General features: G+C 73.6%; 42 protein-coding genes. 21 read left to right on the top strand and 21 right to left on the bottom strand.

What is annotated here, in order from left to right:
- Nucleotides 1-271 precede the first annotated feature (271 nt).
- Entirely contained in the window at nucleotides 272-1,393 is a 1,122-nt protein-coding gene (locus tag ACGF3I_RS32225) for a hypothetical protein (protein ID WP_393138313.1), read from the top strand.
- A 196-nt stretch (nucleotides 1,394-1,589) separates the two neighbouring features.
- Complete coding sequence (locus ACGF3I_RS32230; protein ID WP_393138315.1) at nucleotides 1,590-2,753, top strand: phosphotransferase family protein; 1,164 nt, start codon at nucleotides 1,590-1,592, stop codon at nucleotides 2,751-2,753.
- Nucleotides 2,754-2,812: 59 nt separating this feature from the next.
- On the opposite strand, the gene ACGF3I_RS32235 is transcribed toward ACGF3I_RS32230, so the two are convergent.
- Nucleotides 2,813-3,238, bottom strand: coding sequence for a hypothetical protein (locus ACGF3I_RS32235; RefSeq protein ID WP_393138317.1), 426 nt, complete (start codon nucleotides 3,236-3,238; stop codon nucleotides 2,813-2,815).
- 202 nt (nucleotides 3,239-3,440) lie between these two features.
- Here ACGF3I_RS32235 and ACGF3I_RS32240 point away from each other — a divergent pair, with 202 nt between their 5' ends.
- From ACGF3I_RS32240 to fxsA, 4 genes are all read left to right on the top strand, one after another.
- Complete coding sequence (locus tag ACGF3I_RS32240; RefSeq protein ID WP_053724457.1) at nucleotides 3,441-3,881, top strand: Lrp/AsnC family transcriptional regulator; 441 nt, start codon at nucleotides 3,441-3,443, stop codon at nucleotides 3,879-3,881.
- A 10-nt stretch (nucleotides 3,882-3,891) separates the two neighbouring features.
- On the top strand, nucleotides 3,892-5,541 hold the full coding sequence (locus ACGF3I_RS32245; RefSeq protein ID WP_393138320.1) for an amidohydrolase: 1,650 nt from the start codon (nucleotides 3,892-3,894) through the stop codon (nucleotides 5,539-5,541).
- Between the two features lie 575 nt (nucleotides 5,542-6,116).
- Nucleotides 6,117-6,884, top strand: a complete 768-nt coding sequence (locus tag ACGF3I_RS32250) for a polyprenol monophosphomannose synthase (protein ID WP_393138322.1) — start codon at nucleotides 6,117-6,119, stop codon at nucleotides 6,882-6,884.
- Between the two features lie 92 nt (nucleotides 6,885-6,976).
- Nucleotides 6,977-7,564: an FxsA family membrane protein gene (fxsA, locus tag ACGF3I_RS32255; RefSeq protein WP_393138324.1), complete on the top strand. Its 588-nt coding sequence runs from the start codon at nucleotides 6,977-6,979 to the stop codon at nucleotides 7,562-7,564.
- 213 nt (nucleotides 7,565-7,777) lie between these two features.
- On the opposite strand, the gene ACGF3I_RS32260 is transcribed toward fxsA, so the two are convergent.
- The 4 genes from ACGF3I_RS32260 to ACGF3I_RS32275 all read right to left on the bottom strand — a co-directional run bounded on the left by ACGF3I_RS32260 (nucleotide 7,778) and on the right by ACGF3I_RS32275 (nucleotide 11,288).
- Nucleotides 7,778-8,152, bottom strand: a complete 375-nt coding sequence (locus ACGF3I_RS32260; RefSeq protein ID WP_053724453.1) for an RNA polymerase-binding protein RbpA — start codon at nucleotides 8,150-8,152, stop codon at nucleotides 7,778-7,780.
- Nucleotides 8,153-8,406: 254 nt separating this feature from the next.
- The gene (locus tag ACGF3I_RS32265) at nucleotides 8,407-9,771 is read right to left on the bottom strand and encodes an MFS transporter (RefSeq protein WP_393138326.1); all 1,365 of its coding nucleotides are present in this window, start codon (nucleotides 9,769-9,771) and stop codon (nucleotides 8,407-8,409) included.
- Nucleotides 9,772-9,819: 48 nt separating this feature from the next.
- Complete coding sequence (locus ACGF3I_RS32270; protein ID WP_393138328.1) at nucleotides 9,820-10,584, bottom strand: glycerophosphodiester phosphodiesterase; 765 nt, start codon at nucleotides 10,582-10,584, stop codon at nucleotides 9,820-9,822.
- Nucleotides 10,581-11,288 carry a YitT family protein gene (locus ACGF3I_RS32275; protein ID WP_393138330.1) on the bottom strand — a complete coding sequence of 236 codons (708 nt, stop codon included), beginning with the start codon at nucleotides 11,286-11,288 and terminating at the stop codon, nucleotides 10,581-10,583. The genes ACGF3I_RS32270 and ACGF3I_RS32275 overlap by 4 nt, the downstream gene beginning before the upstream one ends.
- A gap of 102 nt (nucleotides 11,289-11,390) precedes the next feature.
- Here ACGF3I_RS32275 and ACGF3I_RS32280 point away from each other — a divergent pair, with 102 nt between their 5' ends.
- Nucleotides 11,391-12,893: a PLP-dependent aminotransferase family protein gene (locus tag ACGF3I_RS32280; protein ID WP_393138332.1), complete on the top strand. Its 1,503-nt coding sequence runs from the start codon at nucleotides 11,391-11,393 to the stop codon at nucleotides 12,891-12,893.
- A 46-nt stretch (nucleotides 12,894-12,939) separates the two neighbouring features.
- On the opposite strand, the gene ACGF3I_RS32285 is transcribed toward ACGF3I_RS32280, so the two are convergent.
- Both ACGF3I_RS32285 and ACGF3I_RS32290 read right to left on the bottom strand, forming a co-directional pair.
- On the bottom strand, nucleotides 12,940-14,562 hold the full coding sequence (locus ACGF3I_RS32285) for an ATP-binding protein (RefSeq protein ID WP_393138334.1): 1,623 nt from the start codon (nucleotides 14,560-14,562) through the stop codon (nucleotides 12,940-12,942).
- A gap of 73 nt (nucleotides 14,563-14,635) precedes the next feature.
- Nucleotides 14,636-14,830, bottom strand: a complete 195-nt coding sequence (locus ACGF3I_RS32290) for a hypothetical protein (protein WP_100577357.1) — start codon at nucleotides 14,828-14,830, stop codon at nucleotides 14,636-14,638.
- A 296-nt stretch (nucleotides 14,831-15,126) separates the two neighbouring features.
- Here ACGF3I_RS32290 and ACGF3I_RS32295 point away from each other — a divergent pair, with 296 nt between their 5' ends.
- Entirely contained in the window at nucleotides 15,127-15,519 is a 393-nt protein-coding gene (locus ACGF3I_RS32295; protein ID WP_393138336.1) for an ankyrin repeat domain-containing protein, read from the top strand.
- A 267-nt stretch (nucleotides 15,520-15,786) separates the two neighbouring features.
- Entirely contained in the window at nucleotides 15,787-17,205 is a 1,419-nt protein-coding gene (locus ACGF3I_RS32300; RefSeq protein WP_393138338.1) for a HEAT repeat domain-containing protein, read from the top strand.
- Between the two features lie 638 nt (nucleotides 17,206-17,843).
- Here ACGF3I_RS32300 and ACGF3I_RS32305 read toward each other — a convergent pair.
- The 4 genes from ACGF3I_RS32305 to ACGF3I_RS32320 all read right to left on the bottom strand — a co-directional run bounded on the left by ACGF3I_RS32305 (nucleotide 17,844) and on the right by ACGF3I_RS32320 (nucleotide 21,553).
- A complete protein-coding gene (locus ACGF3I_RS32305) occupies nucleotides 17,844-18,713 on the bottom strand; it encodes a biotin-dependent carboxyltransferase family protein (RefSeq protein ID WP_393138340.1) in 870 nt (289 codons plus the stop codon).
- Nucleotides 18,710-19,339 (bottom strand): 5-oxoprolinase subunit PxpB, encoded by a 630-nt coding sequence (pxpB, locus tag ACGF3I_RS32310; protein ID WP_393138342.1) that lies wholly within the window; start codon nucleotides 19,337-19,339, stop codon nucleotides 18,710-18,712. The genes ACGF3I_RS32305 and pxpB overlap by 4 nt, the downstream gene beginning before the upstream one ends.
- A complete protein-coding gene (locus tag ACGF3I_RS32315; RefSeq protein ID WP_393138344.1) occupies nucleotides 19,336-20,109 on the bottom strand; it encodes a LamB/YcsF family protein in 774 nt (257 codons plus the stop codon). The genes pxpB and ACGF3I_RS32315 overlap by 4 nt, the downstream gene beginning before the upstream one ends.
- A gap of 154 nt (nucleotides 20,110-20,263) precedes the next feature.
- A complete protein-coding gene (locus tag ACGF3I_RS32320; protein WP_393138346.1) occupies nucleotides 20,264-21,553 on the bottom strand; it encodes an MFS transporter in 1,290 nt (429 codons plus the stop codon).
- Nucleotides 21,554-21,784: 231 nt separating this feature from the next.
- Between ACGF3I_RS32320 and ACGF3I_RS32325 the strand changes: the two genes are divergently transcribed.
- From ACGF3I_RS32325 to ACGF3I_RS32340, 4 genes are all read left to right on the top strand, one after another.
- Complete coding sequence (locus ACGF3I_RS32325; RefSeq protein WP_393138348.1) at nucleotides 21,785-22,540, top strand: GntR family transcriptional regulator; 756 nt, start codon at nucleotides 21,785-21,787, stop codon at nucleotides 22,538-22,540.
- Between the two features lie 121 nt (nucleotides 22,541-22,661).
- Complete coding sequence (locus ACGF3I_RS32330; RefSeq protein WP_393138349.1) at nucleotides 22,662-24,188, top strand: hypothetical protein; 1,527 nt, start codon at nucleotides 22,662-22,664, stop codon at nucleotides 24,186-24,188.
- 1,144 nt (nucleotides 24,189-25,332) lie between these two features.
- Nucleotides 25,333-26,190 carry a hypothetical protein gene (locus ACGF3I_RS32335; protein ID WP_393138384.1) on the top strand — a complete coding sequence of 286 codons (858 nt, stop codon included), beginning with the start codon at nucleotides 25,333-25,335 and terminating at the stop codon, nucleotides 26,188-26,190.
- 51 nt (nucleotides 26,191-26,241) lie between these two features.
- Complete coding sequence (locus tag ACGF3I_RS32340; protein ID WP_393138351.1) at nucleotides 26,242-30,879, top strand: hypothetical protein; 4,638 nt, start codon at nucleotides 26,242-26,244, stop codon at nucleotides 30,877-30,879.
- Nucleotides 30,880-30,915: 36 nt separating this feature from the next.
- Here ACGF3I_RS32340 and ACGF3I_RS32345 read toward each other — a convergent pair whose 3' ends face one another.
- Nucleotides 30,916-31,359: a hypothetical protein gene (locus ACGF3I_RS32345; protein WP_393138353.1), complete on the bottom strand. Its 444-nt coding sequence runs from the start codon at nucleotides 31,357-31,359 to the stop codon at nucleotides 30,916-30,918.
- 343 nt (nucleotides 31,360-31,702) lie between these two features.
- Between ACGF3I_RS32345 and ACGF3I_RS32350 the strand changes: the two genes are divergently transcribed.
- From ACGF3I_RS32350 to ACGF3I_RS32365, 4 genes are read left to right on the top strand one after another with little or no spacing between them, the layout of a single operon-like run.
- Complete coding sequence (locus ACGF3I_RS32350) at nucleotides 31,703-34,573, top strand: nitrate- and nitrite sensing domain-containing protein (protein ID WP_393138355.1); 2,871 nt, start codon at nucleotides 31,703-31,705, stop codon at nucleotides 34,571-34,573.
- The gene (locus ACGF3I_RS32355; RefSeq protein WP_393138356.1) at nucleotides 34,570-35,016 is read left to right on the top strand and encodes a roadblock/LC7 domain-containing protein; all 447 of its coding nucleotides are present in this window, start codon (nucleotides 34,570-34,572) and stop codon (nucleotides 35,014-35,016) included. The genes ACGF3I_RS32350 and ACGF3I_RS32355 overlap by 4 nt, the downstream gene beginning before the upstream one ends.
- A gap of 29 nt (nucleotides 35,017-35,045) precedes the next feature.
- Nucleotides 35,046-35,489, top strand: coding sequence for a DUF742 domain-containing protein (locus ACGF3I_RS32360; protein ID WP_393138358.1), 444 nt, complete (start codon nucleotides 35,046-35,048; stop codon nucleotides 35,487-35,489).
- On the top strand, nucleotides 35,470-36,075 hold the full coding sequence (locus tag ACGF3I_RS32365; RefSeq protein ID WP_393138359.1) for an ATP/GTP-binding protein: 606 nt from the start codon (nucleotides 35,470-35,472) through the stop codon (nucleotides 36,073-36,075). Before ACGF3I_RS32360 ends, ACGF3I_RS32365 begins: the two co-directional genes overlap by 20 nt.
- Before the next feature lie 66 nt (nucleotides 36,076-36,141).
- On the opposite strand, the gene glpK is transcribed toward ACGF3I_RS32365, so the two are convergent.
- The 5 genes from glpK to ACGF3I_RS32390 all read right to left on the bottom strand — a co-directional run bounded on the left by glpK (nucleotide 36,142) and on the right by ACGF3I_RS32390 (nucleotide 40,796).
- Nucleotides 36,142-37,653 (bottom strand): glycerol kinase GlpK, encoded by a 1,512-nt coding sequence (gene glpK / locus ACGF3I_RS32370; protein WP_393138361.1) that lies wholly within the window; start codon nucleotides 37,651-37,653, stop codon nucleotides 36,142-36,144.
- 103 nt (nucleotides 37,654-37,756) lie between these two features.
- Entirely contained in the window at nucleotides 37,757-38,947 is a 1,191-nt protein-coding gene (locus ACGF3I_RS32375; protein ID WP_393138362.1) for a lipid-transfer protein, read from the bottom strand.
- Complete coding sequence (locus tag ACGF3I_RS32380) at nucleotides 38,944-39,372, bottom strand: Zn-ribbon domain-containing OB-fold protein (RefSeq protein ID WP_393138386.1); 429 nt, start codon at nucleotides 39,370-39,372, stop codon at nucleotides 38,944-38,946. The genes ACGF3I_RS32375 and ACGF3I_RS32380 overlap by 4 nt, the downstream gene beginning before the upstream one ends.
- A gap of 100 nt (nucleotides 39,373-39,472) precedes the next feature.
- Nucleotides 39,473-39,859 (bottom strand): Mpo1-like protein, encoded by a 387-nt coding sequence (locus ACGF3I_RS32385; RefSeq protein WP_393138364.1) that lies wholly within the window; start codon nucleotides 39,857-39,859, stop codon nucleotides 39,473-39,475.
- 190 nt (nucleotides 39,860-40,049) lie between these two features.
- A complete protein-coding gene (locus ACGF3I_RS32390; protein ID WP_393138366.1) occupies nucleotides 40,050-40,796 on the bottom strand; it encodes a M15 family metallopeptidase in 747 nt (248 codons plus the stop codon).
- Between the two features lie 309 nt (nucleotides 40,797-41,105).
- On the opposite strand from ACGF3I_RS32390, the gene ACGF3I_RS32395 reads away from it, so the two are divergent.
- Nucleotides 41,106-41,669 carry an NUDIX domain-containing protein gene (locus ACGF3I_RS32395; protein ID WP_393138368.1) on the top strand — a complete coding sequence of 188 codons (564 nt, stop codon included), beginning with the start codon at nucleotides 41,106-41,108 and terminating at the stop codon, nucleotides 41,667-41,669.
- Nucleotides 41,670-41,715: 46 nt separating this feature from the next.
- Here the strand turns inward: ACGF3I_RS32395 and ACGF3I_RS32400 are convergent, their stop codons facing one another.
- Nucleotides 41,716-44,070: a glycoside hydrolase family 31 protein gene (locus ACGF3I_RS32400; protein ID WP_393138370.1), complete on the bottom strand. Its 2,355-nt coding sequence runs from the start codon at nucleotides 44,068-44,070 to the stop codon at nucleotides 41,716-41,718.
- Between the two features lie 340 nt (nucleotides 44,071-44,410).
- Between ACGF3I_RS32400 and ACGF3I_RS32405 the strand changes: the two genes are divergently transcribed.
- The gene (locus tag ACGF3I_RS32405) at nucleotides 44,411-46,399 is read left to right on the top strand and encodes an acetoacetate--CoA ligase (protein WP_393138372.1); all 1,989 of its coding nucleotides are present in this window, start codon (nucleotides 44,411-44,413) and stop codon (nucleotides 46,397-46,399) included.
- 24 nt (nucleotides 46,400-46,423) lie between these two features.
- Here the strand turns inward: ACGF3I_RS32405 and ACGF3I_RS32410 are convergent, their stop codons facing one another.
- Nucleotides 46,424-47,743 (bottom strand): aminotransferase class I/II-fold pyridoxal phosphate-dependent enzyme, encoded by a 1,320-nt coding sequence (locus tag ACGF3I_RS32410; protein ID WP_393138374.1) that lies wholly within the window; start codon nucleotides 47,741-47,743, stop codon nucleotides 46,424-46,426.
- Nucleotides 47,744-47,789: 46 nt separating this feature from the next.
- Between ACGF3I_RS32410 and ACGF3I_RS32415 the strand changes: the two genes are divergently transcribed.
- Nucleotides 47,790-49,064 carry an MFS transporter gene (locus ACGF3I_RS32415; RefSeq protein WP_393138376.1) on the top strand — a complete coding sequence of 425 codons (1,275 nt, stop codon included), beginning with the start codon at nucleotides 47,790-47,792 and terminating at the stop codon, nucleotides 49,062-49,064.
- A 24-nt stretch (nucleotides 49,065-49,088) separates the two neighbouring features.
- Complete coding sequence (locus ACGF3I_RS32420; protein WP_393138378.1) at nucleotides 49,089-49,973, top strand: hypothetical protein; 885 nt, start codon at nucleotides 49,089-49,091, stop codon at nucleotides 49,971-49,973.
- 160 nt (nucleotides 49,974-50,133) lie between these two features.
- On the opposite strand, the gene ptsP is transcribed toward ACGF3I_RS32420, so the two are convergent.
- A complete protein-coding gene (ptsP, locus tag ACGF3I_RS32425; protein ID WP_393138380.1) occupies nucleotides 50,134-51,804 on the bottom strand; it encodes a phosphoenolpyruvate--protein phosphotransferase in 1,671 nt (556 codons plus the stop codon).
- A gap of 81 nt (nucleotides 51,805-51,885) precedes the next feature.
- On the bottom strand, nucleotides 51,886-52,335 hold the full coding sequence (locus ACGF3I_RS32430; protein WP_393138382.1) for a PTS glucose transporter subunit IIA: 450 nt from the start codon (nucleotides 52,333-52,335) through the stop codon (nucleotides 51,886-51,888).
- Nucleotides 52,336-52,823 lie beyond the last annotated feature (488 nt).

Here is a 52,823-nt window from a genome sequence, read left to right on the forward strand (position 1 = left end):
GTTCAGGCGCGAAAGGGGGGTTCGGGGGCGCAGCCCCTGAGCAGGGGTGCAGGGGGCGGAGCCCCCGCCGGGGTTCGAGGGGCGGAGCCCCTCAGGGGGTCTGGGGCAAAGCCCCAGGGGCCGGGGCTATCCAACCCCTGTCACGGGCGGGCGGGTGGGCAAACCCCTCGGGGTCTGGGGCGGAGCCCCAGCACCCCCCGGCCCCGGGGTATGGCGGGCAGAGGGTTGGCTGACGTACCGTCAGATTCCCGCTCCGGCAAGGAGGTTACTCATGCCCCCACCCCGCCCCATCCCCCTGGACGAATACCCCATCCACCAATCCCCCCTCTCCATGGCCCACGTAGCGACGGGCGACCGCAACGCCTACGACCGCTGCATCTTCCACGCCTTCGACCACCAGGGCCGCGCCCTGCTCATCGCCGGCCTCGGGGTCTACCCCAACGCGGGGGTGATCGACGCGTACGCCACCCTCTGCGTCGGCGACCGCCTGCACGCCGTCCGCGCCTCCAACGCCCTCGGCGACGACCGTATGAACCTCGCCGTCGGCCCCTTCAGGATCACCGTCGACACCCCGTTGCGCCGCCTCTCGCTCCACTGCGCTCCCGATCCGGCGGACCCGGGCGCACTCTCGTACGACATCGTCTGGAACGCCGACTTCCCGGCCCTGTGGGAGCCCCACCACGTCCAGCGCAGGGGCGACCGCCTCACCCTCGAAGGGCGCCGGTTCGTACAGGCCGGACACTGCACCGGGGTGATCCGGGCCGCCGGCGAGGAGATACCCGTCACGGCGGGGGAGTGGACCGGGACGCGCGACCGCAGCTGGGGCGTACGGCCGATCCCGGGCGAGGAGGCCGGGCGCGGTGACGAGTACCGGCCCGAGGGCTTCCACTGGCTGTGGGTGCCTGCCCGGTTCGACGACCGCTTCGTGATGGTCATCGCCCAGGAGGACGCCGACGGCTACCGCACCCTGAACGAGGCCGCGCTGGTCCGCGAGGGCCACCCGGACGCCCAACTCGGCTGGCCCCAGGCCGACATCACCTACCGGTCCGGCACCCGTCACCCCGAGCGCGCCGTGATCCACCTCACCGACCAGTCCCGCAAGCCGCTCGAACTCGGCGTCGAGATCCTCGCCTCCTCGCCCCTCGCGGTCGGAGCGGGCTACCCGCCGGCCGACGACTGGCAGCACGGCACCTGGCAGGGCCGCGACTGGACCGACCGCCGGGTGTACGACCTCTCCGACCCGGCCGCCCACCCCATGGCCGCGTACGGCGTCACCGACCACGCGGCCCGCTTCACCCTCGACGGGCAGACCGGCTACGGCATCTTCGAGCACGGCAGCTTCGGACGCCACGACCCCAGCGGCTTCACCGACTACACCTCCGTCGCCCCCTGACCCCGCCGCCCACTCCCGCTTTCCACCCCCTGCCCCGATCCGCCACCGCCCCGACCGGATCCGCCACCCCCGCCGGCCCGATCCACCACCACCCCGGCCCGGGCCCGGTCCCGCCCCGCATCCGGTCCCGCGCGCCAACCCGGCCCCGCCGGCCCCCGCCGCCCCCAGCCCCGCGACCCCGTGAAGGAGCACCCCCTTGGCCACCGCGCCACGCCCCCGCACCTCCACCCGTGACCCCGAGGACGTCGGCCGCCGCCTCACCGCCTGGCTCGGCACCCGGCTGCCCGGCGCCCGGGTGCGGGACATCCGGGTGCCGTCCTCCAACGGCATGTCCAGCGAAACGCTGCTGTTCGACATCGAGCGGCCCGGCAGTCCGCCCCGGGGCTGCGCGCTGCGGCTCGCCGCGGATCCCGCCGCGTACACCGTCTTCCCGGTGTACGACATGGGCCGCCAGCACCGCGTCATGCGCCTGGTGGCCGAGCACACCGACGTGCCCGTACCCCGGGTGCGCTGGCTGGAGGAGGACCCCGCGCCGCTCGGCGCGCCGTTCTTCGTGATGGACCGGGCCGAGGGACGCGTACCGCCCGACGTCATGCCCTATACGTACGAGGGCAATTGGCTGCACGCGGCCACCGACGGCGAACGGGCCCGGCTCCAGGAGGCCACCGTCTCCGTCCTCGCCCGGCTGCACGGCCAATTCCCGCCCCGGGAAGCCGAGTTCCTGCTGCCCGACGCATCCTCGGACGCGCACCCGCACCCGGACACGCAATCCGACCCACACCTGGACCCGGACCCGCGTCGACGGGACTCCGCGCTGCGCCGGCACGTCGAGGCCCAACGGCGCTACTACGCCTGGGTCATTGACGGTGTCGCGCCCTCACCCCTCATCGAAGAGGCCTTCGACTGGCTGGACGCCCACTGGCCCGAGGACGAGGGCCCGGCCGTGCTCAACTGGGGCGACGCACGCATCGGAAACATCGTCTACGGCGACGACTTCGAGCCGGTCGCCGTGCTCGACTGGGAGATGGCGGCCTGTGGTCCCCGCGAACTCGATCTCGGCTGGACCGTCTATCTGCACCGCTTCTTCCAGGACCTGACCGTGGGCTTCGGCCAGCCGGGCCTGCCGGGCTTCCTGCGGCGCGAGGACATCGAGCGGCGCTACGCCGAACTGACCGGGCACACCCCGCGCGACATGGAGTTCCACACGCTGTACGCGGCGCTGCGGCATGCCGTGGTCATGCTGCGGATCGCCTACCGGCAGGTGCACTTCGGCGAGGTCGAGACGCCCGGGGACCCGGACGCGCTGATCCTGCACCGGGCCAGCCTCGACGCCATGGTCCGTCGTACGTACTGGAGTTGAGGCCGCACGGGCCGGACGCCCCCCGGTGGCGTCCGGCCCGCGCGGCCGAGCAGGCGTCGTCAGGCCGCGCGGCGCATCTGCGGCACGCGCATCGGGCGCGAGCCCGGTCCGCCGACGTGCGAGAACGGCTGGGTGCGCCAGTCGAGTCCCTGGGGGAGCGTCAACAGCAGCGCGGTGTCCTGCTCCTGGACTTCGAGGGACTCGTCCGCGGCCCGTGCGGCCGTCGCCGGGCGCCCGGTCCCGGCGCACACGGTCAGGACGAACGGGTTCCACGGGCTCGGGCACAGCGCGTGCTCGGGCAGCTCGTCCTCGTCGGCCAGCAGCGCGATCGGCTGGGCGCAGTCCGGGCAGATGACCCGGTACATCTCGAAGGTGTCGTACGCGTCGAGCGAGTCGTCGTCCTCGTCGATGAGGTCGGCGATATCGACGGGCTCCTGTCGGCCGTGTTCGCGTTCCGTACGTCCGGTGCGCTTGGGATTCTGCATTGGGACACTCCCCCTCGGGTGGGCCGGCATCGCGCCGTGGCCGCGACCAAAGCAAGCACTTCCCGCCAAGCCGCGGCGATAACCGCACACCCCTGGTCGAGCCCCCGGCAAACCTGTGGTGTTCGTCACATGCCGCCCGCAGGTGCCCTTTCGGGCTCCGTCCGGCTGTGCCGGAAGGGCTCGGGGCCATAGGTTGATCGCCATGGAGGAGCTGGACCGTCAGATCGTGGATCTGCTCGTCAAGGACGGGCGGATGAGCTACACCGACCTGGGCAAGGCCACGGGCCTGTCCACCTCGGCGGTGCACCAGCGGGTGCGCCGCCTGGAGCAGCGGGGGGTCATCCGCGGGTACGCCGCCGTCGTGGACCCCGAGGCGGTGGGCCTGCCGCTGACCGCGTTCATCTCGGTCAAACCCTTCGACCCCAGCGCCCCCGACGACATCGCCGAGCGCCTGGCGGGCGTGCCCGAGCTGGAGGCGTGCCACAGCGTGGCCGGGGACGAGAACTACATCCTCAAGGTGCGCGTGGCGACCCCGCTGGAGCTGGAGCACCTGCTGACCCGGATCCGTACCCTGGCCGGCGTCTCGACCCGCACCACCGTGGTCCTGTCCACCCCGTACGAGGCACGGCCGCCGCATATCTAGGCTGTCCTCCATGAGTTCCGCGAGTTCCACGACCGAAGAGACCGCCCACCGCACCGTCCTGCTGCGCGGCGGCGACGTGCACAGCCCCGCCGACCCCTTCGCCACCGCGATGGTCGTCGAACGTGGCCACGTCGCCTGGGTCGGCTCGGAGGGCGCCGCGGACGCCTTCGCCGCCGGGGTGGACGAGGTCGTCGACCTCGAAGGCGCCCTCGTCACTCCCGCGTTCACCGACGCACATGTGCACACCACCGCCACCGGTCTCGCGCTGACCGGCCTCGACCTGTCCTCGGCCCGCACCCTGGCCGACGCCCTGGAGGCCGTGCGCGCCCACGCCGCCGCCCGGCCCCACGACAAGGTGCTGCTCGGCAACGGCTGGGACGCGGCGCGCTGGCCCGAGCGCCGCGCCCCCTCGCGCGCCGAGCTCGACGCGGCCACTGGGGGCCGGCCGCTCTACCTGCCGCGCATCGACGTGCACTCCGCGGTGGTCACCACCGCCCTGCTCGACCTGGTCCCCGGCATTCGTGACCTGCCAGGATGTGGCGACGGCGAGCCGCTGACCGGCGCCGCGCACCATGCGGTGCGGGCCGCCGCGCACGGCGCGGTCACCCCGGGCCAGCGCGCCGACGCCCAGCGCGCCGCGCTGCGCAGGGCCGCCTCGCTCGGCATCGGCAGCGTCCATGAGTGCGGCGGGCCCGACATCTCGGACGAGGACGACTTCACCTCCCTGCTCGCGCTGGCCCGCGAAGAGGCCGGGCCCCGGGTTTTCGGCTACTGGGCCGAGCGGGTCGCGGGCGCCAAGGACGCCGATCGCATCCGCGAACTCGGCGCGGTCGGCGCGGCCGGTGACCTCTTCGTGGACGGCTCCCTCGGCTCGCACACCGCGTGCCTGCACGCCCCGTACGCCGATGCCCCGGGCTCCACCGGCACCGCGCACCTCGACGCCGCCGACGTGGCCGCCCATGTGGCCGCCTGCACCGAGGCCGGCCTCCAGGCCGGCTTCCACGCCATCGGGGACGGCGCGCTGAGCGCCGTCGTGGAGGGCGTACGGGCCGCCGCCGAGCGGGTCGGCCTCGCCCGCGTGCGCGCCGCCCGGCACCGCGTCGAGCACGCCGAGATGCTCACCCCGGCCACCATCGCCGCCTTCGCCGAGTTCGGCCTCACCGCCTCGGTGCAGCCCGCCTTCGACGCGCTGTGGGGCGGCGAGGAGGGCATGTACGCCGAACGGCTCGGCGTGGAGCGGGCCCGCACCCTCAACCCGTACGCGGCCCTGCTGCGGGCCGGGGTGCCGCTGGCGTTCGGCTCCGACGCGCCGGTGACCCCGCTCGACCCCTGGGGGACCGTCCGCGCGGCCGCCTTCCACCGCACGCTCGACCACCGCGTCTCGGTGCGCGCCGCCTTCACCGCCCACACCCGGGGCGGCTGGCGGGCGCTGGGCCGGGACGACGCGGGCGTCCTGGTGCCGGGAGCCCCGGCCGACTACGCGGTCTGGCGGGCCGAGGAACTCGTCGTCCAGGCCCCCGACGACCGGGTGGCCCGCTGGTCCACGGACCCCCGCTCGGGCACCCCGGGCCTGCCCGACCTCAGCCCGGGCGCGGACCTGCCGGTCTGTCTGCGCACCGTGGTGTTCGGACAAACGGTATTCGAGCGGCCGAACGAGTGACTCAAGGACATTTCGTGCCGCCGGTGGACGGCCGCCACGGCATCGCCACGACCTGCGGATCTTCGCCACTGACCTGGTGATTTGAAGAAACGTCGCAGCTCAATCGGCTGTTGACAGAACGCGGCAAGGGGCCGGTAGGTTCGGCCGGGTCCACCACAGGACCGTCCGACCGGTGAAACCTCCACGCAGTCGTCGAACGCCGCTGGGTCATGGGGTGGTGTGCCGCACCGGCGCACCACAACTGGCAGCCAGGTTCAGCGCCCGCGCCTCGGGGGCGAGGGAAGGTTTCAGCCGCGAAGGGGTCCCCCCTGCCCCGTGTGGGCCCGGGGGAAGGTGCGACCCGGGTGGGGCCCGGACGCTCAGTAGACAACGGCTCTCGGTCGACCCGCAGCCAGCGGGTCCCAGGTCGGCCCGAAGGGCGCCGGGCCCCCGTACCGACACGTTCGCGACATCCGGCATTCCGGCGCATCCCGGCCGCCATCCGGGCGCATCCGGCACCACGCACCCTCGCGGTACGGCCTGATCTCCAGCGCTCGCTATGGTGGTCCTCTGCGTACGGACAATAAGGGGCAGCAGTGAACGACGGCGGTCAGAGGCGGTACGGCCCGCTGGGCAGAGCCTTGGTGATCATCCCGACCTACAACGAGGCGGAGAACATCAAGCCGATCGTCGCCCGCGTCAGAGCGGCGGTCCCGGAGGCCCACATTCTGGTCGCCGACGACAACAGCCCCGACGGCACGGGCAAGTTCGCGGACGAGATCGCGGCCGATGACGACCAGGTGCACGTGCTGCACCGCAAGGGCAAGGAAGGCCTGGGCGCCGCCTATCTGGCCGGTTTCCGCTGGGGCATCGAGCACGACTACGGCGTCCTCGTCGAAATGGACGCCGACGGCTCCCACCAGCCCGAGGAACTGCCCCGGCTGCTCACCGCCCTCAAGGGCGCCGACCTGGTGCTCGGCTCGCGCTGGGTGCCCGGCGGCCGGATCGTGAACTGGCCCAAGTACCGCGAGTTCATCTCACGCGGCGGCTCCACCTACTCCCGGCTGCTCCTCGGCGTCCCGATCCGCGACGTCACCGGCGGCTTCCGCGCCTTCCGGCGCGAGACCCTCGAAGGCCTCGGTCTCGACGAGGTCGCCTCGGCCGGTTACTGCTTCCAGGTCGACCTGGCCCGGCGCGCGGTCGGCGCGGGCTTCCACGTGGTCGAGGTGCCCATCACCTTCGTCGAGCGCGAACGCGGCGACTCCAAGATGAGCAACGACATCCTGGTCGAGGCGCTCTGGCGGGTCACCGCCTGGGGCGTCGGCTCCCGCGCCAACAAGCTCCTGGGCCGCAAGCCCTCCTGAGGCCGGGGAGTCCCGGGCGGCCCAAGACGTCCCTGATCTCCTCGTTCACGCCCTTTACGCCGTCCGGATCGGCTCCCAGGCACACTGGGAGCATGACGACCGGCACTCCGCCCCCGACCGCCCCCAAGCGCTCGCGCGCCCGCACCTTCGTCCCGCTCGGGATCGCCGCCTGGCTGGTCCTGGAGATCTGGCTGCTCACCGTGGTGGCGAGGGCCACCAGCGGGCTCCTGGTCCTGCTGTTGCTCGTGGGCGGTCTGCTGCTCGGCGGTTACGTCATCAAGCGGGCCGGGCGCCGCGCGTTCCGCAACCTCACCGAGGCGTTCAAGGAGCAGCAGTCCGGAGCCGGGGCTTCCGCGGCCCCCGCCGGCCGCATCGCGAGCGAGGGCAATGCCCTGACCATGCTCGGCGGCCTGCTCCTGATCATCCCCGGGTTCCTCTCGGACGCCCTGGGGCTGCTCTGTCTGGTCCCGCCGGTCCGCAAGGCGGTGAGCCGTCTGGCCGGGCGCTCGCTCGACAAGCGGATGCGCGCGGCCGGCGCCGGCACCTTCGGTGACGCCTTCCAGCAGGCCCGCATCCACTACCCGGACGGCAAGGTCGTGCCGGGCGAGGTCGTCCGCGAGGACGCCACGTCCCCGTACACGCCGCACGAAGACCGGGGCCGGCCCCCGCTGACGCCCTGAACGACGCCGGGGGGGGGGGGGGGGCCCCCCCCCCCCCCCCCCCCCCCCCCCCCCCGGCCCCGCCCCCCCCCCCCCCCCCCCCCCCCCGGGACAGCACGCACAGGCGCCGGGAAGAGGCCGAGGGCCGGTCACGCCGGCAAAAGCCGAGGGCCGGTCACACCAGATGGTGTGACCGGCCCTCGGCTCTTGTGCGCTGGTCGCCGAACTGCGCGATCAGGCGGACTTGCGGCTGTCGCGCGGATGCACGGCAATGTTCATGGTGCCGGAACGAAGGACCTCCAGCCTTTCGGCCAGAACCTCCTCCAGCTCCTCGCGGGTGCGCCGCTCCATGAGCATGTCCCAGTGCGTACGCGCGGGCTTGCCCTTCTTCTCTTCAGGTCCGTCGCCGTCCACCAGGAGTGCGGGGGCCCCGCAGACCTTGCACTCCCACTCCGGCGGGATCTCCGCCTCCACCGAGAAGGGCATCTCAAAGCGATGTCCCTTCTCGCATGCGTACTCCACGGCCTGGCGCGGGGCCAGATCGATGCCGCGGTCGGTCTCGTAGCTGGTCACCACGAGGCGCGTGCCGCGAAGAGCTCGCTCACTCATGAATCGTGCCTCCCGGGCTTGTCGCCCACAGGACAGGTGTCACTGTCGTCGTCATCCGGTCAACGTCCGGTCGGCGGTAAAGATTCCCGTTCTGGGTCATGCGTCGCCGTCGTGCCGCCCCTTGTTGTACCCACCAGTGACCGGTTTGTCACATCTGACAGCAGATGTCACCCAGCGTCTTGTCCACTTGGACACGCAGTAACGGTCCGCCTGGCAGGCCAAAGGCGTACACTACCGGCCTTTCACTTCGACGTCTAAATCCGCGCCGGAACAGGGTTCCCCGCGGCCGCCACGGCGGCCCGCACCGGCACCCGGGCGAGCAGCACGAAACCGACCGCGAAGAAGACCACCAGCGAGATGATGGCATCCCGATAGCTCCCGGTCAGCTGATACGCGAGACCGAACACCAATGGCCCCAGCCAGCTCAGCCCGCGGTCGCTCATCTCGTAGGCCGAGAAGTACTCGGCCTCCTTGCCGCTCGGCACCATGTGGGAGAACAGCGACCTCGACAGGGCCTGGCTGCCGCCGAGCACCGTGCCGATCGCCCCCGCGAGCACGAAGAAGAGCACGGGCTGGCGGGCGGGCAGGAAGAAACCGACGCCGAGGATCACGGCCCACACCGCGAGCGAGCCGAGGATGGTCCGCTTCGCGCCGTGCGTCCGGGCCAGGCGTCCCATGCCGAGCGCGCCCGCCACCGCGAGGACCTGCACCAGGAGCACCGCCACGATCAGCGTGTTCTGGTCGAGGCCGAGCTCCTCGGACCCGTAGATCGAGGCCTGGGAGATCACCGTCTGCACGCCGTCGTTGTAGATGAGGTACGCGAGCAGGAAGGCGAGGGTCAGCGGGCGGGAACGCATGTCCCGCAGGGTCGACACCAGCTGGCGCCAGCCCGCGCCGACCTTTCCGTCGGACGCCGTCGCGGCGGCCACGCCCCGGTCGCGCAGCCTGCGCAGCGGCACCAGCGTGAACGCGCCCCACCACACCCCGGCCGAGGCCAGACAGATCCGTACCGCGCTCGACTCGGACAGACCGAAGCCCTCGTGCCCCGAGTAGAGGATCAGATTGAGGACCAGGACGCCCGCGCCCGAGGTGTAACCGAAGGCCCAGCCGCGCGAGGAGACGTGGTCGCGCTCCTCGGGCCCGGCGATCTGCGGCAGATAGGCGTTGTAGAGGACCATCGAGACCGAGAGCGAGGCGTTCGCGACGATCAGGAGCAGCGCGCCCAGCAGATAGCGGTGCCCGTCCAGGAAGAACATCCCGACCGTGGCCGCCGCGCCCGTGTAGGCGGCCGCCGCGAGCAGCGGCTTCTTGCGGCCGGAGCGGTCGGCCGCCGCGCCGACGATCGGCATCAGGACCACCGCGAAAATCACCGACGCCGACACGGCGTACGCGAAGAGCGAGCCCGCGCGCACCGGGACGCCCAGCGGATGCACGAAGCCGTCCGCATCGGCCGCCGACTTGGCGATCGAGGTCAGGTAGGGCCCGAGGAACACCGTCAGGACGCTGGTCGAATACACCGAGCAGGCGAAGTCGTAGAAGTACCATCCCCGTTGCTCCCGCTTGCGCTCCGCCGCGTCCTCGGCCGGCCGCCGTGCCCGGTCCATCGTCTCAGCGCTCATCCCGCGCCCCCTCGCTCGTGCCGTACGCGAGCGGTGGCTGCCGGGGTGTCAGTGCCAGACTCCCCGGTCGGTCAGTACCGTGCGCAGTGTCTCCAGATGATCGGTCATGATGCCATCCACGCCAAGGTCGAGCAGCGCCCTCATCCGGGCCGGATCGTTGACCGTCCAGACGTGGACCTGCAGGCCGAGGGCGTGCGCGGTGCGCACGAAGCGCCGGTCCACGACCCGTACGCCGTTCTGGCTCTCGGGCACCTGGGCGCTGACGGCGCCGGTGCGCAGCGGGGCCGGGATCCCGTACGCGCGCAGCCGCAGGGCGGCGACGCCCCGCACCCCGTACGAGGTGGCCAGGCGGGGGCCCGCGAGCCGGTGGGCGCGGGCGACCCGGGCCTCCGAGAACGAGCCCACGCAGACCCGGTCCCACGCGCCGGTGCGCCGGATCAGGTCGATGAGCGGGACCAGTGCGGACTCGGCCTTGAGGTCGACGTTCCAGCGGGCGTCGGGAAAGGCGTCGAGGAGCTCCTCGAACAGCGCGAGCGGCTCGCGCCCGGCCACCCGCGCCCGTCCGACCTCGGCCCAGGGCAGCTCGGCGATCCGTCCCCGGGCGTCCGTGACGCGGTCCAGCGTCGTGTCGTGGAAGGCGACCAGGCGTCCGTCGGCCGTGGTGTGCACATCGGTCTCGAAGTACCGGTAGCCGGCCGCCGCCGCGCGCTCGAAGGCGGCCGCGGTGTTCTCGATGCCGTCGGCCGCTCCGCCGCGGTGGGCGAACGGGATCGGGGCGGGGTGGTCCAGATAGGGGTGGCGTACGTGAGTCACCCGGGCAGTATCGCCCGGGCCGGGGGCGGCTGCGGCGCGGAGGTGTCCGGCGCGGGCGCCGGGGAGGTGGCCGTCGTCGCCGGGGCATCGCCGGCGTCGCCGGCCGGTGCGGGTGCCGCGCCGGGGATCGCGAAGAGGCGCAGGAACAGCTGCGCGAGCGGCCCGATCGCCAGCGCGTACAGCACCGTGCCGATTCCGAGCGTCCCGCCGAGCAGGAACCCGCTGCCCACCACGACCACTTCGAGCAGGGTGCGGACCAGGCGGATCGAGCGGCCCGTCACCCGGTGCAGACCCGTCATCAGACCGTCGCGCGGGCCGGGGCCGAAGCGGGCCGAGATGTAGAGCCCGGTGGCGGCGCCGTTGCAGACGATCGCCGCGAGGGTCAGCGGAACCTGGGCGAGCGGGCCGTGCACATCGGGGACCACGGCGAGCGTGCCGTCCATGAAGACGCCGATCGCGAAGACGTTGGAGACGGTGCCGAGCCCCGGCCGCTGGCGCAGCGGGATCCACAGCAGCAGGACCGCCGCCCCCACGATGATGGACACCACGCCGATGGACAGCCCCGTGCGAACGGCCAGCCCCTGGTGCAGGACGCCCCAGGGTTCGAGGCCCAGGCCGGCCCGCACCAGCAGACCGGAGCTGATTCCGTACAGGGCGAGCCCGGCGTAGAGCTGAACCAGCCGCCGAGTGAGGTGGGTGGACAAGACGAGGCCCCCTGGGTGGTCGTAGTGGACTGGCCCATGTCACTCTGTGGCAGGGGAATGGACTTTCCCCAGGGCCAATTCGGGGAAGGTGGACTGATTTCGATGGCTCAGTGGACTTCGGCGATCGGGCCGGCCCAGCTCGCCCGCCAGCTCAAGGCGCAGCAGCCCCGTCCGATCGGCGCGGGGCTGCGCAAACCGCCCGCCTACCGGGCCCTGGCGGACGGGATCCGGCTGCTCGTCCTGGAGGGCCGGGTGCCGGCCGCCGCCCGGCTGCCCGCCGAACGCGAACTGGCCGTCGCCCTGTCGGTGAGCCGCACCACGGTCGCCGCGGCCTACGAGGCGCTGCGCGGCGAGGGCTTCCTGGAGTCCCGGCGCGGCGCCGGCAGCTGGACGGCCGTGCCCGCGGGCCATCCGCTGCCCGGCCGCGGCCTGGAACCGCTCCCGCCCGAGTCGCTCGGCTCGATGATCGACCTGGGCTGCGCGGCGCTGCCCGCCCCCGAACCCTGGCTCACCCGGGGCGTCCAGGGCGCGCTCGAAGAGCTTCCGCCGTACGCCCACACCCACGGCGACTATCCGGCGGGCCTGCCCGCCCTGCGCCAGACGCTGGCCGACCGCTACACCGCGCGCGGCATCCCGACGATGCCCGAACAGATCATGGTGACGACCGGCGCGATGGGCGCCATGGACGCCATCTGCCACCTGTTCGCCGGACGCGGTGAGCGCATCGCGGTCGAGTCGCCCTCCTACGCCAACATCCTCCAGCTCATGCGCGAGGCGGGCGCCCGGCTCGTACCGATCGCGATGGCCGAGGGCCTCACCGGCTGGGACCTGCCGCGCTGGCGCCAGGTGCTGCGGGACGCGGCCCCCCGGCTCGCCTATGTCGTCGCCGACTTCCACAACCCCACGGGCGCCCTGGCCGACGAGGACCAGCGGCGCCAGCTGGTGGACGCGGCCCGCTCGGCCGGCACCGTGCTCGTCGTCGACGAGACCATGAGCGAGCTGTGGCTGGACGAGGACCTCGCGATGCCGCGCCCCGTCTGCGCCTTCGACCCCGCCGGGGCCACGGTGCTCACGGTCGGTTCGGCGAGCAAGGCGTTCTGGGCGGGCATGCGCATCGGCTGGGTGCGCGCCGCGCCCGACGTCATCCGCTCGCTCGTCGCGGCCCGTGCCTACGCGGACCTGGGCACCCCGGTGCTTGAGCAGCTCGCCGTCAACTGGCTTATGGGGTCGGGTGGTTGGGAGCAGGCCGTCGAGCTGCGCCGCGCTCAGGGGCGGGACAACCGGGACGCTCTGGTCGCCGCGGTGCGCAGGGAGCTTCCCGACTGGGAGTTCCACGTGCCGCGCGGCGGGCTCACCCTGTGGGTCCGCACCGGGGGGCTCTCGGGTTCGCGTCTCGCGGAGGTGGGGGAGCGGGTGGGGGTGCGGGTGCCGTCCGGACCGCGCTTCGGAGTGGACGGCGCCTTCGAGGGCTATGTGCGGCTGCCGTTCACGGTGGGCGGTCCGGTCGCGCAGGAGGCGGCCACGCGTCTCGCCGCCGCGGCCCGGCTCGTGGAGACGGGCGGCGGCTCGGGGAGCGCGGAGCCGCCGCGCACGTTCGTGGCCTGAGGCGCCGGGGCCGGCGAGGGGACGCCGCCGCCTGGGCGGGCCGTCCCTACCCCTCGGCCGGAACGGCCTCCACCGGACTTGCCTGTGCGGGGGGCGCATCGGGGACGGCGTCCACCGGGGTCCCCTGCGCGGGAGTCGCGTCGGCCGGGACAGCCTCCACCGGATGCTCCCGCGGCGGGAGCAGGTCGAGGACCGCACGGCGGTGCGCCTCGCTGGTGGCGTCGTCGTACGGATCGGGCGTCGCCGGCACCTGGAGGCGCAGGACCGGGCCCGCCCCGAGGCGGGCGTAGCCGCGGCCCGGCGGGACCTCGGGGGTGGGGGTGGTGTGCGGCGGGACGCCGAGCACCGACGCGACCTGGCCGAGCGAGGCGGGGCCGAGGACCACCCGGGCCCGGCTGTGCGACCGCACGGGCTCGGACAGGTACTCCAGGCCGTCGAACTGCTCGGCCACCACCACCGTGACCCCGGCCGCCCGGCCGTGCCGCAGCGGGACCTGGAGCAGGTGCTGCGGATCGGGGTGGCCGTCGGCGGCGGCCAGGTCGGCGAGCACGCCGGGCCGGTCGAGCAGGATCCACAGCGGGCGCCTGACGTCCTCGGGGACGGGGTGGCCCGCCTGGCGGGCGCGGTTGGCCGTGATGAGGCGGCGCTCCGTCTCGTGCGCGGCCCACTCCAGGGTGGCCAGCGCCCCGGCCAGGCCGCACTCGACGGCCAGGACGCCCGTGCGGCCCGCCAGACAGGCGTACTCACCGGTCCCGCCGCCCTCGATGATCAGCAGGTCGCCGTCCTTGAGGGCCTGGAGGGCGATGGAGCGCAGCAGGGTGGTGGTGCCGGCGCCGGGACGGCCGACGACGAGCAGGTGCGGTTCGGTGGAGCGCGGCCCGGTCCGCCAGATGACGGGCGGCGCGTCGCGGTTCTCGTCGCCCGCGGTCACCGGCACGGTCCGCTGCACGGCGTCGGCGTCGGTGAAACCCAGCACAATCTCGCCCGGGGACGTCACGAAGTGCTGGGCGGCGATGGAGGTGGGCAGCGCGTCCAGGACGCTCATGCGGAGCTGGTTGCCCTCCTCGTCCCACGCGAAGTGGTACTCGCGGCCCCGCCCCGACTTGGCGTGCAGGAGCTGCTCGATGCGGGCGCGGGCGTCGGCCTCGCCGTCGGTGAAGTACGCCGGGTAGCGCACCGTGAGCCGGCTCGGGCGGCCGCTCCCGTCGAACGCGTAGTCACTGAAGGCCTTGTCCCACTCGCCGCCGTGGGCGAACAGCGGAGCCGGGTCCTCCGGCACCGAGAAGTACGGCACGAGCGCCTCGTAGAGGGCTTGGAGGCGGGCGAGCTCCGCCTCGTCCGGCCCGGTCCTGACGACCGGCTTCTCCCGGCCCTTCCAGGCGGCCGCGCCCATCACCGTGACGAGGGCGAGGAGCGGCCCGTACGGGATGAGCGCGACGACCAGGACCACGGCCGCCGTCAGGAACAGCGCGGGACTGCGCCGCTCCTTGGGGGTGGCGGCCCATTTGCCGCGCAGGGCGGCGGTGATCAGCCGCAGGCCGCGGCTGATCGTGATGAGCGGATGGAGAACGTCGGTGGCGCTGTCGGCGGCCGTGCGCGCGATCTCGCGGCTGCGAACGATGGATGCGCTGCTGCTGCTCAGAATGCGGGGGAGCGGTCGCCGGGCCACGTCGTTCTCCTGGAGTTGTGTCCGCAGTGGGGTCTGCCGGAGCGCCCGCCGGGACCGGCGGGGCCGCGGGAGGTCAGAACTTGATCCCGCCCAGCAGGCTGGCGAGGCTCGCGCCTCCGGCGGTGATGCTCGGGGCGATGGCGGTGCCCGCGAGGTAGAAGCCGAAGAGCGCGCACACCAGCGCGTGCGATGCCTTGAGTCCGTCTTTCTTGAAGAAGAGGAAGCAGATGATTCCGAGCAGCACCACGCCTGAGATGGACAGGATCATTTGAGGTCTCCTGGTTGATGGGGACGGTCACCATGAGTTCTTCCAGGCTCACAGGAAGTATCTATGCGATAAAAGGTGCAAATGGGTGAAACTGCGCCTTTTTCACTGGAGTGGCGGATATGAAAAGCCGACCGGAGCGGCACACTGTGCCGCCGCCGGACCGTCAAACCGTCACGCGCGGTGATCTTTGCCCCGGACGGGCCGCCCCTGGTGGTCCGGTGGGCAGTACCCTGTCGATTCACTCGTACGGCGCTGTCGCCGTGCGGGTTTGTTCCGTTGCCCCTAAGGAGTTGTCGATGAGCGAGGAACTCGATCCCGAGGTGGTCGAGCTGGCGGCCAAGATCTTCGAGCTGGCCCGTCACGGGGACGCCGAGGCGCTCGCCACCTACGTCGACGCCGGGGTGCCCGCGAACCTCACCAACGACCGCGGCGACTCCCTCGTGATGCTGGCCGCCTACCACGGGCACGCCGAGGCGGTCACCGCCCTGCTGGCCCGCGGCGCCGAGGCCGACCGTGCCAACGACCGCGGCCAGACCCCGCTCGCCGGTGCCGTCTTCAAGGGCGAGGACGCCGTCGTCAAGGCCCTCCTGGCCGGCGGAGCCGATCCTTCCGCCGGGACGCCCTCCGCGGTCGACACCGCCCGCATGTTCGGCAAGACGGACCTGCTCACCCTGTTCGGGGCCAACTGAGCGTCCACCAACCGTTTACGGGGGATCCACCGAAGAGCCCGCGGAGAGGGGCGCCGTAAATGTGGTCGCAATGGCGAAATGGCTGGGTCATCATGACGTCGAACCCCTACATCGGGGGCAGGGTCCCTCCATCGGGGACCACGACGAGAGGCAGGAAGATGGTCTACACCAAGCAGAAGACGGCGGGCGACCCCTCATGTTGCTGCGCGGCCTAGGGCAAGGCACGAATCCCCGGTTGCGTCGACAGCTTGATGTGAGGCTATTTCCATGTTCGATCCAGTCATAGCGCCGAGCGGCACGCTGCTCGGTCTGCTGCAGCGGGGCCGCGGCGACGGCACCCTGCACGCGCTGGCCGCCCCGCGCGACGAGGCCCTGGCGGCCCTCAACCACTGCGTACTGAGCGACCCGCGCCAGGACTGGCAGGTCGAGAACCGTTCGCTGTACTACGCGCGCCTCTTCCTGGATCTCGACGGCGGGCTCGACCGGATCGAGCGCCACCTCTTCGGCGCCGAGGACGTCCTCGACACCGAGGACTCCAGGACCGGGCTCGCCCTCGCCGTCCTCGGCCACCTCGCCTCGTACGGCAGGGACGACGCTCTCGCGCTGCTCCGCCGCTACGCCGCGTCCGGGTCCAACTGGGCCTGGGCCCTGGACGAGCTCGGCCTGCGGGACGACGACGCGGGCCTGCGCGGCCTCGCCGCGTCCGTGCTCGGCCGCTTCCCCGCCACCACGGAGGGTGACGCCGAACTGGCCGCCACCGTGCGTGACGCCTACGAGCCCCGGCCCTGGCGGCTGTGGGCCGAGGATCCGCGCGAGGACGTGGGCGCCCGGGTGCGGGCCGCCCAGGAGGCCGGATCCTTCGACCGCTGGCAGCGCCAGATGCGGCCCTCGGGCCCCCGCCCCGGCTGGAGCGTCCAGGCCGTCTTCGACTGGGCCGACGAAGGTCTGGAGCGCGGAGCGGTCCTGCACCTGCCCGCGGCCAGGTGCCTCGGCGCCGTCGCCGGCCCCGAGGACCGGGACGCCATCATCGAGGCGGGCCGCTCCGGCACCGACGGAGCCCGCGGCGCCGCCCTGCACTACCTCGCCGAATCACGCGACGTCCGGGTGCTCGACCTGATCGAGGCGGCCGTCTCCACCGGATCGCGCACCGCCGCCGACGCCGCCGTCCACGCCTTCGAGCGGATGTGCGGCCCCGAGGCCGTCGAACGGGCCCGCGGCTGGGTCCAGCGGCCCGACGCGCTCGGTGCCTGCGCCGCCGGAGTGCTCGCCTCCCGGGGCGAGGCCCGCGACGAGAAGCTGGTGCTCGGCGCGCTCCGCGAGACCGTACGCTCCGAGGGCCCCGACGCCCCGTTGCTGCGGGCGCTCGTGGACGGGGCCGGGCGGCTCGGCATCTGCTGCGCCGCGCCCGTGCTGCGGCACGTCTACCGCGAGACGGCCTCCTCGCAGCTGCGCGGCCGCACCGCCCGTGCGCTCGCCGCGACCGACCCCTCCTTCGCCACCGGCTTCGCCGTGGAATGCCTGTGGGACTGCGAGGAGACCACGCGTGAAGTGGCCGCGCAGTATGCCGAGTTGGTGGATGCGCGGGTGGCGGATCGGTTGCGGCGGTTGGCTGCGGATCCGGCTGAGGAGGCGGAGGTGCAGAGCGCGATCCACGATCGCCTCGGCCCCGATGCCACCTCGGTGTAGCCGGGGCCCGCTGGGTGTTGCCCACCCGTGCAGGGTTCGGGGGTGCGGCCCCTGGGGCTCCGCCCCAGACCCCGGGGCGCTTGCCCACCCGCCCGCCCGTGCAGCGGGTTGAACCGGCTGAGCCCTGGGGCTGCGCCCCAGACCCCGAGGCACTTGCCCACCCGCCCGCCCGTGACGGGGGTTGGATAGCTCCGGCCCCTGGGGCTGCGCCCCAGACCCGCTGAGGGGCTCCGCCCCTCGGACCCCGGCGGGGGCTTCGCCCCCTGCACCCCCCTGTCGTGCCTGAACGGCGCTCGTCCTCAAACGCCGGACGGGCTGAGGTGTCCCGATGCGGGCCGGCACCGGTCCTGCCAGGGGCGCGGGGAACTGCGCGAGAAGCGAGCACGGTCCGCAGATGACCGGGGGTTTGAGGGGCGCGGGGAACTGCGCGAGGCAGGCTGGGCTACACGTGCTGCCCAGCACCGACCCCGCCAAGGGGCGCGGGGAACTGCGCGAGCAGCGACCACGGCCCGCAGATGGCCAGGGACATAGGGGCGCGGGGAACTGCGCAAAGGCCGTGGGGTCACCCCGCCCGCGCCCTCGGGCATCCCCCAAACCCCGGCGGAGCCAAACCCCGGCGGAGCCAACCCCCAGCAGAGTCACCCCCACTGATCCAGCACAAACCGCACCCCCACCCCAACCCCCCCCTGCCCAGCCCCCGCCAAATCCTCCTCAAGCACCACCCCGATCACCGGATACCCCCCCGTCGTCGGATGGTCGGCGAGAAACACCACGGGCTGCCCGTCCGGCGGCACCTGCACCGCCCCCAACACCATTCCCTCGCTGGGCAGTTCACCCCCCACGGCACGTGCAAGCGGCGGCCCCTCCATGCGCAGGCCGATGCGGTTGCTCGACGAGGACACCCGGTAGCGTCCGCCCGCCAGCACCGCGGGGGCGTCCGGCGTGAACCAGTCGGCGCGCGGCCCGGGGCGTACCCGGAGCACCAGTTCCGTGGGTACGCCCGGCGGCAGTGCCTGGTCCGCGTACAGAGGGGCTCCGGCCGGGCGGCCCAGCGGCAGGACCGTCCCGTCGCTAAGGGGGGCGGGGCCCAGACCGGACAGCAGGTCGGTGGAGCGGCTGCCCAGCACCGGCTCCACCGCGACCCCGCCGGCGAACGCCACGTACGACCGCACCCCGTAGGTCGCCGCCCCCACCTCGATCACGCCCCCCTCGGGCACCCGCACCGGAGCGCCCCACGCTGCTGGCCTGCCGTCGAGGCGGACCGGGCAGGGCGCGCCCGTCACCGCCACGGTGACCGCACAACGGGCGCGCAGCGCACAGCCGTTGAGGGTGGTCTCCAGGACGGCCGCGCCCGGGGCGTTGCCCACCAGGCGGTTGGCGAGCCGGGCGGCGGGCAGGTCGAGCGCGCCGGACCGCGGCACCCCGAGGTGCGCGTGCCCGTGGCGGCCCTCGTCCTGCACAGAGGTGAGTGCCCCGGCCCGCACGACCAGCAGTGTCCGTTCGCTCACCGCCCCTCCCCAGGGACGAACCGGACCGGCGTGCCGGGGGTCAGCAGCGCGGCGGGGGTGCGGTCGGGGTCCCACAGGGGTGCGTCCGTGGTGCCGATCAGTTGCCAGCCGCCGGGCGACGAGCGGGGGTAGACCCCGGTGTACGGGCCCGCCAGGGCCACCGAGCCCGCCGGCACCGCGGTGCGCGGGGTGGCCCGGCGCGGCACCGCGTACTGCTCGCCGAGCCCGGTGAGATAGGCGAATCCTGGCGCGAACCCGCAGAAGGCGACCCGGAACCGGGCCGTCGTATGGATGCGCACAGCCTCCTCCTCGGTGACCCCCCACAGCGTGGCCACGTCCGCGAGGTCGGGCCCGTCGTACCGTACGGGGATCTCCACCGTCGCCTTGTCGCCCGCCTCCAGGGGCGGGATGTGCCAGGTGGTCAACTGGGCTGCCAGGGACGGCGGATCGGCCACTCCGTCGAGCAGGACGGTACGGGCCGCGGGCACGATCTCGCGCACCGCGGGCAGGGTCCCGGCGGCGCGGCGGCGCAGCAGTTCGGCGTGCAGGGCGCCGGCCGCCGCACCGCTGTCGAGCTCGACCAGCAGGGCGTGCGCGCCGACCGGCAGGATGCGCGGGGTGTTCACGAGAAGGCCGCCACCTCGACGCCCGCGGCCTCCAGGGCCGCCCGGACCCGCCGGGCCAGGTCCACCGCGCCCGGAGTGTCCCCGTGCAGACACAACGAGCCGGCCCCGACGGCGACCCGCTCGCCCGACGCGGCCACGACCGTGCCGTCCAGGGCCATCGAGACGGCCCGCGCCACCACCGCGTCCGCGTCGCTGACCACCGCACCGTCTTCGTGGCGCGGCACCAGGGTGGCCCGCGCGGTGTAGGCGCGGTCCGCGAACGCCTCGGTGACCACGGGGAGGCCCGCCCGCTCGGCCGCCGCGAGCAGCCGCGAGCCGGGGAGGCCGAGGACCGGAAGCGCCCCGCCCGCGAGCAGCACCCCCTCGACCACGGCGGCGGCCTGCTCCTCGTCGTGCACCACCCGGTTGTAGAGCGCGCCGTGCGGTTTCACATAGCGGACTTGGCTGCCCGCGGCGCGCGCGAAGACCTCCAACGCGCCGATCTGGTAGGCGACTTCGGCCGCGAGTTCGCCGGGCGGCACGTCCATCGCGCGGCGCCCGAAGCCCGCCAGGTCGCGGTAGGAGACCTGCGCCCCGATGCGTACGCCGCGCTCGGCCGCGAGCGCGCAGACCCGGCGCATGATCGCCGGATCGCCCGCGTGGAAGCCGCAGGCCACGTTGGCGCTGGTGACGACGGACAGCAGCTGTTCGTCGTCGGTCAGGCGCCAGTGGCCGAAGCCCTCGCCGAGGTCGGCATTGAGATCGATCGACGTCGTCGCGGACCGGGTCATGGGTGGGGCGTCTCCTGTTCACGGGATGCGGCGGCTGCGGCGCGGGGCCCTGTCGTGCAGTGTGCCCCGGGCGGGCACCGGTCGCTCGGCGTGGGCCGGAAGCCCGGCGCGGCACGGGGGCGCGCCGAGCGGGGCGCGGACGGTTCGCGGGGGCTCACGCCAGTTCCTGCCCGCGCGTCTCGGGCAGGCCGAGCAGGGCCAGTACGGCGATGGCGTAACCGGCCGCGCCGAAGACCAGGGCGCCGCCCACGCCCCAGCTGTCGGCGAGGTAGCCGACGAGGGTGGGGAAGAGGGCGCCCACCGCGCGGCCCGTGTTGTAGGTGAATCCCTGGCCGGTGCCGCGCACGGCCGTCGGATACAGCTCACTGAGGAACGAGCCGAAGCCGCTGAAGATCGCCGACATGCAGAACCCGAGCGGGAACCCGAGGACGAGCAGGAGCGTGTCCGCGCCGGACGGCAGATGGGTGTAGAGCAGGATGCAGGCGGCCGAGAGCACGGCGAACAGGGCGATGTTCTTCTTGCGCCCGAGGACGTCGGTGAGGTGGCCGCCGGTCAGATAGCCGAGGAAGGCCCCCGAGATCAGGAACGTCAGATAGCCGCCGGTGCCCACGACCGTGAGGTGGCGTTCGCTCTTGAGGAACGTCGGTACCCAGGTGGCGAGCGTGTAGTAGCCGCCCTGGACGCCGGTGGACAGCAGCACCGCGAACAAGGTGGTGCGTCCCAGCGGGCCCTTGAAGATCGCGGCGAACGTCGCGGCCCCGCTGGTGGCGCCGGCCGCGGCGAGCCGCCGTTCGGTGGCCTCGGGCGCGTCCTGGACGTGACGGCGCACATAGACGAGCAGCAGCGCGGGGAGTGCGCCGGTCCAGAACACCACCCGCCAGGCGGTGTCCTCGTCCACGTACTGGAACACCAGCGTGTACACGAGCACGGCCAGCGCCCAGCCGGCCGCCCAGGCGCTCTGTACGGCCCCCAGGGTGCGGCCGCGGTGCCGGGCGGACGCGTACTCGGCGACCAGGATCGCGCCGACCGCCCACTCGCCGCCGAAGCCGAGCCCTTGCAGGGCCCGGAAGACCAGCAGGGTCTCGTAGGTGGGCGCGAAGCCGCACAGGACGGTGAAGACGGCGTACGTGCCGACGGTGATCATCAGCGCCCTGACCCGGCCGATGCGGTCGGCGACCACGCCGGCGAGCGCGCCGCCCACCGCCGAGACCACCAGGGTGACCGTGGTGAGCAGGCCGGTCCGTCCGCTGTCGAGGCCGAAGTGCGCGGAGACCGCGACCATGGTGAGGGGGAGCGTGAAGAAGTCGTAGGAGTCGAGGGCGTAGCCGCCGAACGCGCCTCCGAACGCGCGGCGCCCGTCGGGCCCGAGCGCGCGAAGCCAGCCGAACAGGCCGTTGCCGTCGGGGTGTTGACCGTGCTGCGGCTGTGCCTTGGTCGTGCTCATGTGCACCTCGCAGGAGGGACGGAGAGGGCGGACGAGAGGACTGCCGGGGCCGCGCGGAGGTCGTGCGGGCCGCGCCGGGGACCGAGCAAAGGGCGGAGAGCGGTGGGACGGCCCGATGGCGGAGCCGGGCGCGGCCGGCCCCACGCATGTCAACGTAGGGGATTGTTGAACGATCCGACAAGAGTCATGCAGAACGTTCCCTCTTCCTGGCCCGGCCGCAGTCCTTCTACGATGGCCCCAGGCGCGGCCGGAGCGACCGGTGGCCGAAGAGAGGGCGCAGTGGCGACAACGGACCGTGCACCGGGCGGACTTGCCGACGACCGGGCGCTGCTCGGCCGCACCAGCACCGCCGAGCGGGTCGCCGACATCCTGCGCACCCGGATCGCCGAAGGCTTCTTCCCGCCGGGCGACCGGCTCGCGGAGGACGCCATCGGCAAGGCGCTCGGCGTGTCCCGCAACACCCTGCGCGAGGCGTTCCGGCTGCTCACCCACGAGCGACTGCTGGTCCACGAACTGAACCGGGGCGTCTTCGTCCGGGTGCTCGCGGTCGAGGACGTGACGGACATCTACCGCGTCCGCCGGCTCGTCGAATGTGCGGTCGTCCAGGGGCTCGGCGATCCGCCGTACGCGCTGCACGGACTCGACGCGGCCGTGGCGGACGGCGAGCGCGCGGCCCGGGAGGGCGACTGGCCCGGGGTGTCCACCGCCAACATCCACTTCCACCACGCGCTCGTGGCCCTCGCCGGCAGCGCCCGCACGGACGAGCTGATGCGCGGCGTCCTGGCCGAACTGCGCCTGGCCTTCCACGTGGTGGACGACCCGCGCGGTCTCCACCAGCCCTACCTCGTGCGCAACCGGGAGATCCTGGAGGCGCTGCGCGCGGGGGAGCGGGCGAGGGCGGGGGCACTGCTCGCCGGATACCTGGACGACTCGCGCACGCGGCTCGTCGAGGCGTACGCCCGGCGGGTCGCGGACGTTCCCGCCTGACGCGCACCCGGCATCCGGGCCGCTCGCGCGCCCGGTCGCGACCGCCCGCGGGGCCGCCCCGGGCAGCGGCGGATCTGCGCCGTTTCGACCGTTGTCAGTGCGAGGACCTAATCTGTCCAGCGTGACTTCGCCTGCCTCGACGGAAACCGTTCCGCCCCAGCTCAGCGCGGCGGCGCGCCCGGCGCCGGGCCCGGCCGCCGACGAGGGGCTCGCGCGGCGGCTGCGCGCGCTGGCGTGCACCGCCCCGCTGCACGATCTGGACGTGCGCAAGGCCAACCTCGCGGGCGAGTACTCGGTGTACGCGATGGCCGAGGTGGCCCTGGCCTCCATCGACCTGGTCACCCTGAACATGGACTTCGACACGGGCGCCGACCACGAGCAGATCGTGGCGCGGCTCGTCCCGCGCGTCGCGGCCCAGGCGCCGGCGCGGCCCGCCGCCGAGCACGAGCGGGTGGCCCGCTGGGTCCTGGAGAACCTGATCAACGTGGGCAGCGTGGACCGCGGCTTCCGCGCGGTGTACGGCACGTTCAACCCCGACGGCGTCTACGTGCGCAGGGACTACGACTTCAAGCTCCTCGAAGAGGTGCCGGGATACGGCGGCGCGGTCTATCTGCGCACCACCGACGAGGCGGTCAACGTCCTGGTCGGCGCCCTCGACACGGACGTCACGAGCGCCCAGATCGCGGCCGAGGTCAAGCTGGAGGTCCTCATCAGCCGGGGCCGGCTGGCCGACGCCCAGCTCGCCGCCGAACAGGCCCGCTACCGCACGGTCCAGTACGCCGAGACGCTGCGGCGCACCCTGGAGGCCACCCGGCGCAACGTGCGCGCGGTCGACTGGCTCAACGCGGTGCCCGACATGATCGCCGAGGCGCTCGACCACGTCGCCGACCGCTACCGGCACGAGAACGCGATCCTCACCAACATCCGCAAGGCGCGGGACGAGGCGGAGGACCCCGAGCACAAGCGCCGCGCCGCCGAGCTGGTCGACATCGTCAAGGACTGCATCCGCCGGCACACCCAGCTCCAGTCCCGCCTCCTGGAGGCCGGCCCGCTCTTCCGCGCGGAACAGGACCGCCAGGCCTTCGCCCGGCCCGCGGCCCGCGCGGGCCTCGACCTCTACGGCCAGTTGGTCGCCCCGCTCCTGCCCCTCCCCGTGGCCGACGCGATCCAGGTCACCGACGCGTTCTTCACCCACGGCACCGGGCTGCGCACGCCGGTCTCGGTACGGGTCGGCGACCTGGTCGACATACTGCTGACGCCGCCCACGGAGCGGGAACACCTGGGCGCGGAGATGCCCGAGCCGGACCTCATCGCCACGCCGGACGACAGCCGTTTCAGCGAGGAGCAGCTGGCCGCGGCGATGGAACTCCTCGACCTGGAGCACGACGCACCCCGCCGCCTCTCCGGCCTGCTCGCCGACGCCCGCCGCCTCGACCCCGAACTGCCGTACCTGGTGGCCCTGTTGGCGGTCCACGCCGCGAGCCCGCCGGTCGGCACGGCGTACCGCCAGGGCGAGCAGCGCCTGCTGTTCGCCGTAGACGACGGGACGCAGCTGGACGACGAGGAGTTCGGCGGGGCGGATCTGATCGTGGGGATGGCGCTGCTGGACGCGGCGGGGATGGCTGCGGCCCGCTCGGAGGCAGCGTGAGTCCCCTGACGGGCGCCTCCCCCACCGGGGGCGCGGCACCGGGGCGCGCCGCCGGCCCCGGTTCCCTGCCGGTGCACCGCTCGCCCTCAACCGCCGGGCGGGCTGGGGGTGTTGCGGGTGGGCTCATTTCCCCACCCCGCCCCTCCCCGAAGCCCTCCGGGGATGCGGTGCCGGGTGCGCGGCGGCGTGCTGCCGGGGCGGTGTTCGTGCCTGGACGGCGGTTGTCCTCCTTCGCGGGGCGGGCTGGGGGTGTTGTGGGTGGGGTTGTTTCCCCGACCCGCCCCTTGCCGAAGCCCGCCGGGCGTGAGCGGTTGGGTTTGCTTGGGTGTGCTGCCGGGGGTGTGTTCGTGCTTGAGCGGCGTTCGTCCTCATTCGCCGGACGGGCTAGGGGTATGGGGGGTGGGGTTGTTTCCCCGACCCGCCCCTTCCCGAAGCCCGCCGGGGGTGAGCGGTTGGGTTTGCTTGGGCGTGCTGCCGAAGCTGCCTCCGTGGTTGAGCGGCGTACGCCCTCAACCGCCGGGCGGGCTGGGGGCGTTGCGGGTGGGGTCGTTTTCCGTGCCCGCCTCTTCCCGAAGCCCGGGGGTGCGGCGCCGGGTGCGCGGCGGCGTACTGCCGGGGCGGTGTTCGTGGTGGTACGGCGTTCGTTCTCGGGGGAGGTTGCCCGCCCAGTGCTGCCGGGGGCGCGGGGAACTGCGCGAGCGACCACGCACGGTCCGCACGTGACCTGCGGGTTCATTCCACGCCCCGCTGCTCGAACGCCCCTGCCCCGCAAGACTTCTGGGGGAGAGGCCTCAGGGGGAGCCCCTCACGGGGTCCGGGGCCGAGCCCCGTCAGGCTGCCTGCCCCACCCCCGCCCCCGGAGGGTCTCGGGAAGGGGCGGGGTGGGGAAGAAACCCCCCGTAAACCCCCACCCCACCGCACCCAGCAACGCACGCACCAAGGAGACAACCCCGTGACCGACCACCACCCCGAGCCCGCGTTCGGCGACGACGACGCCGAGGCCCCGGCGCCCGCCGCACCCGGCCCCGGCGGCGAGGGCCGGCCCACCTCACCCGCCCCCGGCACCCGCCCCGCCCCGGGCGCCGAGCCCAAGCCCACCCCCACCGCCCCGGGCGCAGACCCCAAGCCCAACCCCGCCCCCGGCATCGACCCCAGGCCCACCCCAAGCACCGACCCCAAAATCACCCCCGCCGACGCCGCCGACGCCGCCCGGCTCGTCGCGTTCGGGCTTCAGCCCAAGCTGCTCCCGGCCCGCGACGCGGAGTACGGCGAGCTGCTGCGCCGCCACCGCGAGGACCCCGCGTTCGCGCGCCTGGCGGACGCCGTCGCCGCCGGGCTCGGGCTGATCGTCCTGGAGGTGTCGCCCCGCGCCGGCATGGCCGTCACCGCCGCGGAGGACTCGGTGTTCGCCGTCCGCATGGGCGACTACGCACGCCGAGCCGCCGCCCCGGACTCGGCGGACCGCTTCCTGCACGGCCTCGCCCACCTCGCCGTCGCCGCCCTCGCCTTCCCCCGCCCCGAGGACCTCGCCGACGACGGCTACATCGGACGGATCACCGTCAACGGGGTGGACGCGTTCGTCCGGCAGGCCTGTCGCCGCCTGGAGGAGCGGGCCGAGGAGACCGGCGAGAACACCGACCCGGAGACCGGCGCCCCGGGCCTGGAGGCCGCCTGGCGGATCTACGCGCGACGCAGCTCCACCGGGGCCACCAAGGACGCGCGCCGGCTCGCCGGTTCGACCACCGGCATCGTCGCCAAGGCCGTCGCCTTCCTCACCGAATCCGGCTTCCTCCAGCGGACCGGCGACGACGCGGGCGGCGCGTACCGCACCACCGCCCGCTACCAGTTGCAGGTCCGCGACATGGCGGGCAGCGCCGCCCTCACCGAACTGATCGAACTCGGCGTGGTCACGGTCACCGACGGCGGAGCCACCCTGGTGCCGCCCAGCGACGCCGACGACCTGGAACTGGCGGCCGACGCCGGGCTGCCCTTCCACTCCTGACCGCACCGTCCGCCTCCCTTCCTCCCCCCACAACCACGAGAGTCCGCCGACATGTACGAGCTGTCCCGGGTCCGCCTCTACTCCATCGGGCCGGCCGGTGCGCGCTACGCCGACACCGTGCTGGACCTGCGGGGGGTCGGCGCGCCCGTGCCCCAGCCGGCCCCCACGCAGGCCGAGTTCTTCGAGGACGAGCCGGTGGGGCCGCCGCGCCGCCCGGCGCCCGCGGGCGTGCTCTTCCTGGAGAACGGCGGCGGCAAGTCCGTCCTGCTCAAGCTGATCTTCTCCGTGATGCTGCCGGGTCACCGCAACACCCTGGGCGGCGCCAGCTCCGGCGTACTGCGCAAGTTCCTGCTCGCCGACGACTGCGGCCACGTGGCCCTCGAATGGCAGCACACCCTCACCGGCGAACTGGTCGTGGTCGGCAAGGTCAGCGAATGGCGCGGGCGCCAGGTCTCCAACGACCCGCGCAAGTTCGCCGAGGCCTGGTACTCCTTCCGGCCGGGCCCCGGGCTCAGCCTCGACTCGCTGCCGGTCGCCGAGTCCAGCGCGATGCGGCCCGCCGCCGAAGGCGTCTCCGGCGCCCAGGGCCGGCGCCGCACCATGAAGGGCTTCCGCGACGCCATCACCGAGGCGACCAAGGCCTACCCGCACCTTGAGGTGTACTGGGAGGAGATCCACGACCGCTGGAACGAGCACCTCGGCGACCTGGGCCTCGACCCCGAACTCTTCCGCTACCAACGGGAGATGAACGCCGACGAGGGCGAGGCGGCCGGCCTGTTCGCGGTGAAGAAGGACTCCGACTTCACCGACCTGCTGCTGCGCGCCGTCACCGACACCCGTGACACCGACGGCCTCGCCGACCTCGTCAGCGGCTTCGGCAACAAGCTCGGCCGCCGCGCCGAGCTGACCGCCGAGCGCGACTTCACCGCGGGCTCCGTCGACCTCCTGAGCCGCATCGTCGAGGCTTCCGAGACCCGCGCGCGGGCCCGCGACATCCACGCGGGGGCCGAACGGCGCACCCGCACCCTCGCCCGCCGGCTCTCGGCCCGCGGGGCCGAGGAGCGCGGCCGTGCCGCCGACCTCGCCCAGCAGGTCACCGCCGCCGCCCACCACGTCACGCTGGCCGAGCAGGCCCGGGGGCGCAGCTCCCTCATCGCCTCCGAACTCGCCTACCGGCACGCCTCGTTGGCGCTCGCCGTGGCCGAGAAGGCCGCCACCGCACAGCGCCGCGAACTCGCCGACGCCCGCACCCTGCACTCCGCCTGGCAGGCCGCCGAGGCGGTGCTGCGCCACCGCGCCGCCGCCGACCGCTCCGCCCGCGTCGCCGCCGCCATCCAGGAGGCCGAACGCGACGCGGCCCCCGCCCTCGCCGCCCGCGCCCGTGCCGCCGCCGATCTCGTACGGGCCCTGCACTCGGCCGCCGAGGACGGTGAGCGGGTGGCTGCCGAGGAGGAGGAGCGTTCCGCCGCGCTCCAGGAGGCCGGCGAGGCCGCGCACCGCGACGCCACCGCCGCCGCGACCGAGGCCCAGCGCGCCCGCAGCGAGGCGGGGCACCTGCGCCAGCGCCTCGCCGAGGTCGAGCAGGAGACCGCCGAGGCGGTACGGGCCGGCTGGCTGGACGACACCGCGCCCGACGCCGACCCGGCCCGCGCCGCGCTCGCCGCGAGCGACGCGGAGAAGACCGCGGTGGCCGGGTGGGACACGGCCCGCGAGGCCGCCCGCACCGCCGCCGACCGGGCCCGCGGGGCCGCCTCCGCCGAAGCCCGCGCCGAACTGGCCGCGGCCCGCGCCGAGGACGCCGCACGCGCCGCCGAGAGCGCCTACGGCGCCGAGCGCAGGGCCGCCGAGTCCATCGCCGCCGAGGAACGCCTGGCCGAACTGCTCAGCCTGCCCGGCAGCGGCGCACGCACCCGCGCGGGCAGCGACGGCGGCCCCGGTGTGCCCGAGCCCCGCAGGCAGGAGGGTGAAGAGGCCCCAAGCCCGCTCGGCGCCGAGGAGTTGGACCGCTGCGCCGACGACCTGCGGGCCCTCCTCGAACAGGGCGTCGCGACCGCAGAACGTCAGCTCTTCGAGCTGCGCACCGCCGCCGCCGACGACGCGCGCATCCTCGGCGCGCTCGGCGACGGCGGTCTGCTGCCGCCGAGCCCGGACGTCCTGGCCACCGTCGAGTACCTGGGCGAGCACGGCATCCCCGCGCTCCCCGGCTGGCGCTACCTCGCCCAGGCCGTGGCCCCCGCCGACCACGCCGCCGTGCTCGCGGCCCGTCCCGAACTCGTCGACGGCGTGGTCATCACCGACCCCGCCTCGCACGCCCGGGCCCGCGAGGCGCTCGCGAGCGCCGCTCTGCTGCCGCGCTCCGCCGTGGCCGTCGGTACGGCCGCCGCGCTGCTCGCCCCGGTGCCCGCCGCGGACTCGGGCGCCGAGAGCGGCATCTTCCTCGTACCGCCGAACCCGGCGATGCACGACGAGCACGCCGCCGACGAGGAGCGCCAGGCGCTGCGTGCCCGCGCCACCGCGCGGGACGAGGAGATCCGCGCGCTCGCCGCCCGGCTGACCGCCGACCGCTCGCTGGCCGCCCGCATCGGGTCCTGGCGCGCCGACTGTCCGCCCGGCATGCTCGCCGAACTCGCCGCCGCCGCCCACCGCACCCGCGAAGCCGCGCGGCAGGCCGCCGAGGAGCTGGCCGAGGCCCGGACCGCGCGGGCCGAGGCCGACGAGGCCGCCGCGGAGACCGCCCGGGTGCGCGAGGAGCGGCAGGAGGCCGCCCAGCGAGCCCGCCGCGCCGCCGACGCGCTCGCCGGACTCGCCTTCCGGCTGCGCGAGCGGGCGGGCTGGCAGGTCAAACTGCGCGAACTCGCCGACGAGGCAACCGAGTCGGAGGCCCGCGCCCAGACGCTCCTGGAGCGCGCCAAGGCCGCGGACGAGGACCGGCGCGCCGCCCAGCGCACGGCCGACGACGCGCACCGCACCGCCCGGGCGCTGCGGGCCGAGCGCGCCGAGATCGCGGGCGCCCCCGAGAACCTCCCGGAGCCCGACGCGGACGCGCCGCGCACCGCGCTGCCCACCCTGCGCGAGGCCTACCGCGCCGCGTCCCAGCTGTACGAGAAGGTCGGCGTCGGCGCCGATCTGCGCGCCGAACAGGCCCGCGCCGAGAGCGACGAGAGCGCCGCCCTGGCCGAGCTCGACCGGCTCAGCAACAAGGTGCGCACCCGCGCCGCCACCCTCCTCGAAGGCACCGACGGAGCGGACGGCCCCTCCCGCCAGGCCGCCGCCGCCCGCGCCGAGTCCCTCGTCCAGATGCTGGAGACCCGCGCGTCCACGGCGAGCGAGCAGCTCGGCCGGCTGCGCGGCGAGGCCGAACGGCTCGCGCCCGCGGACGGCGAGCGCCACACCGAGCTGCCCGACGAACAGGTGCCCGCCGACGCCGAGCAGGCGCAGGCCCTGCTGCGGACCGCGACGGCCGAACTGGCCGCCCGCACCGATGAGTTGGAGACATCCCGAGCCGCCCACGCCGAGCTGCTGACCGCCCACCGGGTGGCCGAGGACGGCGCGGGGGGCTTCGACGAGACCGCCGCGCTCCTGCGCGACCTGCTGCGGGACAACAGCCACGCGGCCGACGACGAGAGCGCCCCCGAGCCCTACCCGGGCACCCTGGAGGAGGCCCGGCAGTCCGCCACCGAGGCCCGCCGCTCACTGCGCGGCTGCTCCGGCGACCTCTCGGCCGCCGACTCCGCCGTGCGCGAGGCGAGCGACATCCTGGTGCGCCACGCCAACGCGACCCGCTATGAGCAGGTGCGCACCCCGGCCCGCCAGCAGATCCGCGAGCTCCCGGCCGCCTCGCTGCCCGAGCACGCCGCCGCGTGGGCCGCCGCCTTCGAGCCCCGACTGCGCGTCCTGACCGACGAGTTGGAGCAGCTGGAGCGCAACCGCGACTCCATCGTCGACCGGCTGCGCGGTCTGGTGGAGTCGGCGCTCACCACGCTCCGCTCCGCACAGCGCCTCTCCCAGCTCCCCGAGGGGCTCGGCGAATGGTCGGGCCAGGAGTTCCTGCGGATCCGCTTCGACGAGCCCGACCAGGCCACCCTCACCGAGCGGCTGGGCGAGGTCATCGACGAGGCGACCCGCGCCGCCGTCAGGAAGAACTCCGACCTGCGCCGGGACGGCATGTCCCTGCTGCTGCGCGGCGTCCAGGCGGCGCTCGAACCGCGCGGCATCTCCGTGGAGATCCTCAAGCCGGACGCGGTGCTGCGCGCCGAGCGCGTCCCCGTCGGACAGATGGGCGACGTGTTCTCCGGCGGTCAGCTGCTCACCGCCGCCATCGCCCTGTACTGCACGATGGCGGCGCTGCGCAGCAACGACCGGGGCCGCGACAAGCACCGGCACGCCGGCACGCTGTTCCTCGACAACCCCATCGGCCGCGCCAACGCGACGTACCTGCTCGAACTCCAGCGTGCCGTGTCCGACGCGCTCGGCGTCCAACTCCTCTACACCACGGGCCTGTTCGACACGACGGCACTCGCCGAGTTCCCCCTGGTGATCCGGCTGCGCAATGACGCCGACCTGCGGGCGGGCCTGAAGTACATCAGCGTCGAGGAGCACCTGCGCCCCGGCCTTCCCCAGCAGGACACGTCGGGGGAGACGGTGCACGGCGAGATCACCGCGACCCGGATGTTCAAGAAGCCCGCCTGACGGTCCCTGCCACGGCCCGGGCCGCGAGCCCGGGCCTCAGGCCCGGGACAGCCGCTGCCCCGATCCGTCCGCGGACCGTATGCGCGCTCCGCGCTCGGCGGTGCGGGCCGTGCGCCGCGCCCGGCGCCGCTCCTTGCGCAGCTTGCGCGCGGTGCTGCTCGGCATCGACACCACGCCGTTGCGCTGGTTCCACACCTGGCGGGTGACCCACACGTCGAGCACTCCCCAGGTGGCCAGGACCGTACTGCCGACGCTGCTGAGCACCATGGGGAAGGCGAGCCACGAGCCGGTCAGGGTGCACAGGAACGCCACCACCGCCTGCATCAGCGTCGCCGCGACGATGATCACGGCGCGCACGGCCGCGGTGCGGACCGGGTCGGGCAGGCGCGGACGCACGGCAGGCTCTTCCACCCACAACGGCTGCTGCTCACCACTCATGCCTACATTCCTCCCCACCGGCACCGCCTCGATGCCTCGCACCCGCCGCGGCCGCACTCCTGCGGCCCACCGGCAAGAGGCCCCGCTCCGTGACCCGCCTACCCCGGACGCCCCACACCACCCGTACGGACAGACGAGCGGAACTCCCGGAAGATTCCCGGGAATTGTCCGGAGCGAAGACTTCCAGCCATCTGCCTCCAGGGCCGAAAAGCCGCCATGACGGGTGTCCCCGGCTCCAGGTGGGTGTGCCATCTCCCGGAATACCAGGACAACGCATGATCACCGCTCGCACCGGCGGCCGAAAATCGTCCGGACGTGCCTTCGAGTTGTCTGTGTGTCAGTAGTAGGCTCGCGCCGTTTGTTGACGGTTGATCTGGGGGAGGCCATGCGCTTTCGCGGGAAGTCCATCCGCAGGAAGATCGTGGCGTTGCTCCTTGTGCCGCTCGTCTCTCTCACGGCCCTGTGGGCGTTCTCCACCTATCTCACCGGCCGGCAGGCCAACGAGCTGATGAACGTGGCGAACATCGTCAAGAAGGTCGGCTATCCGATCGAGGACACGGTCCGCGTCATCCAGCAGGAGCGCCGCCAGACCCTGGTCTACCTCGCCGACCAGCGGCGCTCCGACGCCCTCACCTCGCTGCGCGACCACCGGGCCGCCACCGACGCCGCGGTGACCCGCATTCGCGAGGCCGCCCGCGACTCCGACGTCCGCAGCGACCTCCAGCCCGCCGCCAAGCGCCGGCTCAAAGCGGCGCTGACCGGCTTCGACTCGCTGACCTCGCTGCGCGGCTCCGTCGAACAGGGCACCGTCGACCGGTCCCAGGCGCTGGACTTCTACAACCGCCTCATCGATCCGTGCTACGGCTTCCTGATGAATCTCCACGCGCTGGAGAACGTCGAGATGGACAAGCAGGGCCGGGCCCTCGTCGGCATCACCCGGGCCCGCGAAATGCTCTCCCGCGAGGACGCCCTCGTCGCCTCCTCGCTCATCACGCCGAAGACCACCACGTCCGAACTGCGCCGCATATCCGACCTGATGGCCGACCGCAGGCTCCTGTACGACACCAACCTGGAGCTGCTGCCGAACGCCGAGCGCGACGTCTTCGACCGCTACTGGCAGGGCCCGGACACCGAGCCGCTGCGCACCGCCGAGGCCGCCGTCGTCGACGCGGGCCTCGCCAAGGACCCCCACCGCATCGACGCCGCACGCTGGCAGCAGGCCGTGACGCCGGTCCTCGACCACCTCGCCCAGATGGGCACCAAGGCGGGCAACCGCTACCAGGACCGGGTCGAACCCGTCGCGTTCAACGTCGTGATGAGGGCGGGCCTCGCCGGAGTGCTCGGCCTCCTCGCCCTGCTGGTCTCACTGTTCATGTCGGTGCGCGTCGGCCGCGAGTTGGTCCGCGACCTGACCCGGCTCCGCAAGGAGGCCCACGAGGTCTCCGGCGTCCGCCTGCCCAGCGTGATGCGGCGGCTGGCCGCCGGCGAACAGGTCGACGTGGAGACCGAGGCGCCCCGCCTGGACTACGAGCGCGACGAGGTCGGCCAGGTCGGCCAGGCCCTCAACACCCTCCAGCGGGCCGCCGTCGAGGCCGCCGTCAAGCAGGCCGACATGCGACGCGGCGTCTCCGACGTCTTCGTCAACCTGGCCCGCCGCAACCAGGTGCTCCTGCACCGGCAGTTGACGCTCCTGGACACCATGGAACGCCGTACCGAGGACACCGACGAACTCGCCGACCTGTTCCGCCTCGACCACCTCACCACCCGCATGCGCCGGCACGCCGAGGGCCTGGTCATCCTCTCCGGCGCCGCGCCCTCCCGGCAGTGGCGCAAGCCCGTCCAGCTCATGGACGTCGTACGGGCCGCGGTCGCCGAGGTCGAGGACTACGAGCGCATCGAGGTGCGCAGGCTGCCCCGGCTCGGCGTCGGCGGGCCCGCGGTCGCCGACCTCACCCACCTCATCGCCGAACTCCTGGAGAACGCCACGGTGTTCTCGCCCCCGCACACCGCCGTCCAGGTGCACGGCGAGCGGGTGGCCAACGGCTTCACCCTGGAGATCCACGACCGCGGCCTCGGCATGGCCCCCGAAGTCCTGCTCGACGCCAACCTGCGGCTCGCCGAGACCCCCGAGTTCGAGCTCTCCGACACCGACCGGCTCGGCCTGTTCGTGGTCAGCCGGCTCGCCCAGCGCCAGAACGTACGCGTCTCGCTCCAGCCGTCCCCCTACGGAGGCACCACCGCCGTCGTGTTCATCCCGGCGACGCTCCTCACCGACGCGCCCGAGACCGACGGCACCGGCCTCCAGCTCGACGGCAAGGCCACGGGCCGCGGCGGCACGGACACCCCGCGCCGTGCGCTGTCCCCGCTGCCCGTCGGCATACCCGGCCAGTCCGCCCTGGACGGACCGGTCGAACTGGAGCCCCCGCTCGACCCGTTGGGCCTTGAGGAGCCCTCGGTCTTCGAGGCGCCCGTCGGCCGCGACACCGCCGGGGCCGGACGCGGCGGGCTGCTGCGCGCCGCCCGCCGGGCCGCCGAGCCGGACGGCGAGAGCCAGCAGCACCAGCAGGCCGCCGACGAGGGCGAGGAGCGGGAGCCGCAGCCACTGCCGCGCCGCCACCGGGTGCCCACCCTGGTCAGCGACCACGGCCGTCGCGTGGACGGCCCCGGGCGCGGCCACCCGGCCCCCGAACCCGACTCCGACCCGGCGCCGGCCGAGGCCCGCGGCTTCCAGGGCCGCCTGCCCGAGCGCCGCACCCCCCAGCCCCCGCGCCCGGCCCCCCGCGCGGCCGAGCCCCCGGCCCCCCAGCCCCTGCGGCGCGCGCCCCAGGGACCCGGCCTCACGCCGGTGCGGCCCGAGGGGCTCACCGAACCGGCGGGCTCCGGCCCGGCCGGCCCCGCCGACCTGCCGGGCGCGCCCAGCTCCGCCCCGTCCTGGGGCACCCTGCCCGAGCCCGGGTCCGGGGCCGCGCCCGGCGGCGAGCCGCCGCTCGGCGGGCTGCCCCGCCGGGTCCGCCAGGCGAGCCTCGCCCCGCAGCTCAAGGACGCCCCCGAAGGGCGCCGAGGCACATCCGCACCCGACGAGGGGCCCGAACCGGAACGCGACGCCGACGAGGTGCGCGACCGGATGGGCGCACTCCAGCGCGGCTGGCAGCGCGGACGCAGGCACAACGAAGCCACGGACACCGCGGAAGGACCGTCCGCGCACGACCGTGGCGACACCGCACGACGAACCACACCGGAGGGGGACGGTCGATGACCGCGCCACAAGACTCAGCCGCAGCACGCCACACCACAGCGAGCGGCGGGGGCGAACTCAACTGGCTCCTGGACGAGTTGGTCGACCGCGTCGGCTCCATCCGCAAGGCCCTGGTGCTCTCCGGCGACGGCCTCGCCACCGGAACCTCGCGCGATCTGACCCGCGAGGACGGCGAGCACCTGGCCGCCGTCGCCTCCGGGTTCCACAGCCTTGCCAAGGGCGTGGGCCGCCACTTCGACGCGGGCCGGGTCCGCCAGACCGTCGTCGAACTGGACGACGCCTTCCTCTTCGTGACGGCCGCCGGCGACGGCAGCTGTCTGGCCGTCCTGTCCGACGCCGACTCCGACGTCGGACAGGTCGCGTACGAGATGACACTGATGGTCAAGCGGGTCGGGGCCCATCTGACCACCGCACCACGGACCGGCCTGCACACCGGAGGGTGAGTGGGGTACGCCATGAGCGGGGGGACGCGATGAGTGAGGCAGACCAACGGGCCCAGGAGCAGCCGCGGGACCTGCCGGCTCCGCCCGCCCCGGGCCGGCCGCACCAGTGGTTCGACGACGACGCGGGTCCGGTGGTGCGTCCCTACGCCATGACCCGCGGCCGGACCACCAGTGCCGGCCAGCACCGCCTGGACCTGATCGCCGTGGTCGTCCCGGAACCCGCCGCCGACGATCCGGGCCGCGACCAGACGCTCTCCCCGGAACACGTGGAGATCGTCGAACGCTGCGGCGACTCCCCGCAGTCGATCGCCGAGCTCGCCGCGGGACTCGACCTCCCCGTCGGGGTGGTCCGGGTCCTGGTCGGCGATCTCGTCGCCGATGCCCTGGTGCACGTAACCCGACCCGTACCACCGGCCGAGCTGCCGGACGAGTCCCTTCTCCGCGAGGTGATCAATGGCCTTCGGGCGCTCTAGCCGCAAGAAGCGGCACGTCGATCCGGTGACGCTCAAGATCCTCGTCGCCGGCGGCTTCGGCGTCGGCAAGACCACCCTGGTCGGCGCGGTGAGCGAGATCCGCCCGCTGCGCACCGAGGAACGCCTCAGCGAGGCGGGCCGCCCGGTCGACGACCTGGCCGGAGTGGAGGGCAAGAGCACCACCACGGTGGCGATGGACTTCGGGCGCATCACGCTCCGCGAGGACCTGGTGCTCTACCTCTTCGGCACCCCCGGCCAGGACCGGTTCTGGTTCCTGTGGGACGAGCTGGCGCAGGGCGCGCTCGGCGCCGTCGTGCTCGCCGACACCCGGCGCCTGGAGGACTGCTTCGCCGGCATCGACTACTTCGAGCGGCGCGCCATCCCCTTCACCGTCGCCGTCAACTGCTTCGACGAAGCGACTCGTTACCCCGCCGACACGGTGCGCTCCGCGCTCGACCTCGACCCGGAGGTGCCCCTCCTGATGTGCGACGCGCGGGAGCGCGAGTCGGTCAAGGAGATCCTGGTGGGCGTGGTCGAGCACGCGATGGCGATGTCGGCCAAGTCCCGCCAGCCCGCCGTGACCTGACGAGTCATCAGTGAGCGCGGCCCGCGCCCCCGCCGACCGGGGTGCGGGCCGTGCCGTTCGCGGCCGCTACCGGCCGTCCTCCTCGTGCCAGCCGAGGCTGCGTTCCACCGCCTTGCGCCAGTTGGCGTACTCGCGCTCCCGTACCGGCGCCGCCATCCGGGGCGTCCATTCCACGTCCTGCTGCCAGTGCGCCGCCAGCTCGTCCAGGTTCGCCCACACCCCGGTCGCGAGTCCGGCGGCGTAGGCCGCGCCCAGACAGGTCGTCTCCGACACCCGGGGCCGGATCACCGGCACGCCGAGCACATCGGCCTGGTGCTGCATCAGCAGGGCGTTGGCGGTCATCCCGCCGTCCACCTTCAGCGTGGTGATCGGCACGCCCGAGTCCTGGAACATGGCGTCCACCACCTCGCGGGTCTGCCAGCTCGTCGCTTCGAGCACCGCGCGGGCCAGGTGCGCCTTGGTGACGTACCGGGTCAGACCCGTGATGACGCCCCGGGCGTCCGAGCGCCAGTAGGGCGCGAAGAGGCCCGAGAAGGCGGGCACCACGTAGGCCCCGCCGTTGTCGTCGACGCTCGCGGCCAGCGGCTCGATCTCGTCGGCGCCGCGGATGATCCCGAGCTGGTCGCGGAACCACTGCACGAGCGCTCCGGTGACCGCGATCGAGCCCTCCAGGCAGTAGACCGGCGCCTGTTCACCGATGCGGTAGCCGACCGTGGTGATCAGCCCGTTCTTCGAAGGGACCGGCCGCGTACCGGTGTTGAGGAGCAGGAAGCTCCCCGTGCCGTAGGTGTTCTTCGCGGTCCCGGCCTCGTAGCACGCCTGCCCGAACACGGCCGCCTGCTGGTCGCCGAGCGCCGAGGCGACGGGCACTCCCGCCAGCTGCCCGACGGCGGTGCCGTACACCTCGGCCGACGACCGGATGCCGGGCAGCATCACCCGTGGCACGTTCATCGCGGCCAGGATCTCCGGATCCCATTCCAGGGTCTCCAGGTCCATGAGCAGGGTGCGCGAGGCGTTGGTGACGTCCGTGACGTGGACACCGCCCGACGTGCCGCCGGTCAAATTCCAGATCAGCCAGGAGTCGATGGTCCCGAACGCGATCTCACCGCGCTCGGCGCGCACCCGCAGACCGGGTACGTTGTCGAGCAGCCAGGCCGCCTTGGGCCCCGAGAAGTAGCTCGCGAGCGGCAGGCCGGTCGTCCCGCGGAACCGGTCCTGACCGTCGTCGCCGCCCAGTTGGCGGCAGAGCGCGGAGGTGCGGGTGTCCTGCCAGACGATGGCGTTGTGCACGGGCTTGCCGGTCGCCCGGTCCCACAGGACGGTCGTCTCGCGCTGATTGGTGATGCCGAGCGCGCTGAGCTGATCCGCGCGCAGCCCGGCCCTGGCCAGCGCGCCCGCCACGACCGCCTGCACCTTGGACCAGATCTCGGTGGCGTCGTGCTCCACCCAGCCGGGCCGGGGGAAGATCTGGCGGTGCTCGCGCTGGTCGACGGCGACGATCGCCCCGTCCTGGTTGAAGACGATGCAGCGGCTGGACGTGGTCCCCTGGTCGATCGCGGCGACGAACCGGTCCGTCATGGCTACCCCTCGTTTCGGTGGAGCGCTCACCGGGCGCGGGGAAGTTTCCATCCGTGATGACATGCCGTCAAGACTGCGTGTCCGAAGCCGAGTTGAGGAGCGGTCAGCGCACCGCCACGACTGCGGAGCCGTGTCCGAACAGGCCCTGGTTCGCGGTGATGCCGACCCGCGCACCGGCCACCTGGCGGTCGCCCGCCGTGCCCCTCAGCTGCCAAGTCAGCTCACACACCTGGGCGATGGCCTGCGCCGGCACGGCCTCGCCGAACGACGCGAGCCCGCCGCTGGCGTTCACCGGGATCCGGCCGCCGAGCGCGGTCGCGCCGTCCCGTACGAGCTTGGCGCCCTCGCCGGGCCCGCACAGGCCGAGGTCCTCGTACCACTCCAGCTCAAGGGCCGTCGACAGGTCGTACACCTCGGCCAGCGACACGTCCTCGGGCCCGATCCCCGCCTCCTCGTAGGCGGCCCGTGCGATGGAGGCGCGGAAGGAGTGCGGGCAGGGCTCGACGCGGGCCGCCGAGTCGGTCGCGATGTCGGGCAGGTCGAGGACGGTACGGGGGTAGGTGGGGGTGATCGTGGAGACCGCGCGGATGCGCACCGGATCGGCGGCGCCGTGCCGGCGCGCGAAGTCCATGCTGGTCAGGACCACGGCGGCGGCGCCGTCCGAGGTGGCGCAGATGTCGAGCAGCCGCAATGGATCGGCGACCACCGCCGACGCGGCGACCTCGTCGGCGCTGACCGCCTTGCGGTACCGGGCGTTCGGGTTGAGCGCCCCGGCCGCCGCGTTCTTCACCTTGACCCGCGCGAAGTCGTCGACGGTGTCGCCGTGCAGGGCCATGCGGCGGCGGGCGTAGAGCCCGAAGTAGGCGGGGTTGGTCGCGCCCAGCACCCGGAACCTCAGCCAGTCCGGGTCGTCCGGACGCTCGCCGCCGGCGGGCGCGAAGAAGCCCTTGGGCGCCGCGTCGGCGCCGACGACCAGGACCACGTCGGCCAGACCGGCCAGGATCTGGGCCCGCGCCGTGCCGATCGCCTGCGCCCCCGAGGCACAGGCCGCGTACACGCTGGTCACCCGCGCGCCCTGCCAGCCCAGTGCCCGCGCGAACGTCGCCCCGGCGACATGGCCCGGATAGCCGCCGCGCACCGTGTCCGCGCCGACCACCGCCTCGACCTCGCGCCAGCCGATCCCGGCATCGGCGAGGGCGGCCCTGGCCGCGACGGTCCCGTACTCCACGAAGCTGCGGCCCCATTTGCCCCAGGGGTGCATGCCCGCGCCCAGGACCGCGATGTCGCCGCTCACGCCGTCACCGCCACGGGCCGCCAGTGCCAGGTCGTCCAGGTGGTCCCCGCGTCCTCGTTGAGGACGCCCGGCACCACCTCGACCTCCAGGCCGACGGCGAGATCGGCCGTGCTCACCCCGGGCGCCGCCTGTCCGAGCACCACCATGCGCTCGGCGGCCAGCTCCACGGCCACCAGCACACAGGGCTCCCACTCCAGCTGTGGGTCCGACACATAGGGCGCGGGCGGCCGATAGCGGCTGTCGGTGTAGGACCACACACGGCCCCGCTGCGACAGGGGTACCTCCGCCAGCTCGCCGCCAGTGCAGCCCGGGTTGCGGCAGAAGGCGTCCTCGCGCGGGAAGAACACACAGGAACAGGCGGAACACCGGGTGCCGAGCAGCCGGAAGTCCGCTCCCTCGGCCTGGGTGAACCAGCCCGCGACCACGGGCGTGCGGGTGCGTGCGTCGGTCAAGGCCCCTCCCGAGAACGGCTTCTGACGGAACGTCAGAAGTGTGCCACGGGCCACCGGAGTTGGGGAGGGGCGGTCATGACCCGGTCGCGGGCCCCGCCCCGGTCCGGGCGTTCTCGGCCAGCCACTTGGCCGCGATCTCGCCGAGTTCGCGGTCGCGGCCGCACAGCATCATCGCGATCATCTGCCGGTCCCCGCGCAGCGACCAGGCGGGGTGCCCGAAGGTCGCCGGGTTGTTCTTCTCGATGAACCAGTGCGCGGGCCAGGCGGTCCCGTACCCGATGAGCGGCAGCGCCAGGACCTGGCGCCGGCGCCCGCGCGCGAGTCCCCACGCGGCGACCGCGAGCCCGGTGAGGGTGCCCGTGAGGTGGACCCACCGGGTGGCGGCCCGGGAGTGCATCGCCACGTAGTACGGCCAGAACTCCTCGTACGAATCGAACGTCGGCCTCGTCGTGTTCGTCATGCGGGAAAACCTAATCGCTCGTCCGAGAACCGGATACGGCTCCTTCGCGTCCGAATCAACAGAGCGGGCGCCCGGGACCCACGGGGGTGGCCCCGGCCGCCCGCTCCGTCCTCAAGCGGAACGGCAGCGCTGAGCATCCGGATCCAGGCCGGGCGGCGACGGGTGCCCGAACCGGAACGCCACGGTGGGATCAGTGTCCGGCCACCGAGCGCCACGCCACCGGGAAGTCGAAGTAGGTGTCGGGGAACGGCTCCGGCTCGTACGTGAAGTGCCACCACTCCTCGGGCAGGTTGACGAACCCCTGCGCGGCCAACGTGGCCTTGAGGAACTGCCGGTTGGCGCGCTGTACGCCCCGAACGCGCGGGTCGTCGGTGTGCGCGAGGGTGTCGAAGCAGTCGAAGCCGGTGCCCATGTCGAGGGAGCGGTCCGGGAACCTGCGGTCCTCGGGTGCGTAGCACGGCACCAGGCGCTGCCCCGGGCGGTACGGGCGGGTGGGGCGGGCGGGCAGGCGCACGATCGTCAGATCCATCGTGCTGCCCCGGCTGTGTCCGGACTTCTCGGCGATGTAGCCGTCCGCGAACAACCTCGACTTGTCGACACGGGGATAGAACTCGGTCTTCATCCGCTCGTCGTCCAGGTCCTTGGCCCACCGCACGAAGTGGTCGACGGCCCGCTGCGGCCGGTAGCAGTCGTAGACCTTCAGGGAGTAGCCCCGCCGCAGGAGCCCGGCCTGGGCGCGGTGCAGTGCCTCGGCGGCGGCCCGAGTCAGGATGCACAGCGGTTGGCGGTAGCCGTCGATCGGCTCACCGACGAAGTCGTGCGGGGTGATGTACCGCATCTCCTCGATGATCGTGGGGTCGACGGAGCGCAGCGCGACGAACGCGCGGGGAGCCCTCGGACCGGGCGCGGCCTGCGCGGCGGGGGAGAGCGCGGTCATCGTGAGCAGCGCCGCCGCGCCCGCGACGAGGCCGCGCAGCGCCCGCCGCCGGCGCGACCGGGAGCCGGCCCGATCTCCTTCGCCCGGTCGCGTGGCAGCATGCGTCCCGGCGCCCCCCGCCCCCGGGCGCGCGGCACCACGCCGCGTGGCGGCCCCCGCGCTCCCGCGCCGCTCGCCGTGTCGTTCCCCGGGGCGCCCCACCCCGTCGCCAGGTCGTGTCATGTGCACTGCCTCCATCGGGTCAACTGGTGGGCGGGGGAGCCGAGTCGGGCTCTTCGCGTACGGGGTGCGGTCGGTTACAGTCCGCGCGTGACCGCCTCCCCGAAGCAGCCCGTCCCGTACTCCCACTGCGCCGCGTGCGGAGCACCGTACTCCGGCGGGGGCGACGCGTGGCCCCGCGTCTGCGCGGCCTGCGGCGGATTGGCCTACCGCAACCCGCTGCCGGTGGCCGTCGCCCTGCTGCCCGTCACCGACGAGCGGGGAGGCGGCCTCGTCGTCATCACCCGCACCATCGAGCCGCGGCGGGGCGGCACGGCCCTGCCCGGTGGTTTCGTCGACTTCGGCGAGAGCTGGCAGGACGCGGTCGTCCGCGAGCTGTCGGAGGAGACCGGCATCGAGGCACGGGCCGCCGAGGTCCGGCTGGCGGACGCCCTCAGCTCGCCCGAGCACCTGCTCCTGTTCGGCCTGCTGCCCCCGCGCCCGGCAGGGCTCCTTCCGCCCTCCCTGCCCACGGACGAGACGGACGGCTGGCACCTGCTGCGCGAACCGGCCGACCTGACCTTCCCGCTGCACACGCTGGCCGTACGGAAGTGGTTCGCGGGGGAGTACGGCAGCCGGGGGAACGGGACTGCTGCGGGACGGGCGGTCAACTGACGCACGTGTACGGGCAGTTACGCCCGCCCGCGTGTCACCCACCCGCTCAGCGCCCCGCGCCGCGCACCCGCACCGGAAGGCCGACCTCCGCGCCGGGACCGTCCCCGATCCGCTCCACCACCACCCGGCCGTGGACCACGCGGGTCGCGAAACGCTCGACCTCCGCCGGGGCCCAGCCGTCCCCGGCGTCCCGCACCACGATCCCGCCTCCGGTGCGCCCGGCGGCCGGTGCCCACACCTCCAGTTCGAGGCCGCCGCCCTCGCCCCGTACCGGGATCACGGCACCGGCCCGGGCGAGCACCGGGATGCGGGACAGGGGGGCGTTGAGCAGCACCTGTCCCGGGCCGTCGTGGGCCTCCCCGGTTGCGGTGTCGTACCAGCGCCCGCGCGGCAGCCGCAGCGCGCGCCGGTCGGCGCCGGGCTCCAGGACGGGCGCGACGAGCAGAGCGTCGCCCAGCAGGAAGGAGTCCTCGCAGTCGCGCAGCACCCGGTCACCCGGAGCGCCCCACCACACCGGCCGCACATAGGGCGCCCCGGTCAGCCGGGCCAGGTGGGCCAGGGTCATGAAGTACGGGTGCAGCCGCTGCCGTTCGGCGAGCGCCGCCCGCGCCCCGTCGAGCACCTTCGGGCCGAACTCCCAGGGCTCGCGCCGCCCCGCCCACTTCGCCGCGTGCGTACGGAACAGGGGCAGCCAGGCGCCGAGTTGGAACCACCGCAGATACAGCTCGGGCGAGGGGCTGCCGGTGAAACCGCCCACGTCGGGCCCCGAGTACGGCACCCCGCACAGGCCGAGGCCGAGCACCAGGGACAGCGAGGCGCGCAGCCCGGGCCAGCCGGTCGCCACATCGCCCGACCAGGTGCCGCCGTAGCGCTGCATTCCGGCCCATCCGGAGCGTGAGAAGAGGAAGGGCCGCTCGTCGGGGCGCAGCCGGCGCAGCCCCTCGTATCCGGCCCGTGCCATGCAGAGGCCGTACACGTTGTGGCCCTCGCGGTGGTCGCCGCCCGCGCCGTCCAGATCGTGCCGCGCGGACCGGGGCAGTGTCGGGTCCCCGAACGGCGCGAAGGACACCGGCTCGTTCATGTCGTGCCACACCCCGGCGAACCCCTGGCCGAGCCGCTCCTCGTAGAGCGCGCCCCACCAGGCGCGCGCCGAGGGGTCGGTGAAGTCCGGGTAGACGCACTCGCCGGGCCACACCTGCCCGCGCACCTCCTCACCCCGGGCGTCCTTGACGAACGCCCCGGCGGCGCGCCCGCTCTCGTACATCGCGACGCCGGGCTCCGCGCGCACCGCCGGGTCGACGATCGACACCAGCCGCACCCCGTCCCCGGCGAAGTCCTCGGCCATCCGGGGCAGATCGGGGAAGGCCGCCCGGTCGACGGTGAAGACCCGGTTGCGCTCGTAGTGGTCGATGTCCAGGTGCAGCGCGGAAAGCGGCAGATCGCGCTCGATGTACCCGCCGACGACGCGCCGCACCTCGCGCTCGCTGCCGAACCCCCAGCGCGCGTGCTGCGGGCCGAGCGCCCAGGACGGCGGCAGGGCCGGTGGCCCGGTGAGCGCCGTCCAGCCCTGGAGCACCCGGGCCGGGGTGCCCGCGATCACCCAGCAGCGCAGCGGGCCGCCCTCCATGCGCAGTTCGCTCGCGCCGGGCCGGTCGTGCCCCGAGCCCGCGCCCTCCGCGCCCTCGCGCAGCGCCACGCGGCCGTCCCAGGTGCTGTCGTAGAACGCCAGGTGCGTACCGGCGTCCGCGACGACCAGCTGGACGGGCATCGTGATGTACAGCGGGTCGTCGTCCGGCCCGAAGGTGCCGCCGGGGTCGGTGTTCCACAGCCGGTACGTGCCGTCGCGCAGCCGGGGCCCGCCCGCCCGGCCGCCGAGCCCGAAGAACCGTGCGTCGGCGGCCACTTGGGACCGCTGGAGCCACCGGGCCGGCCCGCCCCCGGCCGGCTCCCACCAGCGCGGCGGCAGCTCGTGGCGCAGCACGATGCCGCCCGGGGTGCGCACTTCGAGGGCGCCGTGCCGGGAGACGACCACGGTCAGCCGCTCGGAGACGATGCGCCGGCCGCCGTCCTTGTCCGGTTCCAGGGAGGCCCGCGGGTCCGCCTCGGGTGCCCCGCCGTCCAGGGCGTACGACGGCTCGGGCCCCGCGCCGTCCCAGGCCCAGAAGACCGCGCCGCCCACCGTGACCCGCACCTCTAGGGCGGAACGCTCGAACCGGACGACGCCGCCGCCCGGGCCCGGCTCGGCCCCGGTCAGGAGCCCCGGAACCCGGGCCCGCTCCGGCCCCCTGGCCGGCAGGTCCCGTGCGTCCGTCCGGCGCCGCCGCAGCGCCGAGCGCAGCACCCGCAGCCCTTGTGCCGAACCGACCGCCTTCACCGAGCGCACCAGGTCATCGCCGTTCATGCGGCTCACCCTGCCACCCGGACGGCCGTACGTGCGCTTCGTTCAACTGCCGTTCACCCACGGGGTCGCCGGCCGGGCGGGCGCGGGACATCTGGCGGGGGCGCCGAGGACCGGGGTACGGCCGTCGCGGGGGTGCACCGCACCGGGGCCCAGCCTCCACAGGACCGGTCCGGCTGCCACCCGTGGTGGCGCCACATGATCGGCCGGTCGACTATGGGGGGCACACCCTGGTGCGGAAGACGATCACATGGCATCGTCCCTGTCAGCCGCCTCACGCGCACACCCCTCGCGTGTGTGCGGGACACACGCAGACCACGCGTTTCAGCCCGGGAGCCGACCCATGACTTCAGCCGCGAACCCCGATCCGCAGCCCACGCCCCTGTGGCAGCCGGACGCCGCACGCATCGCCGCCGCGCGGATCACCCGCTTCCAGGCCTGGGCGGCCGAGCGCTACGGGGCCCCGGCCGACGGCGGGTACGCGGCGCTGCACCGCTGGTCGGTCGACGAGCTCGACCTGTTCTGGCAGGCCGTCGCCGACTGGTTCGACATCCGTTTCTCCACCCCCTACGAAGCCGTCCTCGCCGACCGGACCATGCCCGGCGCCCAGTGGTTCACCGGCTCCACCCTGAACTACGCCGAACACGCGCTGCGCACCGCCGAGGACCCCGCCCGGGCCGGCGATCCCGCGCTGCTGCACGTCGACGAGTCGCACGAACCCGTCGCGACCAGTTGGGCCGAGCTGCGCCGCCAGGTCGGCTCGCTCGCCGCCGAACTGCGCGCGCTCGGCGTACGCCCCGGTGACCGGGTGAGTGGGTACCTCCCCAACGTCCCGCAGGCGGTCGTGGCGCTCCTCGCGTCGGCCGCCGTCGGCGCGGTGTGGACGTCCTGCGCCCCGGACTTCGGCGCCCGCAGCGTCCTCGACCGCTTCCAGCAGGTCGAGCCGGTCGTCCTGTTCACGGTCGACGGCTACCGCTACGGCGGCAAGGAGCACGACCGCACGGACGTCGTCGCGGAACTGCGCCGCGAGCTGCCCACCCTGCGCGCCGTGGTCCACATCCCCCTGCTCGGCACCCCGGCCCCCGAGGGCAGCCTCGACTGGGCGGCCCTCACCGCGGGCGACACGGAGCCCGTCTTCGAGCAGGTGCCCTTCGACCACCCGCTGTGGGTCCTCTACTCCTCCGGCACCACGGGCCTGCCGAAGGCGATCGTGCAGTCCCAGGGCGGCATCCTCCTGGAGCACTTCAAGCAGCTCGGACTGCACTGCGACCTGGGCCCCGGCGACCGGTTCTTCTGGTACACCTCCACCGGCTGGATGATGTGGAACTTCCTGGTCTCCGGCCTGCTCACGGGCACCACGGTCGTCCTGTACGACGGCAGCCCGGGCTTCCCCGACACGGGTGCCCAGTGGGGCGTGGCCGAGCGCACCGGGGCCACTCTGTTCGGCACCTCGGCCGCGTACGTCATGGCCTGCCGCAAGGCCGACGTGCACCCGGGCCGCGACTTCGACCTGTCCCGGGTGAAGGGCGTGGCGACCACCGGTTCACCACTGCCGCCCGACGGCTTCCGCTGGCTGCACGACGAGGTGCGCGAGGACCTGTGGATCGCCTCGGTCAGCGGCGGCACCGACGTGTGCTCCTGCTTCGCGGGGGCGGTGCCCACCCTGCCGGTGCACATCGGCGAACTCCAGGCCCCGTGCCTGGGCACCGACCTCCAGGCGTGGGACGCGCAGGGCAGGCCGGTGGTGGGAGAGGTCGGCGAACTCGTCGTCACCAACCCCATGCCCTCGATGCCGATCCGCTTCTGGAACGACCCGGACGGCAGCCGCTACCGCGACAGCTACTTCGACATGTTCCCGGGCGCTTGGCGGCACGGCGACTGGATCACCCTCACCGGCCACGGCTCGGTGATCATCCATGGCCGCTCCGACTCGACCCTCAACCGCCAGGGCGTGCGCATGGGTTCGGCCGACATCTACGAGGTCGTCGAGCGCCTGCCGGAGATCCGCGAGTCCCTCGTCATCGGCCTGGAGGAGCCCGACGGCGGCTACTGGATGCCGTTGTTCGTCCATCTCGCCGAGGGCGCGGTCCTGGACGACGCGCTGCGCACGAAGATCAAGCAGGCGATCCGCGAGCAACTGTCGCCCCGCCATGTGCCGGACGAGATCATCGAGGCGCCGGGCGTCCCGCACACCCTCACCGGCAAGCGCATCGAGGTCCCCGTCAAACGCCTCCTCCAGGGAGCCGCGCTCGACCGCGCGGTCAACCCCGGCTCGGTCGACAACCTCGACCTGCTGCGCTTCTACGAGGACATCGCCCGCAAGCGCGGCTGACCGGCCGCCCCCGGCCCGGGCCGCTCAACCCCCGTACGTGGCCTCGGACTCGCCCAGCACCGCAGCGAAGTCCGAGGCCAGCACGGCGGCTTCGGCCGCGTCGAGTCCAGCCACGGTGATCCGTACGCCCGGGGCCGACGCCATCCGGAACCGGGCCCCGGCCGCCACCCACCAGCCGCGCGTGCGCAGCCCGTTGACCACCGCCGACTCGTCGCGCACCGGCACCCACACATTCATCCCGCTCGCACCGTGCGCCTCGATCCCGCGCCCGGCGAGTTCCTGGACGAAGCCCGTGCGCCGTTCCTGATAGGTGGCACCGGCGCGCGCGACCAGGAGCTGGGCCGCGGGATCGCCGAACAGGCCCAGCACGGCCGACTGCAACAGATGGCTCACCCATCCCGAGGTGAGCAGCAGCCGTCCGTCGTGCCGCGCCAGCGTCACCGGGTCGCACGCCGCGGCGGCCCAGCGCAGGTCGGTGCCGAGGTACTTGGTGACCGTGCGCACCTGCGCCCAGCGCGAAAGTCCGCCCGCGGTAAGGGAGTTGAGCTCCACGCCGGCGATCTCGGCGGCGTGGTCGTTCTCGACCACCAGCACCTCGGGGAAGGCGCGCAGCACCTCGACCAGCTCGTCGCGCCGCCGGACGGAGAAGCAGCCGCCGTACGGGTTCTGGGCGCGCGGGCTGCACACGACGGCCCGCGCACCGGCCCGCAGCGCCTCCTTCAGCTCCTCGGGCCGCATGCCCTGCTCGTCCACCGCCACGGCGACGGTGCGCAGGCCCATCGCCTGGAGCAGGTCCAGGAGATGGTGGTAGCCGGGATCCTCCATCGCCACCGCGTCCCCGGGCCGCAGCTCCGTGGTCAGCAGCCGGGCCACGCAGTCGAGCGCCCCGTGCGCGAACGTCACATGGTCGGACGGCACTCCGTCACCGTCGAACCACAGGCGCGCCCGCTCCTCCAGGGCCGGAAGCCGTGGGGTCGAACGGTGCGAGCGGGGCCCGCTGGAGGGCGCGGCGAGGGCCGGCAGATCGGGCAGGAAGGCGGGATCGGGATGGCCGCCGGCGAGATCCCGCAGGCCTTCGGGCACCCGCGGCGGGCGGCGCGAGGCCACGGCCGGAGCCGCGGCCACGACGGTGCCGCCCCGCCCGCGGGTGACCACCAGCCCCCGTTGCCGCAGCTCCTTGTAGGCGGTGGCGACCGTGCCCGGACTCACCATCAACGCGTCGGCCAGCCTGCGCACGGGAGGCAGCGCGTCGCCGGGGCCGAGGCCCCCGTCGGCGACCGCGCGCTCCACGGACGCGGCAATCCCCTTGGCTGTCGTACCAGCGATCGAATATTGTGTTGCCACGTACGAAATTATGTACTGATACATAAGTTCCGTCAAGGGGGAAGCAATGAGCCGGAGCCGACGGCGAGCCGCACTGTGGGAACGCGTCCCGGGAGGCCTCGACGGCCGCCGCATGCTGTCGGTCGCGTTCGTCGACCGCACGGGCAGCGGTCTGTGGGAAGCCGTCTCCGTCCTCTACTTCACCTATGTCGCCGGGCTCTCCCTCGCACAGATCGGCACCCTGGTCGCCGCCTCCGGAGCCGTGGGCATCGCGGGCGCGCCCATCGGCGGCCGCATCGCCGACCGGCTCCCGCTGACCCGGGTCCTGATCGGCCTGCAGACCCTGCGCGCGGTGGCGGCGTTCGCGCTCCTGACCACCGACAACTTCGCCCTGCTGCTCCTGTTCGCCTCGGTGGGAAGCTTCGGCGACCGCTCGGCCAACGTCCTCACCAAGCTGTACGCGGCCCGGATCGCGGGCCCCGAGCGCGTGCGTTACCAGGCGGTCAGCCGCACCGTCGCCAACGCGGGCTGGGCGGTCGGCGGCCTCGCCGCGGCCGGCGCCCTCGCGCTCGGCTCCACGTCCGCCTACCAGTGGCTCCTGGCCGGCAACGCGCTGTCCTTCCTCGGCTCCGCCGCCATCACGGCCCTGTGCGCCGAACCCGCGACGCCCTCGCGCACCGTCGCCAAGTCCGGTGAAGAAACGAGGCAGTTGAGCCCCGCCAACCCCTGGCGCGACCGCCGCTACCTGGCGTTCGTCACCACCGAGACCGTGCTCTTCCTCGACGACGCCGTCTTCAAGGTCGGCCTCCCGCTGTGGGCGGTGCACGCCACCGACGCCCCGCACGGCCTCGTCCCCCTGCTGATGGTGATCAACAACGTCATGGTGGTCGGCCTCCAGGTGCCCCTCGCACGCTTCGGCACCACCACCGCGGCCGCCCGCCGCCTGCTGCTCCCGCTCTCGGCGACCTTCGCGCTCGCGGGCATCGCCATCGCGGCCTCCGCGACGCACGGCGCCGCGCCGGCCACCGTCTTCCTCGTGGCCGCCACCATCGCCTTCACCCTCGCCGAGATCGTCCACGCCACGATCTCCTGGGAACTCTCGATCGCCCTCGCCCCGGACACGGCCCAGGGCAGCTACCTCGGGGTGCACGGCCTGGCCCAGTCCGTCCAGCGCAGCGTCGGTCCCCTCGCCGTCACCGCCGCCATCGCGACCGGACCGGCCGGCTGGCTCGTCTTCGGCGCCGCCATCGCCGGAACCTGCCTGATCCAGCACCGCCTCGTCCGGCCGCGGCACCACCAGGCGCCACTGTCAGTGCCCTCGGTTACGGTGAGTGAGCATTGATCCACGCCGCGCTCAGGGGGAAACATGGCGCACACCCACCACATCCAAGCCGCCCGCCGCACACTGCGCCGGGAAATGCCGAGCACCGTCGGCCTGCTCGCCGACGCGCACGACTTCACGGCCATGACCAGATACCGCACCTTCACCTTCGACGACCACGAGGCCTACCTCCGCCAGGTGGAAGGAGTCCTGCGCGCCCGCTCGGCCCAGGGCGCCCACACCACGGTCGCCCTCTTCGACCCGGAGGAGTTCACCGAGTTCTGCACCGCGCACGGCCTCGATCCGGATACCCCGCGCAGCCGTACGAGCTTCACGGCGGAGCTGGCCGCGGGCGGCGCCCGCGTCGCCTATGCGGGCCAGCCCCTCGACAGCCTGGTGCCCGAACTCATCAACAAGGCGGTACGCAAAGCCACTTGGGAGTACGCGACACTGCTCCTGGCCGACGCGGGGGACTGCGCCGAATGCGGCCAGGACATTGGCAGAGCCGCCTTCGACCAGGCCTCGCAACTGCTCCTGAACCTGCTGGACACGGCGGGTCCGGGCGCCCACCACCTGGTCTGCAGCATCCCCGCCCAGGACGACCAGCTCATCGCCGTCCTGCACGCCGAACGCGAGGGCGCCGACCCGGTACGCCTGGACGAGCGCGAGACGGCCGAGTTCGTCTCCGTCCTCGCGGCGGGCATCGCCCTGCACAGCGCGGGCGGGCTCGTCCTGCGCACCTGCGAACCGGACGTCCCCGACCGGCTGCATGGCTGGCGCCTGCACCGGGGCCGCCTCGATCCGCTGACCACGGGCGAGGTGTTCAGCGCCTACTGCACCGACGCGGAAACGGGGGAGCCGCTCGCCCCGGAACCCGGCGTCGAATACCGCCCGGGCTTCCCGATCGACCAGCCGGACACCCACCACTGAAGGCCGAGGCACGACAAGAGGACGCGAAAGCAGGGGGAGCAGACACAGAAGAGGGGCTCCCCGCCGCACAAGGCGACGGGAAGCCCCTCTTCCTCACGCAGGCCCTGCGGCCGGCGGCCATGCGACCGCCGACCTCACGGCCGTCCTCCCGTCCGTCCGGTCACTCCCCGGACAGAACCGCCTGGGCGGCCTTGCGCGCGTCCTCGGCGGTGTCCGCGGCACGGGCCGCGGAAGCCGCACGCTCGCACTGGGCGAGCGTGTACTTCGCCAGCGTCGCGCGTACATAAGGAATGGAGGCGGCGCCCATCGAAAGGCTGGTGACACCCAGCCCCGTCAGGACACAGGCGAGCAGCGGATCCGAAGCGGCCTCGCCACACACACCACAGCTCTTGCCCTCGGCCTTCGCGGCCTCCGCGGACAGCGAGATCAGGTCGAGCAGCGCGGGCTGCCACGGGTCCTGGAGCCGCGACACCGCGCCCACCTGGCGGTCGGCCGCGAACGCGTACTGCGCCAGGTCGTTGGTGCCGAGCGACAGGAACTCGACCTCCTGGAGGATGGAGCGGGCGCGCAGCGCGGCGGACGGAATCTCCACCATCGCGCCGAACTTCGCCTGGAGGCCCGCCTCGCGGCACGCGTCCGCGAACGCCTTGGCGTCGGTGCGGTCCGCCACCATCGGCGCCATGACCTCGAGGTAGACCGGCAGCCCCGCGGCGGCCTTGGCCAGCGCGGTCAGCTGCGTACGCAGCACCTCGGGGTGGTCGAGCAGCGAGCGCAGACCGCGCACGCCGAGCGCCGGGTTGGGCTCGTCGGCCGGCGTCAGGAAGTCGAGGGGCTTGTCGGCCCCCGCGTCCAGGACCCGCACCACGACGCGTCCCTCGGGGAACGCCTCCAGCACCTTGCGGTACGCCTCGACCTGCTTCTCCTCCGACGGCGCCTTGGCGGAGTCGTCGAGGAAGAGGAACTCGGTACGGAACAGGCCGACGCCCTCGGCGCCCGCCTCCACCGCCGCCGGCACATCGGCGGGACCGCCGACATTGGCCAGCAGCGGCACCTTGTGGCCGTCCGAGGTGGCGCCGGGACCGGACGAGGCGGACAGCGCCGCCCTGCGCTCGGCGGCGGCCCGCTCCAGCTCGGCCTGCTTCTCCTGGCTCGGGTCGACGAAGATCTCGCCCGTGCTGCCGTCCACGGCGACGAGCGTGCCCTCGGCCAGCTCGCCGGCGCCCGGCAGGGCGACGATCGCCGGCACCCCGAGCGCCCGCGCCAGGATGGCGCTGTGGCTGGTGGGCCCGCCCTCCTCGGTCACGAAGCCGAGCACCAGCGCCGGGTCGAGCAGCGCCGTGTCGGCCGGCGCCAGGTCCCGGGCGATGAGCACGTACGGCTCGTCGCTGTCCGGCACACCGGGCATCGGCACGCCGAGCAGGCGCGCCACGATCCGGTTCCGCACGTCGTCGAGGTCGGCGACGCGCCCCGCCATGTACTCACCGGCACCCGCGAGCAGTTCGCGGTAGTGGGAGAACGCGTCGTACACGGCGCGCTCCGCGGTGCTGCCGACGACGATGCGCCGGTCGACGTCCGCCATCAGCTCGGGGTCCTGGGCGATCATCGCCTGGGCCTCCAGCACGGCCTGCGCCTCACCGCCGGCCAGGTTGCCACGCGCCATCAGGTCGGCTGCCACGGCTTCCACGGCCTGGCGGGCGCGCCCCTGTTCGCGCCCGTGCTCCGATGCCGGGATCTGCTTGGCCGGCGGCTCGAGAACCGCCGTGCCCATGTGCCGAACCTCGCCGATCGCCACACCGTGGCTCACGCCGACGCCTCGCAGCGTTGTCTCCATCTCACCCGTCTCCGATAGTCGCGGCGGTCAGTGCCGCCGCCATTGATGTGTGTCCAGCGCGCCGCGGTGGCGGCGCGGGCGTCACTGCCAGCCGAACAGCGCGTCGCCGGACTTCACTTCGCCGCTCTCGACGACACCGGAGAGGGAGTCAGCGGTGGCCTCCAGGGCCACGATGGGACAGATGGGGGACTTGCCGGCGGCCTCGACGGCGGCCGGGTCCCAGCGCACGACCTCCTGGCCGCGCGTCACGGTGTCGCCCTTGTTGACGAGGAGCTCGAAGCCCTCGCCGTTGAGCTGCACGGTGTCGATTCCGAGGTGCGTCAGCACACCGTGGCCCTCGCCGTCGACGACGACGAAAGCGTGCGGGTGCAGGGACACAACGACGCCGTCCACGGGCGCCACGGCCGCCGACGGCTCACGAACGGGATCAATAGCGGTGCCGGGGCCCACCATCGCGCCGGAGAAGACGGGGTCGGGCACTGCAGCGAGTCCGATGGCCCGTCCGGCAAGTGGGGACGTCACGCTGGTCATGGGGAGCCTCCCAGGGGCGGAGCTTCTAGTGTCGCCGTCACTACCTGTCCTGGACGGCATACTGTTCAGAAGGGTAAGTCATAAGAAGTCCTAGTTCCGCACGACAGGTGCCGGTTGGTGCCGGTTGGCGGACCTAGGTGCACACCGGAAACGATTTGCCTCAACTCCCGGCGGCCTGTACTGTCGTACTCCTGCCTGACCCCATCACGACACTGTGATTCGGCGGTCGGCGGCGCCTACCAAGTCCCGATCCTAACCCGACTTTCTACTGCTGCGTGCTCGCAGAAGTGGTGGTCAGGACGACGGAAAAGACTTGCTAGAGTTTGAACCGCCGGAAAGAGAAACCCGAAAGGGATAACTCTGAAAGGCACCGAAGAAATCGGACACGAAAGCGTCTGATAGAGTCGGGAACACGAAATACCGAAGGGAAGCGCCCGGAGGAAAGCCCGAGAGGGTGAGTACAAAGGAAGCGTCCGTTCCTTGAGAAC

The sequence above is a fragment of the Streptomyces sp. NPDC048111 genome, assembly GCF_043202815.1.
GTDB lineage: Bacteria > Actinomycetota > Actinomycetes > Streptomycetales > Streptomycetaceae > Streptomyces.

Excerpts from the sequence above, each read along its gene's own strand:
- ACGF3I_RS32225 (WP_393138313.1), top strand. The coding sequence starts at position 272 with ATGCCCCCACCCCGCCCCATCCCCCTGGACGAATACCCCATCCACCAA.
- ACGF3I_RS32235 (WP_393138317.1), bottom strand. The coding sequence starts at position 3,238 with ATGCAGAATCCCAAGCGCACCGGACGTACGGAACGCGAACACGGCCGA.
- ACGF3I_RS32240 (WP_053724457.1), top strand. The coding sequence starts at position 3,441 with ATGGAGGAGCTGGACCGTCAGATCGTGGATCTGCTCGTCAAGGACGGG.
- ACGF3I_RS32245 (WP_393138320.1), top strand. The coding sequence starts at position 3,892 with ATGAGTTCCGCGAGTTCCACGACCGAAGAGACCGCCCACCGCACCGTC.
- fxsA (WP_393138324.1), top strand. The coding sequence starts at position 6,977 with ATGACGACCGGCACTCCGCCCCCGACCGCCCCCAAGCGCTCGCGCGCC.
- ACGF3I_RS32260 (WP_053724453.1), bottom strand. The coding sequence starts at position 8,152 with ATGAGTGAGCGAGCTCTTCGCGGCACGCGCCTCGTGGTGACCAGCTAC.
- ACGF3I_RS32265 (WP_393138326.1), bottom strand. The coding sequence starts at position 9,771 with ATGAGCGCTGAGACGATGGACCGGGCACGGCGGCCGGCCGAGGACGCG.
- ACGF3I_RS32280 (WP_393138332.1), top strand. The coding sequence starts at position 11,391 with ATGGCTCAGTGGACTTCGGCGATCGGGCCGGCCCAGCTCGCCCGCCAG.
- ACGF3I_RS32290 (WP_100577357.1), bottom strand. The coding sequence starts at position 14,830 with ATGATCCTGTCCATCTCAGGCGTGGTGCTGCTCGGAATCATCTGCTTC.
- ACGF3I_RS32295 (WP_393138336.1), top strand. The coding sequence starts at position 15,127 with ATGAGCGAGGAACTCGATCCCGAGGTGGTCGAGCTGGCGGCCAAGATC.
- ACGF3I_RS32300 (WP_393138338.1), top strand. The coding sequence starts at position 15,787 with ATGTTCGATCCAGTCATAGCGCCGAGCGGCACGCTGCTCGGTCTGCTG.
- ACGF3I_RS32315 (WP_393138344.1), bottom strand. The coding sequence starts at position 20,109 with ATGACCCGGTCCGCGACGACGTCGATCGATCTCAATGCCGACCTCGGC.
- ACGF3I_RS32320 (WP_393138346.1), bottom strand. The coding sequence starts at position 21,553 with ATGAGCACGACCAAGGCACAGCCGCAGCACGGTCAACACCCCGACGGC.
- ACGF3I_RS32325 (WP_393138348.1), top strand. The coding sequence starts at position 21,785 with ATGGCCCCAGGCGCGGCCGGAGCGACCGGTGGCCGAAGAGAGGGCGCA.
- ACGF3I_RS32340 (WP_393138351.1), top strand. The coding sequence starts at position 26,242 with ATGTACGAGCTGTCCCGGGTCCGCCTCTACTCCATCGGGCCGGCCGGT.
- ACGF3I_RS32350 (WP_393138355.1), top strand. The coding sequence starts at position 31,703 with ATGCGCTTTCGCGGGAAGTCCATCCGCAGGAAGATCGTGGCGTTGCTC.
- ACGF3I_RS32355 (WP_393138356.1), top strand. The coding sequence starts at position 34,570 with ATGACCGCGCCACAAGACTCAGCCGCAGCACGCCACACCACAGCGAGC.
- ACGF3I_RS32360 (WP_393138358.1), top strand. The coding sequence starts at position 35,046 with ATGAGTGAGGCAGACCAACGGGCCCAGGAGCAGCCGCGGGACCTGCCG.
- ACGF3I_RS32365 (WP_393138359.1), top strand. The coding sequence starts at position 35,470 with ATGGCCTTCGGGCGCTCTAGCCGCAAGAAGCGGCACGTCGATCCGGTG.
- glpK (WP_393138361.1), bottom strand. The coding sequence starts at position 37,653 with ATGACGGACCGGTTCGTCGCCGCGATCGACCAGGGGACCACGTCCAGC.
- ACGF3I_RS32385 (WP_393138364.1), bottom strand. The coding sequence starts at position 39,859 with ATGACGAACACGACGAGGCCGACGTTCGATTCGTACGAGGAGTTCTGG.
- ACGF3I_RS32390 (WP_393138366.1), bottom strand. The coding sequence starts at position 40,796 with ATGACCGCGCTCTCCCCCGCCGCGCAGGCCGCGCCCGGTCCGAGGGCT.
- ACGF3I_RS32400 (WP_393138370.1), bottom strand. The coding sequence starts at position 44,070 with ATGAACGGCGATGACCTGGTGCGCTCGGTGAAGGCGGTCGGTTCGGCA.
- ACGF3I_RS32405 (WP_393138372.1), top strand. The coding sequence starts at position 44,411 with ATGACTTCAGCCGCGAACCCCGATCCGCAGCCCACGCCCCTGTGGCAG.
- ACGF3I_RS32415 (WP_393138376.1), top strand. The coding sequence starts at position 47,790 with ATGAGCCGGAGCCGACGGCGAGCCGCACTGTGGGAACGCGTCCCGGGA.
- ACGF3I_RS32420 (WP_393138378.1), top strand. The coding sequence starts at position 49,089 with ATGGCGCACACCCACCACATCCAAGCCGCCCGCCGCACACTGCGCCGG.
- ptsP (WP_393138380.1), bottom strand. The coding sequence starts at position 51,804 with ATGGAGACAACGCTGCGAGGCGTCGGCGTGAGCCACGGTGTGGCGATC.
- ACGF3I_RS32430 (WP_393138382.1), bottom strand. The coding sequence starts at position 52,335 with ATGACCAGCGTGACGTCCCCACTTGCCGGACGGGCCATCGGACTCGCT.